Source organism: Klebsiella sp. RHBSTW-00215 (assembly GCF_014103785.1).
Classification (GTDB): domain Bacteria; phylum Pseudomonadota; class Gammaproteobacteria; order Enterobacterales; family Enterobacteriaceae; genus Klebsiella.
Genome location: NZ_JABXQS010000001.1, coordinates 6,082,175 through 6,139,845 on the forward strand (window position 1 = coordinate 6,082,175; position 57,671 = coordinate 6,139,845).

The window sequence follows — 57,671 nt, forward strand, 5'->3', positions numbered from 1 at the left end:
GTGGATTCGGGCTCTTTATGATTGGTCGCCTGACCGGAGGAATGCTGCTGAGTAAAATTAAAACTCAGGTTGTTCTTTCAACGTTTGCCCTAATCAACGCCGTGCTGATGGTCATTATCATTTACTCAGATGGTTATCTGGCGACCATTTCTTTAGTACTTAGTTTTTATTTTATGTCGATCATGTTCCCGGCTATTTTCTCACTCGGTATTGCGGGCCTTGGCGGACAAACTAAAAAAGCCTCTTCAATTATTGTTATGTCTATCGTGGGTGGTGCCGTTATGCCGATGATCATGGGGGCTATTGCCGACCATTACGATATGGCTACCGGATTTATTATGCCGCTAATCTGCTTTGTGTTCATTTTATTTTATGCCTTAACCTGGACCAGGTTATATCGTGGACAACATGTTGAAATCGCGACCACTCACTAATTAGTAAAATAAAATTTTTTTTAATTAATCAGGAATAACTCTATGAAAATCTATATTGATACTGCCGATCTTAATGAAATAAAGCTGCTTGAGGAGAATTTACCGCTGGCTGGCGTAACCATGAATCCCAGCATTACGGCGAAATCAGGTATTGCACTATCGGTGCTTATTCCGCAAATTCGCGCCGTATTGGGTAAAGACAGAATGATATTCGCCCAGGTTATTGCCTCCGATTGCGCAGGTATGGTGGAAGAAGCTCGCCGCCTGAGCGCAATGGATGAGAATATTGTCATCAAAATTCCCGTCACATCTGAAGGTTTGAAAGCGATAAAAAAACTGAAAGCCCATCAGGTCAGAACGCTGGGAACCGCCGTCTATACCACCACCCAGGGATTGTTAGCCGCGCTGGCTGGTGCAGAATATGTCGCACCCTATTTCAACCGCATTGAAGCGCTATCTGGCAACGGTATTGAAATTGTCAGCGCCCTGGTTAAGGCACTTGCCTTACATGCCCCGCACTGCAAAGTATTTGGCGCCAGCTACAAAAACAACCAACAGTTCCTCGATTGCCTGCTGGCAGGCTGCGAGTGCATAACACTGCCCACTGACCTTGCAAAAAATCTCCTGCAAAACCCGGCTGTCGATGCTGCCGTCGCCCAGTTTCAGCATGACTGGCAATCCGCTTACGGAAGCCTTGCCATTAAATAGTCAGCGTTTTCAATCAAGGAGAAGATAATGAGCGCAAAAATTATTCAGTCGCCGGGTAAATATATTCAGGGGGCCGGGCTTTTAAGTTCGGTTGCAACTTATGTAAAACACCTTAACGCCAAATTTTTAGTTCTTGGCGATGCTTTCGTATTGGGATTAACGCAAGACCGGCTCAGCACAAGTTTTAAAGGTGAAAATATCGCCTGCCAATTTTCGACGTTTAACGGTGAGTGTTCGCGCAGCGCCATCACTGCTATTCAGGCTGAAGCCGAAGAAAATCAGTGCACGGCAATTATCGGTATTGGCGGTGGGAAAACGATCGATGCGGCAAAAGCAGTAGCGTACTACCTGAATTTGCCGCTGGTCATTATCCCGACGATTGCTTCTACCGATGCGCCGTGCAGTTCCTGGTCCGTGCTCTATACCGATGATGGTGAATTCGACGCTTACCTCGACCTGCCTTTCAACCCGACGCTAGTACTGGTGGATACGCAGGTAGTCGCTAATGCGCCTGCACGGCTACTGGCAGCAGGTATCGGGGATGCGCTGGCGACCTGGTTCGAAGCCCGCGCCTGTTTGCAAAGCTCGGCCACAACGATGGCTGGCGGACACCCTACCGTCGCCGCAACGGGTATTGCCAGACAGTGTTATGAGACGCTGCTTGCTGATGCCAAAAAAGCCTTGCTCGCCGTCGAGCGCAACGTGGTAACCGAAGCCGTAGAGCACATTGTCGAAGCGAATACTTATTTAAGCGGCGTAGGTTTTGAGAGCGGTGGCCTGGCGGCGGCCCACGCTATCCACAATGGTTTTACCGTATTAGAAGAAACGCATGCGATGTATCACGGTGAAAAAGTGGCGTTCGGCACGTTAACCCAGCTGATCCTGGAAAATGCGCCGACTGAAGAACTCAATACCGTTCTACAGCTGTGCATTGATGTCGGTCTGCCGGTAACGCTCAGGCAGTTGAACGTCACTGAAGATATCGAAAATAAGATGCGTAAAGTTGCCGAGCTGGCCTGCGTGAAAGGAGAGACGATTCACAATATGCCGTTTAAAATCACTGAGGATAGCGTTTATGCGGCCCTGCTCGCCGCTGACAGCTATGGATCTGCGTTTATCAAAGCAAAAGCATAACTGAACGCCATTGACAGAGACAAACAGCCCCGGTCGCATGATACGACCGGGGCTGTTTGATAACTTAAATCGCTTCGTCGTCTTCTTCACCGGTACGAATACGAATCACGCGCGCAACGTCGAAGACAAAGATTTTGCCATCGCCAATTTTACCCGTCTGTGCCGTGCGGATAATAGTATCGACGCAGGTATCGACGATGTCATCAGTAACGACAATTTCGATTTTCACTTTCGGCAGAAAATCCACCATGTACTCCGCGCCGCGATACAGCTCGGTGTGCCCCTTCTGACGGCCAAAGCCTTTCACTTCCGTTACCGTCATCCCGGTGATGCCGACTTCGGCCAGCGCTTCACGCACGTCATCCAGTTTGAATGGTTTAATAATCGCATCAATCTTTTTCATGGTGTTCCTGTCTTAGTCGCGTAACCGGTTGCTAACCGTATCATAACTTGCGTCATCTTGCGGAGCTACTCTTTAAAGTCGTTGGCTTCAAGCTCGTGGCGCGACAGCAGCTTATAAAACTCCGTGCGGTTACGCCCTGCCATCCGCGCCGCATGCGTGACATTACCCTTGGTAATTTGCAGCAGCTTACGCAGGTAATTCAGCTCAAACTGATTACGCGCCTCAACAAACGTCGGCAGAGCGGTATTTTCCCCCTCCAGCGCCTGCTCCACCAGCGCATCGCTGATCACCGGCGAGGAAGTCAGCGCCACGCACTGCTCAATCACGTTCACCAGTTGGCGTACGTTCCCCGGCCATTTGGCGGCCATCAGCCGCTTCATTGCATCCGTGGAGAAAGCGCGAACAAACGGTTTATGGCGATCGGCGGACTGGCGCAGCAGATGGTTAGCCAGTAGCGGGATATCTTCTGTGCGATCGGCCAGCGGGGGAATTTTCAGATTCACCACGTTCAGGCGATAAAACAGATCTTCACGAAACTCACCGCGGGCCATCGCTTTCGGCAGATCGCGGTGGGTAGCGGAGATAATCCGCACGTCAATATCAATATCGCGATTGCTGCCCAGCGGGCGTACTTTGCGCTCCTGCAGGACGCGCAACAGTTTCACCTGTAGCGCCACCGGCATATCGCCTATCTCATCAAGAAACAGCGTGCCGCCTTCGGCTGCCTGAAACAATCCTTCACGGCTGCTGACCGCGCCGGTAAAAGCACCGCGCGCATGACCAAATAGTTCCGATTCCAGCAGTTGTTCGGGTAGCGCTCCACAGTTAATAGCGATAAAAGGTTTATCGTGGCGCGGGCTGGCGTTATGAATGGCCTGGGCGACAATCTCTTTGCCGGTGCCGCTTTGGCCGTTAATCAGCACGCTCACGTCCGATTGCGCCACCATCCCGGCCTGCTCAAGCAAGCGCTGCATCAGCGGGCTGCGGGTGACAATCGCCTGACGCCAGCGCTCGTCGGTGGTCGGCGCGCTCTGCTCCAGCGCATCGTCGATAGCTTTATACAGCGCGTCTTTGTCCACCGGCTTGGTCAGGAAACTGAATACTCCCTGCTGAGTCGCTGCGACGGCATCAGGAATGGAACCGTGCGCGGTCAGGATAATCACCGGCATCCCCGGCTGGACCTTCTGAATTTCACTGAACAGCTGTAGGCCGTCCATCTCGTCCATCCGCAGGTCGCTGACGACCAGATCCACTTTCTCGCGGCCCAAAATACGCAACGCCTCCGGGCCGCTTTCAGCAGTGACCACACGATACCCTTCGCTGATAAGACGCATCCCCAGCAGCTTCAACAAGCCCGGATCGTCGTCTACGAGCAGCAGATGGGCGGGTTTACGGATCGTCATGAATCACCTCCGGGACTTTCTCGCTGCCGTGCCCGGCATCAGAACTGAAATTGCCTCCAGGCTTACGGCTGGAGAGCTGGCGCTCAATATCGGTGAGGTTTTCCAGCTTACGAGTGGTGAGCTCAAGCTGGCTGCGTAACTCCAGCTCCTGCTGGCGCAGCGCCTCAAGCTCGGCATCGCTGGATTGCTGCAATTTGGCGTAGCGCGAACGCTCATCAACCAACTGAAGCTGTCGGCCCTGCCCTTCGCGCCAGAGCTGATAAAGCGGGCGTACCTGCGCGGCGATTTGCGGGCTGAAAGTATCCAGACGATTCACCAGCGCCCGGCGTTCATCTGGCGTAATTTTGGCATCCGCCAGCAAAATGCCGCGCTTAAAAGCATCCTGCCAGCTGTCATCATTATGCAGCTTAGCCTCCGCACGCGCCTGCGCCGGGGCCAGACGATCTGCGCAATCGATCCCCCGCAACCAGTAGAGCGGGTTTTTATCGCTGGCCTCATTTTTCAGATTCCAGATGTCGGCGCACTCTACCGAGAGAAAATCGGCGACCTGATGCTGCGGCAGCGCGGAGAGCGTTTTACCATCCGCGGCCTGTGGTGATGTGGAGGCGGAACATCCCGCCAGCGCCAGGCAAGAAATACCTGACAGCAGCCATCCCCTAAGAGGACGGACAAATGCGAAGAAGTGGGACATATTCACCCAATATTAATTTATGCATTGTTTTTTCCAGGCTCAGCGGCGGGCAGCGTGATACGAAAACAGATAAGCCCGGATTTATCATCCACCAGGCTCAGCTCGCCCTGCATTTGCCGTACACAGTCACGAGCGATGCTTAGCCCCAGACCGCTGCCTTTTACCGCCCCTTTACGCTGGTGGCTTCCCTGATAAAAAGGCTCGAAAATCATCTGTTTTTCCGCAGGCGGGATCGGCTCGCCATTATTGATAACGTCAATGCGCACCTGCTCGCCGTGCCGGTAGCTATGAATACGGATGTTACCGGATTCAGCACCATAGTGCACCGCATTGGAATAGAGATTATCCAGTACGCTCACCAGAAGTTCGGGCTCCGCCAGGCAGAAGCGCTCGGTAAGCGTCAATTCGGTTTGCATCATTTTAGCTCTTGCCGGCAGGCTATGGGCGGAAACCACATTGTCCACCAGCTCAGCGAGATTGACCGTCTCACGTGCAACCGGGCCATCGGCCTGCTGCCGGTTGTAATCCAGCAGTTGTTCAATCAGCTTTTGTAGATTGCGGCTGCTACTATCCAGAATCTCCACGATCTCCTGCTGTTCGGGCGTTAGCGGCCCGGCCACGCGGTCAGCGAGCAGCTCCGTCCCTTCACGCATGCTGGCCAGCGGCGTTTTCAGCTCATGGGAAAGATGGCGCAAAAATTGATGACGCTGGGATTCCAGCCAGGCAAGACGTTCGCTCAGCCAAATAATGCGTTTGCCGACGGATCGCAGCTCTCGCGGGCCGGTAAACATCGCGGCATCATCCAGCGATTTTCCTTCACCCAGCCGATTAATCATTCTCTGAATACCTTTCACCGGGCCGATAATCATACGGGTGAAAAGCAGCACCAGGGCCAGGCTGAGCAGAAACAGAACCAGCGCCTGCCAGCCGAAGAACTGACCGCGTTCGGCAATCTCCTGTTGTAGCTGCTGTCCGCGAGAGTAGACCACCGTTCGGGTCGCCTGGACCATATCGCTGTTGGCAGCGGCAAAAGCTTCCAGGCTGGCGGCAGATTTCGCCGTCGGACCGCTATTTTTGCACTGGAGCTCCGCCAGATCGTCGAGCTCCTGACGTAGCGCCTGCCAGATTTTTTCATCCGGCAGGACACCCGCGTGAGCATCAAGCATTTCACTGTAGCGCTTACGCTGATTTTGATAGACCCGCGCCAGGGTTGGATCATCCAGCACGCAATACTGCCGGTAGCTGCGCTCCATCTCCAGCGCAGCATTGATCATCGCCTCGCTGCGCCGGGCGTCGATAAGAGTGGTGCGATTGATATGCGCCGCCTGCGCACTCAGCGCGTTAAGGCTTTGCCACGCCTGCCAGGCCAGAACCAATAGCGGGAGCAGGATCAGCACAAAGGAGAGCGTGACCAGTTGGCGCAGTGAACGGGGGAACAGGGAGAGTCGCTTCAAGGATATCGTCTCAATCATTAGCTCACTACGATGCTAACTGAGGACGCAATAAACATCTACGCCAGAAATAATAAAGCCAGGCTACAAGAGCCTGGCTTTATTAAGCAATGAGGCGGTGCCTTACTCGACGTTTCGCCCGATGACTGATAAAGCAGAGCTGTTATCAGGAGTTGGACGGCAGGCACCTGTTTGTGCGTCATTCGAGGTTTATGTAGCGCTTCCCGAGGGGGCTGACATAAGAAGGTGAATGAGCCACTGGCTATAATTATGCACGAACTATGCCACATCACAAAATATTTTATTAACACAATGAAAAATAATGTCTTTTTACTATTTTATCACTGTAATGATGATGGTTGCTATTTGTGCAAAGTGTCGCTAATTAGCAACACCGAATAAGTGATTTATTAACACCATTTTAAATCAATGAGTTAAGTGTCACCTTTTGACGACACGGTTATTACACGTTTGTCGGCGATCCCCGACACCTTTTTCCCACGCTCATCACAAACAAAAAAGCCCCCTGCGGTTACAGGAGGCTTAACGAGGTTTGCGAAGAAGACTTAGCCCAGCTGTTTACGCGCATTGCGGAAAATACGCATCCACGGACTGTCTTCGCCCCAGTTTTCCGGGTGCCAGGAGTTCGACACGGTACGGAAAACGCGCTCCGGGTGCGGCATCATGATAGTCGCGCGTCCGCTTTCGCTGGTCACCGCGGTAATACCGTTCGCCGAACCGTTCGGGTTAGCCGGGTAGTTCTCCGTGACCTTACCAAAGTTATCGACGAAGCGCAGAGCCACCAGGCCTTTGCTCTCTAGCTGAGCCAGATGCGCACCATCACGCACTTCTACCTGCCCTTCACCGTGAGAAACGGCAATTGGCATCATCGAACCTACCATTCCCTGCAACAGCAGCGACGGGCTTTGGGTCACTTCAACCAGGCTGAAACGTGCTTCAAAACGGTCAGAGTGGTTGCGCACAAAGCGCGGCCACAGGTCGCTGCCGGGGATGAGCTCACGCAGGTTAGACATCATCTGACAGCCGTTGCACACGCCCAGCGCCAATGTCTGCGGGCGATGGAAGAAGGTGGCAAACTCGTCGCGTACGCGGTCATTGAACAGAATAGATTTTGCCCAGCCTTCACCCGCGCCTAAAACATCACCGTAGGAGAAACCTCCGCAGGCCACCAGCGCCTGGAAATCAGCAAGACCGGTACGGCCCGCCAGCAGGTCGCTCATATGCACGTCGATGGCATCAAAGCCCGCACGATGGAACGCTGCCGCCATTTCTACATGGGAGTTCACGCCCTGCTCGCGCAGCACAGCGACCTTCGGACGCGCGCCGCTAGCGATATAAGGTGCCGCGATGTCTTCGTTGATATCGAAGGAAAGCTTCACGTTGAGGCCTGGATCGTTGTCGTTAGCCTTCGCGTCATGTTCCTGGTCGGCACACTCCGGGTTATCGCGCAGACGCTGCATTTGCCAGGTAGTCTCAGCCCACCACATACGCAGCGTGGTGCGGCTTTCGCTAAATACCGGATGACTATCGGCGGCGATAACAAAGCGGTCGCCCGCCGTCGCCTGTCCGAGGTAGTGAACGCAATCTGCCAGGCCATTCGCCGCCAACAACGCTTCGACCGCCTGACGATCGGCGGCACGAACCTGAATCACGCCCCCCAGCTCTTCGTTAAACAGTGCAGCCAGATGGTCATTGCCGAGCGCGGCGATATCCACATTGACGCCGCAGTGACCAGCAAAGGCCATTTCAGCCAGGGTCACCAGCAGGCCGCCGTCGGAACGGTCATGCCAGGCCAGCAGCTTATCTTCAGTTACCAGAGCCTGCATCGACTCCCAGAAGCCTTTCAACTGGGCAACATCGCGCACGTCCGCGGTAACATCGCCCAGCTGACGGTAAACCTGCGCCAGCGCGGTGGCGCCCAGCGCATTTTTGCCTTTGCCCAAATCAATCAGCAGCAGGGCGTTATCAACGGTTGCGAGCTGCGGGGTCACGGTGCGGCGCACATCTTCCACGCGAGCAAAGGCAGAAATCACCAGCGACAGCGGGGAGGTCATTTCGCGCTGCTCGTTGCCTTCCTGCCAGCGGGTTTTCATCGACATAGAGTCTTTACCCACTGGAATCGTCAGTCCCAGAGCCGGACACAGCTCTTCTCCAACTGCTTTAACGGCTTCATATAAACCAGCGTCTTCACCCGGGTGACCGGCTGCGGCCATCCAGTTTGCCGACAGCTTCACGCGATTGAGCGCGCCAATCTGCGTCGCGGCAATATTCGTTAGCGCTTCGCCAACCGCCAGGCGGGCAGAAGCGGCAAAGTCCAGCAGCGCAACCGGAGCACGTTCGCCAATTGACATGGCTTCACCGTAATAGCTATCGAGGCTGGCGGTGGTTACCGCGCAGTTAGCGACCGAGATCTGCCACGGGCCGACCATCTGATCGCGGGCGACCATGCCGGTCACGGTGCGGTCACCAATGGTGACAAGGAAGGTTTTCTCCGCCACGGTCGGCAGATGCAGCACGCGGTTCACCGCGTCGGCAATAGTTATGCCCTGGCGATCCAGACTCTGACCCTGCGCTTTCAGCGTCTGCACATCGCGGGTCATTTTCGGCGTTTTACCCAGCAGCACATCGAGCGGCAGATCGATCGGTCGATCGTCAAAATGGGTATCGTCAAGGCTCAGGTGCATCGCTTCAGTCGCTTCGCCAATAACCGCGTACGGCGCACGCTCACGTCGGCATAGTTCATCAAACAGCGGCAACTGCTCCGGCGCGACGGCCATGACGTAACGTTCCTGCGATTCGTTACACCAGATTTCCAACGGGCTCATGCCCGGCTCGTCGCTGAGGATGTCGCGCAGCTGGAATTTACCGCCGCGGCCGCCATCACTCACCAGCTCCGGCATGGCATTGGACAAACCGCCAGCGCCGACGTCATGGATAAACAGAATCGGGTTGGCATCACCCAACTGCCAACAGCGGTCGATAACTTCCTGGCAGCGACGTTCCATTTCCGGGTTGTCGCGCTGTACGGAGGCAAAATCCAGGTCTGCGTCAGACTGTCCCGACGCCATTGAAGAAGCAGCGCCGCCGCCGAGGCCAATGTTCATCGCCGGGCCGCCAAGAACAATCAGCTTCGCGCCAACAACAATCTCGCCCTTCTGCACGTGTTCGCCGCGAATGTTGCCGATACCGCCCGCCAGCATGATGGGCTTGTGATAACCGCGCAGCTCTTCGCCGTTGTGGCTGGTCACTTTCTCTTCATAGGTACGGAAATAACCGTTCAGCGCCGGGCGACCAAATTCGTTGTTAAACGCCGCACCGCCCAGAGGGCCATCGGTCATGATATCCAGCGCGGTCACAATACGATCCGGCTTGCCGAAATCTTCTTCCCACGGCTGCTCAAAGCCCGGAATACGCAGGTTGGAGACGGAGAAACCCACCAGCCCCGCTTTCGGCTTAGCGCCACGACCGGTCGCGCCTTCGTCACGGATTTCACCGCCGGAACCGGTCGCCGCGCCCGGCCACGGAGAGATCGCCGTCGGGTGGTTGTGGGTTTCGACCTTCATCAAAATATGCGCGTCTTCCTGGTGGAAGTCGTAGCGACCCGTTTCGTGGTCAGCAAAGTAACGTCCCACCGCCGAACCTTCCATTACCGCGGCGTTATCTTTATAGGCCGACAGCACGTAGTCCGGAGTTTTCTCAAAGGTGTTTTTGATCATCTTGAACAGCGACTTCGGCTGCTGCTCGCCATCAATGACCCAATCGGCGTTAAAAATCTTGTGTCGGCAGTGCTCGGAGTTGGCCTGCGCGAACATATAGAGTTCGATATCGTTCGGGTTACGGCCCAGCTTATGGAAGGCATCCTGCAGATAGTCGATTTCGTCATCCGCCAGCGCCAGCCCCAGACGAAGGTTAGCGTCAATCAGCGCCTGACGACCCTGTCCCAGCAGGTCAACGCTGGTTACCGGGGTCGGCTGATGGTGAGCAAACAGCTTTTCGCCCTCTTCCAGCGCATCAAATACGCTTTCCATCATTCGATCGTGCAGTTCAGCCGCCACCAGCGCCCACTGCTCTTCAGTCAGGCTGCTCGCTTCAACGTAGTACACAACGCCGCGCTCCAGGCGCACAACCTGAGACAGACCGCAGTTACGGGCGATGTCGGTAGCTTTTGAAGACCAGGGAGAGATAGTGCCAGGACGGGGGGTAACGAGCAGTAGCTTGCCGGTTGGGGTATGGCTGCTTAAGTTCGGGCCATATTTTAGCAACCTCGCCAGATTCTCACGATCGTCGCCGCTTAGCGGGGCGCTGAGATCGGCAAAATGAACATACTCGGCATATATAGTGCTTACCGGAAGGTTGGCCGCCTGGAAACGTGCCAGCAGTTTATTGATACGGAATGCCGACAGTGCAGGTGAACCACGCAAAATTTCCATCATAAGTCTCTCGTCTTCGAAGCTTTCAGGGTGAGCCGGGGGAAACGGGCGCCATTATAGTGAATCCTGCGCCCCGACGAAACCGTTTGCGTAGAAATAAAATGGTTGCCAGGGTTTATCAATAAATGTGACCCGACTCGCGAATAAGTTGCCAACTGGCGCATTCTTAAGCAAAATGCCGCTCATTCGACGACAACCTTTTACTTTTTCCGGTCATAGTCTGCTGAGGAACGCAAAGCTGCAGAAGATTAACTATCTGAAAAAACTAAAGATTAATTATCTGCTCATCGGCATTGTAACCCTCTTGCTGGCGGCTGCCCTGTGGCCGTCTCTCCCGTGGATGGGGAAACCAGAGAACCGTGTGGCCGGGATTATGGCGCGCGGAGAACTGCGCATCAGCACCATTAATTCGCCAATGACCTTCGCGACCATCAATGACAAAACCTACGGTTTCGATTATGAGTTGGCACAGCAGTTTGCCAACTACCTTGGGGTCGAGCTGAAGGTGACCGTCCGACAAAATATCAGCCAGTTATTCGACGACCTCGATGAGGGAAAAGCCGACATGCTGGCGGCGGGTCTGGTCTACAACTCTGAACGGATAAAGAACTATCAGGCCGGACCAACCTACTATTCCGTTTCGCAACAGCTGGTGTATCGCAAAGGCAGCCTGCGCCCGCGCAGCCTCGCGAATCTTACCGCTGAGCAGTTGGCTATCGCCCCCGGGCACGTGGCGATTAATGACCTGCAGGCATTAAAAGAACAAAAATATCCGGACCTCGACTGGCGCGTGGATGATAAACGCGGCACCACGGCGCTGATGCAGGCGGTGATCGACGGTAAGCTCGATTACACCATCGCGGATTCGGTCGCCGTCAGTCTGTTCCAGCGCGTCCACCCGGAACTGGCCGTCGCGCTGGATATCAGCGATGAGCAGCCGGTGACCTGGTTTAGTGAAAAAGGCGAAGACAACTCTCTGTCGGCGGCAATGCTCGATTTCTTCAATAACATTAATGAAGACGGCATCCTTGCGCGACTGGAAGAGAAATACCTCGGCCACGGTAACGATTTTGACTATGTTGATACGCGCACCTTCCTGCGCGCCGTGGAGAACGTCCTCCCTGACCTACAGCCGATGTTTGAAAAATATGCCCGGCAGATAGACTGGCGCCTGCTGGCGGCCATCTCATGGCAGGAGTCGCATTGGGACCCTCAGGCGACCTCTCCTACCGGCGTACGCGGAATAATGATGCTCACCCGCAATACCGCCCAGAGCCTGGGACTGACCGACCGTACCGACGCAGACCAAAGCCTCGACGGCGGTATGCGTTATCTACAGGATATGATGAGTAAGGTGCCCGACTCCGTTCCCAAAGACGAACGTATCTGGTTTGCGCTGGCGGCTTACAATATGGGCTACGCGCATATGCTTGACGCGATGGCGCTAACCAAAAAGCAGAAAGGTAATCCCAATAGCTGGGCCGATGTGAAGCAGCGTCTGCCGTTGCTGAGCCAGAAAAACTATTACAGTCGGCTGAAGTACGGCTTCGCGCGCGGTCATGAGGCCTACGCCTACGTCGAGAATATCCGCAAATACCATATCAGCCTTGTGGGCTACCTCTCTGAGAAAGAGAGAAAAGAGGCGCAGATTGCGGCGCTTGGCGAACACTATCCGGCGGTCATGCCGGATGAGTTAAATAAAGAAGAACAGTACGCCATGTCCTTTTTCAGCTTTCGCGCCGAAACGCTGGTCGATAACGCAAAATTTAAAATCCCAGGACTGGGCCATTAATCTTCCATTTGCTGACGCGCCTTTTTAAGCAGTTTTTTCTCTTCGCGCCGCCAGCGGAAAAAATCGCTCAGCATACCAGAGCACTGTTCTGCCAGGAGACCTTCGGTTATTTCTACCCGATGATTCATCCCCGGATGATGCAGCACGTCGATAAGCGATCCGGCAGCGCCGGTTTTCGCATCCCTGGCACCGAATACCAGCCGTGAAATGCGGCTATGTACCATCGCCCCGGCACACATTACACAAGGCTCCAGGGTGACGTACAGCGTCGCGTCAACCAGACGGTAGTTTTGCAGCACCATCCCACCCTGGCGCAACGCCATAATCTCAGCATGCGCAGTAGGATCGTGACGGCCAATTGGCCGGTTCCAGCCTTCACCGATGACCTGATGATTGTGCACCAGCACCGCGCCGACCGGCACCTCGCCCTCTTCCCAGGCGCGTTTCGCCAGCGTCAAAGCATGACGCATCCAGTATTCATCATTTAATTCATGGTCAGACAAAGCGGGCACTCCTGCGGAAAAAGCGGGGCGCATTATACATGGGCGCTATGTATTACACACTATTCTAACTGCTGAAGATCGCCCTGTGGGGTTACTCGCCAGCGGTGCTGGCAAAAATAGAGCAGCGGATTGTCCTGTTCGCTGTCGCTATAACCACTGTACAAGCGCAGCGGAGCACCGATTTTTTGCTCCAGTTGCGCGACTTTTTCGTTACCCAGACAGCGCAGCGTTAAAACCCAGCCGCCGCAACGGCGCTCCATCCGACTGGCAATCAGATTCACCCGCGGCAACCATGCAGTATCAAAATAGACCTGCTCCACCAGCGACTGCGGCGACCCGGTAATCAACCAAACGTCCGCATCGGTACTGGTCAGATAATCCGTCAACCGTGACTGAACGACGGGAAAAGCCGTGACATGCTGCCGGAACCAGTGAACAAAACCCGCCTCAAGACGTTTCAGATGCCTCTCACTGCGCCCGAAAGTCGTAGCCCACAGCAGCAGGCTCATCGGCCAGCGTGCGGCCCGACCGTTTAGCAACAGTCCGGCAAGAATAACGGGCAACAGAGGAAGAACCAGCAACGTATTCAACGGCTGATGACGTAACACATAGCGCAAGAAACTGCCGAACATATCCTGCTGATGCAAGGTGCCATCCAGATCAAAGAAAACCACTCGCCGCATGCTACTATTCAAAACCGACTCCTCTGGATTAACACCTCGATAACCAATAGCTTAACAGCCTTACGCATTGAATAGCGAAAACATCCGCCATCGTTGAGCCGGGATTAAGGTAAAATCTGCTTGCAGAGAAATCTGAACGGTTGAATTTTTAATTCGCACTATTCCCCTTATAATTGAATACAAAATTCTTTCAGCCGAGGGTGAAAGCTGTCCTCCGGAGCCGCTATGAACTGTTTGACCCGAATCCGCCAACGCTACCCCACGCTGGCCGCAAGTGATAAAAAACTGGCCGATTTTATTCTGGCCCAACCGGATCAAACCCGCCACCTCAGCTCACAGCAGCTGGCGGGCGAAGCCGGAGTCAGCCAGTCGAGCGTGGTAAAATTCGCGCAGAAGATGGGTTTTAAAGGTTTCCCAGCGTTGAAACTGGCGTTAAGCGAAGCATTGGCTAGCGCCCCCACTCCGCAATCCGTACCGGTGCATAACCAGATTCGCGGAGATGATCCTCTCCGACTGGTGGGCGAAAAGCTGATTAAAGATAATATCGCAGCAATGCATGCCTCTCTGGACGTCAACAGCGAAGAAAAGCTACTGGAAGCCGTTGCGCTACTACGTAATGCCCGGCGGGTTATTATTACCGGTATTGGCGCATCGGGCCTGGTGGCGAGGAACTTTAGCTGGAAGCTGATGAAAATCGGCATTAACGCCGTTTCTGAGCAGGATATGCACGCCCTTCTGGCAACAGTACAGGCGATGGCGGCAGACGATCTGCTGCTGGCCATCTCCTACTCTGGTGAGCGACGCGAAATTAATATGGCGGCAGGTGAAGCATTGCGAGTGGGGAGCCAGATCCTGGCGATCACCGGTTTTAACCCCAACGCCCTTCAACAGCAGGCAACTCTGTGCCTGTATACCATCGCTGAAGAGCAGGCTACGCGCAGCGCCGCGATCTCCTCCACCAGCGCGCAAATGATGCTGGCCGACCTGCTGTTTATGGGGCTGGTCCAGCAGGATCTCGAGCGCGCCCCGGATCGCATTCGTCACAGTGAAGCGCTGGTGAAAAAGCTGGTCTGAAAGCGGGCTCTTCTGCATTTCGCAAAAGAGCCCCTGGATTTATTGCGCTTCTTTGGCGTGAATCAGCTGAGTCAAAAGCTTGTTAACCGGTACGGCAATATTGTTCTGCATCCCAATACGCGCAATCGCTCCGTTTAAATAGTCAATTTCAGTGAGCCGCCCTTTATGTAAATCCTGATACATAGAAGGATAGTGATGGCCGCTTTCGCGCGGGTCGAATACTTTTTTAACCGTATTCATTACCATTTCCTGAGTCAACGGAATATTCTGACTGGCTGCTACCAGTACAAACTCATCCACCACTGCCTGCGCTAAATCTAATGCTCCAGGTCGACTGCCAAAACCACCAACATTACAATCCAGCAGTGCGCAATAGGTATTCATTACGCTATTAAAAGCCGCTTTCTTCCAGATTGATAATAATACGTCAGGGCTAATTTCCGCATTCAGCCCGGCGCTATTGAGGGCGGCAATGACTCTGGATTCCTGGTCAGCATCCTGGCTGGCAATAGGCTGCAACTCAATCGTCCCAGTGCCTGTGGCCATAATATGTCCGGCACCCTCCAGTTCGCTCGACCATAACGTGACGCCAGCATAGATTTTTTCCCGATCAACGTAGTTTGCCAGCGTTTCGATATTTCCCAGACCATTAGATAAAATCATCACGACTTTCGCCGCGGGTAGCAACGGCTTAATACGCTGTAGCATGCTGTCCAGTTGCATAGCTTTGGTAAACAGAATAACCAGTTCAAATACCCCCTGCGCCTTATCGGCCATAACTGCGGGTATCGGATAATACTGTTGAGTCGTTTCCGTTTCGACAAACAATCCCTTACTGCAAATAGCATCAACATGTTCCTGCCAGCTATCGATAAGCGTCACGTCATGTCCGGCAGCCAGTAGCATATAGCCAAAACGACACCCCATAGCCCCTGCACCTGCGATTGCAATTTTCATCTTTATTTCCTTATGATTTGATCAATGTATTTTGGCTAAAACCGTTCCAACATAACGTTTCGTCACCAGCGTGAGCACAACCCCAATAAGCAATAAGACCGTGGTGAGAATAAATACCGTATTATAGCTCCCCGTATATTTTGCTATAGCTGATGTAACATACGGCGCAATAACCGCACCAACGGCAAAACCAAAATACATAAATCCATAGTTTAATCCCTGATTACGCATGCCAAAGTTCTGACTGGTCAGTCCGGGGAAGATAACTAATATCCCGGCATAAGCAAAGCCAACGCCCAGCGCGCTGAAATAGAACACCGAAGTATTACCATTAAAAAAGAGCAACAGCAGCATACAAAGGCAGGTAAAGAGATAAACAATCACCAGCGTATTATACCCGCCTAACTTATCGGTCAAACCACCCCAGAACAAGCGACCAATAGAGTTAAATATCGATACCAGACTGACAATCAAGGCCCCGGATATTAAACCATATTGCGTCATGCCAATTTGTGCAGAACTCGAACTGATCACCATTCCGGAGAATACGCCCAGCGCCAGAATCATAAAGAGTAGCCAAAAGCGCAGGTCCTTAAGCATGTGTCGATAGTCTTTATCCATTGGCGATGCTTTAATTCCACCACTATCTTTTGCGGGCGCGCTTCGAATAAAGAATTGCACAATAAAAATGACAACCAAATATACGATACCAAGATATAATAGTGCCCGACTGACATCGTGGGTTTGCGCCATAAAATATTCGGCCAGGCGGGTGCAAAGTAGCGTCCCTACTCCAACGCCGGCCAGGACGATGCCGCTGGCAAGCCCTCGACGGTCAGGGAAAAACTTGAGAATATTATTAAGATTCCCCGTAAAGGCCAATCCCGATCCCAGCCCAGCGATGACCCCATAGGTTAAGAACAACATCGGCAAATTATCCACGAACCCGGACAAGATAAAACCTAAAGAAAACAGGATGCCACCGATGACAATCGCCTGTTTTCCTTTGCCGTTATCGATCATTCTCCCGCCCCAAATCATCGGTAAAGGAATGATCCCCATATTGATAGAAAATGCCAACGCCAGGGTTGCGGGGTCCCAGTGATATTGCTCCATTAATGGCGTTTTAAAATAGCTGAATGCATAGACGCCCCCGAGTACAAAATTTATGCACACGTGGGCGGCAAGCATTCCCCAGCGGTTGATTGATACCGACATAATTTTTCCTTTTTTAAAATGCACTGATCACAGTTTAAAAAAAGCAAAATAGGCAAACAATTTGGTATTTTTTATAATCGTTATAACAAAACCCAATCGATTGGCGTTCCATTTCAATGAATATCAAACAACTGCATTCTTTCCTGATTTTGTGTGATGAACTACATTATGGTCGGGCGGCCAGTCGACTTTTTATCACCCAGCCATCATTAAGTCAGCAAATCAAACAACTTGAGTCATCACTTAAGACAATATTATTTAAGCGAAGAGGCAGAGGTATTGAATTAACAAAACCCGGCATTATTTTGCAACAGCATGCTAACAAAATAATGTTGGATTTGAAAAACGCGGAAAACGATCTCCTTCCCTATCAATATCAGCAACGCGATACGATATCGATTGGCGTCTCAGGCAGCTATCTGGTCTTGCCAGCCTTTCGCAGCTTTATGACACATCATCCTGAAATTTCCTTGAATGTTAAGGAATTTTCCACGGAACAAACCATCAAAAAACTCACCGATAGTACCGTCGATATTGGTATCGTTTACCGGACCACGCTGCCCGCTCAGCTTAGCTCTACCATGTTGTTTGAAGATGAGATTATCGCCGCTATCCCGCTTTCACATCACCTGGCGAAGCATGAGCGCCTACGCCCTGAAGATCTGAACGACCAACCCATTATCGTGCTTAATGACTCTCTATTATTAAGAGGAATTATCGCGACAGAATTCAATAACCGTAAGATAGCGCCGAATATCATCTGCGAGCTGGATAACCACTACTCATGCCTTGAGTATGCTGAAGCACAAATTGGCATCGCATTTATTACCCGCTCACTAACGCGTTTATCCACGCCCAAAAATGTCCGTCTGGTTTCGCTTGGTATTCCGGCTTTTTTCATCCCAGTGATGCTCGTACATAGCAATGACCTTTCGCTGGACAACGCAACTATCTGCCTGCTCAAGCAGATCAAAAATTTTTACACTACGGATAACGAATTGACGCCAGAAAAGAGCTGGCCTGAGCAGAAAATGGGCGTATAATGCCCGCCCTATTTGTATTGTTTCTGAGAATTTCCTGATGGCGCTGTTAATCACCAAAAAATGCATCAACTGCGATATGTGCGAGCCAGAATGCCCGAATGAGGCGATATCAATGGGTGATAGCATTTATGAAATTAACAGCGACCGCTGCACCGAGTGCGTGGGTCATTATGAAACGCCGACCTGCCAGAAAGTGTGTCCAATCCCGAACACTATTCTGCAAGATCCGGCGCATAGTGAAAACGAAGAGCAGTTGTGGGATAAATTCGTCCTGCTGCACCACGCCGAAAAAATCTAGCTTTCGACGATGACCGTAGCGCAGGCATAGTGGCGCTCATCGGCCAGCGTCACATGAATGCTGCTGACTCCTAAACGTGCCGCCAGATTTTTCGCCTCTCCCCACAAACGCAGCTTTGGCTTACCCAGCTCGTCGTTGTAAACCTCAAACTGATTAAAGGCCAGACCGTTGCGAATGCCGGTCCCAAGCGCCTTGGCAGCGGCTTCTTTTACCGCGAAACGCTTAGCCAGAAAACGGACCGGTTGCTGATGCTGTTCCCATATCGCCCACTCATGGTCGCTAAGTACGCGGCGGGCCAGGCGATCGCCGCTGCGGGCGATCACCGCTTCAATACGGGCAATTTCAACAATATCAGTGCCCAGTCCCAGGATAGCCATTACGCGCGAGCTTCCTGCATCAGACGCTTCATTTCCGCAACCGCCTCTTTCAAGCCGCTCATTACCGCACGACCAATAATCGCATGACCGATATTCAGCTCGTGCATTTCCGGCAGTGCCGCAATGGCTTTAACGTTATGGTAGGTTAGACCGTGACCGGCATTGACCTTCAGCCCAAGGCTGGCGGCGTAAGTTGCCGCTTTAGCAATACGCTCCAGCTCTTTTGCCTGCTCTGCATCAGTTGCAGCATCGGCGTAGCAACCGGTGTGAATTTCGATATAGGGTGCTCCCACGTCCGCCGCGGCCTTAATTTGCGCATTATCAGCATCGATAAACAGGGAAACCAGAATACCGGCATCGGCAAGGCGCTTACAGGCATCGCGCATTTTGTCGAGCTGGCCCGCAACGTCCAGACCACCCTCGGTGGTCACTTCCTGGCGTTTTTCCGGCACCAGGCAGCAGAAATGGGGTTTAGTCTCGCAGGCGATATTCAGCATCTCTTCCGTCACCGCCATCTCAAGATTCATGCGAGTATCGAGAGTCTGACGCAGGATACGCACATCGCGATCGGTGATGTGTCGGCGGTCTTCGCGCAGATGGACGGTAATACCGTCAGCACCGGCCTGCTCGGCGATAAAGGCCGCCTGCACCGGGTCAGGATAAGCGGTGCCGCGAGCGTTGCGTAATGTCGCAATGTGGTCAATATTGACCCCTAGCAGTAATTCAGCCATGACAATCCTCGTTAATCGTTATTGGTTTTATTGGCCCGCGCCGCCCGCGCGGGCATAAACTGGCGAAAAAGCTCCCGGCTTTTCAACGGTTTCCCACCAAGATACGGCTTCAGGGCGATACGGGTGAAACGTTTTGCCGCACGCAGCGCATCGCTGTCCGGAAATTCGCGATTCGCCAACGCCTTAAGATGGTGCCCGGTAAAGGTGCTGTTATCAATAACCACGCTGGCGATAAAGCCTTTTTCTTCACGGTAGCGATAGGTCATGGCGTCGTCAACCGCTTCACCGCTCCCGGCACAGTGGAGGAAATCGACGCCGTAACCAAGATGCCCCAGCAGCGCCAGTTCAAAGCGACGCAGTGCCGGTTCAGGAGAACCGCTTGCGCCAGCCAGAGACTGGATGCAGTGCAGATAATCGAAGAAAAGTTCGGAGAAGCGCGTTTCATGCTCAAGCACGCGGGCAAGCAGTTCGTTAACGTAAAGACCGCTATAGAGCGTGATACCGCTGAGAGGGAGCGCCAGCGAAACGGCTTCCGCGCTGCGTAGCGTTTTGACTTCGCCACGCCCGCCAAAGCGAAGCAGCAAGGGGGTAAAGGGCTGAAGAGCACCTTTGAGATTGGAACGTTTGGAACGTGCGCCTTTAGCAACAAGGCGCACGCGACCTGACTCTTCCGTGAAGACGTCCAGCATCAGGCTGGTTTCGCTCCAGGGACGACTATGCAGGACAAAAGCGCGCTGCCAGCCTTCCACGATTAAATGACTTAGACGTCGTCGCCGTAACCGAGACTGCGCAACGCACGTTCGTCATCGGCCCAGCCGGATTTCACTTTCACCCACAGCTCCAGGTGAACCGGCGCTTCAAACATATCCTGCATGTCTTTACGCGCTTCAATGCCGATGGTTTTGATTTTGGCCCCTTTGTTGCCAATCACCATCTTCTTCTGCCCTTCACGCTCAACCAGAATCAGACCATTGATATCGTAGCCACCGCGTTCGTTAGTCTGGAAACGTTCAATTTCGACGGTCACGGAATACGGCAGCTCAGCGCCCAGGAAACGCATCAGTTTTTCGCGGATGATCTCAGAAGCCATAAAACGCTGAGAACGATCGGTAATGTAATCTTCCGGGAAGTGATGAATTGCTTCCGGTAGATGCTTACGCACGATACCGGCGATGGTATCCACGTTCAGCCCGGTTTCCGCGGAAATCGGCACGATATCGAGGAAATTCATCTGGCTGCCGAGGAACTGCAGGTGCGGCAACAGATCGCCCTTTTCCTGCACGTTATCAACTTTGTTCACCGCAAGGATAACCGGTGCTCTGGCGTCGCGCAGCTTACCCAGAACCATTTCATCATCTGCCGTCCAGCGGGTACCTTCAACAACAAAAATCACCAGTTCAACGTCGCCAATCGAGCTACTGGCCGCTTTGTTCATCAGACGGTTAATAGCGCGCTTCTCTTCCATATGCAGGCCCGGGGTATCAACATAAATTGCCTGATACGGACCTTCAGTATGAATACCGACGATACGGTGACGTGTGGTCTGCGCTTTACGTGAAGTAATAGAAATCTTCTGCCCAAGCAGCTTGTTCAACAGCGTTGATTTACCGACGTTAGGACGACCAACGATAGCAACAAACCCACAATAATTTTTTTCTTCGCTCATTCCAGCTCCAGCTTTTTCAACGCCTGTTCGGCGGCAGCCTGTTCTGCCTTGCGACGGCTAGAACCTGTGCCAACCACCGGTTCACTCAGGCCGCTAACCTGGCAGTGGATAGTAAATTCCTGGTCATGCGCTTCACCGCGAACCTGAACCACCAGGTAGGATGGAAGCGGCAGGTGACGCCCCTGCAGATACTCCTGCAAACGGGTCTTAGGATCTTTTTGCTTATCGCCAGGGCTAATTTCGTCCAGGCGACTTTGGTACCAGGAGAGAATCAGGCGCTCGATGTTCTGAATATCACTGTCGAGGAAAATCCCGCCGATTAATGCTTCAACGGTATCCGCCAGAATGGATTCACGGCGAAAACCTCCACTTTTCAATTCACCCGGCCCAAGACGCAAACATTCACCCAACTCAAACTCGCGGGCCATTTCTGCCAGCGTGTTGCCCCGCACCAACGTCGCGCGCATGCGGCTCATATCACCTTCGTCGACCCGTGGGAAGCGATGGTAGAGCGCATTTGCGATGACGAAACTCAATATAGAGTCACCTAAAAACTCCAGGCGCTCATTGTGTTTGCTGCTGGCACTGCGGTGAGTTAATGCCTGTTGCAACAGCTCCTGATGATGAAAAGTGTAGCCCAGCTTCCGTTGAAGCCGATTAATTACGATGGGATTCATGCGTTACCAATAAATGAATGCGTCAAAAATGCAGCACACGAAACCGACCTGAGTAAAAGCCAACGCGGTTTCGTGTGCTGTGTCAATCTTACGAGAGACAACCTAAAACTTCGGGGGGATATTCTATACGCAACGACAAGGGATGTCGTTAGTTTGAATAGATTTAAATCTTAAATAATTCACGCTGCCGTTATTGTAACGACAGCGTGAATGAAGGCAGGAAAATTACCGGATACCACCAATACGTGATAAACGTACTCCGGTAGGCCACTCGCCTTCCTGTTTTTCAAAACTCATCCAGATTGCGGTTGCTTTACCGACCAGATTTGCTTCCGGTACAAAGCCCCAATAACGGCTGTCGGCGCTGTTATCGCGGTTGTCACCCATCATGAAATACTGCCCCGGCGGTACAATCCAGGTCGCCAATGGCAGACCAGACTGCTGGTAATACATCCCCACCTGATCCTGAGCAATCGGCACGGTCAGAATACGATGCGTTACCTCACCCAGCGTCTCTTTGCGCTCGGTCAAACGAATTCCGTCGGCTTTGGTTTCACCTTTCGGCAACTGCCAGAAACCGCTGGTTGCTTCACCGCCGTTACGACGGGAAAAAGTCTGCACGAAATCGCTCGGCTCGACGTTGGAGTAAGTTACCGGCAGAGCATTGCCACACGCCTGGCCTGAACTACAGCCCGGCAGGATGGTGACCTGCTTGCTAATCGGATCGTATGTGACTTTATCACCCGGTAAACCAACTGCACGTTTGATGTAGTCCAGACGCGGATCTTCAGGATATTTGAAAACCACGACATCACCCCGTTTCGGATGACCCGTTTCAATTAGCGTTTTCTGGTAGATAGGGTCTTTAATCCCATAAGCAAACTTCTCAACCAGAATAAAATCGCCGATCAACAACGTAGGCATCATCGAACCCGAAGGGATCTGGAAAGGTTCGTAAATAAACGAACGCACTACCAGAACAATCGCCAGGACCGGGAATACCGAAGCACCCGTTTCCAGCCAGCCCGGTTTAGGGCTGACTTTCTTCAGTGTTTTTTTGTCCAACTGGTCGCCGGTCGCTGCCTGAGCTGCGGCCTGACGTTCACGACGTTTTGGCGCAAAAATAAATTTATCCAGGCACCACAATAGACCCGTCACCAGGGTAGCGATGACCAGGATCAGGGCAAACATGTTCGCCATGCCAACTCCTTAGGGTTATTTGCCGTCTTTACCAACGTGCAGAATGGCGAGGAACGCTTCCTGCGGCAGCTCAACGTTACCGACCTGCTTCATGCGTTTCTTACCGTCTTTCTGCTTCTGCAGCAGCTTTTTCTTACGACTGACGTCGCCGCCATAGCATTTTGCCAGGACGTTTTTACGCAGCTGTTTCACCGTTGAACGGGCAATAATGTGGTTGCCGATAGCGGCCTGGATAGCGATGTCGAATTGCTGACGTGGGATCAGCTCTTTCATCTTCTCTACCAGTTCGCGACCGCGGTACGGCGCATTATCATTGTGCGTAATCAGCGCCAGCGCATCGACTCGCTCGCTGTTGATCAACACATCCACGCGTACCATGTTGGAAGCCTGGAAACGTTTGAAGTTATAGTCCAGCGACGCATAACCACGAGAAGTAGATTTCAGGCGGTCAAAGAAATCGAGCACCACTTCCGCCATCGGAATTTCATAGGTCAGCGCAACCTGATTACCGTGGTAGACCATATTGGTCTGAACACCGCGTTTTTCTATGCACAGGGTAATGACGTTGCCCAAAAACTCCTGCGGCAGCAACATATGGCACTCAGCGATCGGCTCACGAAGTTCCTGAATATTGTTCAGCGGCGGGAGTTTAGACGGGCTGTCGACGTAGATAACTTCTTTCGAAGTCGTCTCTACTTCATAGACTACCGTCGGCGCCGTGGTGATCAGATCCAGATCGTATTCACGCTCCAGACGTTCCTGAATGATCTCCATGTGCAGAAGACCCAGGAAGCCGCAGCGGAAACCAAAGCCCAGCGCAGTAGAGCTTTCCGGCTCATAGAACAAAGAGGCATCGTTGAGGCTCAGTTTGCCCAGCGCATCGCGGAAGTTCTCATAATCATCAGAACTTACCGGGAACAAGCCAGCATAAACCTGCGGTTTGACCTTTTTAAAACCTGGCAGAGCTTTATCTGCTGGGTTACGGGACAGAGTCAGCGTATCGCCAACCGGTGCGCCGAGGATGTCTTTAATCGCGCAAACCAACCAGCCAACTTCGCCGCATTTCAGCTCGGTGCGATCAACCTGTTTAGGCGTGAAAATACCGAGACGATCGGCGTTGTAGACCTGACCGGTGCTCATTACCTTGATTTTGTCGCCTTTGCGCATGGTGCCGTTTTTAATACGCACCAGCGAGACAACACCAAGGTAATTATCAAACCATGAGTCGATGATCAGTGCCTGTAACGGCGCTTCCGGGTCGCCTTCCGGCGGCGGAATATCGCGTACCAGACGCTCCAGGACATCGGGCACACCAACGCCGGTTTTCGCCGAACAGCGCACTGCATCGGTAGCATCAATACCGACGATGTCTTCAATTTCTTCCGCCACGCGTTCAGGATCGGCCGCAGGCAAGTCGATTTTATTCAGGACCGGCACTACTTCCAGGTCCATTTCCATCGCCGTATAGCAGTTAGCCAGCGTCTGAGCTTCTACGCCCTGACCCGCATCAACCACCAGCAGGGCCCCTTCACACGCCGCCAGTGAACGAGAAACTTCATAGGAGAAGTCCACGTGCCCCGGGGTGTCGATAAAGTTCAGCTGATAGATTTCGCCATTGGTCGCTTTGTAATCCAGCGTGACGCTCTGTGCCTTGATGGTAATCCCGCGCTCGCGTTCAAGATCCATGGAATCCAGGACCTGGGCTTCCATTTCACGATCGGAAAGGCCACCGCAAATTTGGATAATTCGGTCAGACAGCGTCGACTTACCGTGGTCAATGTGAGCGATGATTGAAAAGTTACGTATATTCTTCATATTTAGAGTTAGTTATGCCTTACGCGTATCATGAGGCCGCTATTCTGTGCCTGACGTTTTTTTGATCCGAAAACGCCGCATTCTACACTACATCCACGAAACCAGGAAATGCTCTTACGGCTAGCATAGCCGGAGTAAATGACGAGATCTTGCGGGAGTTGTAAATAAAGATTAGGGCCAGGGAAATCACTGACCCAATGGTGCGGAAGGCGTCTCGATGCGAACTAAATCTGGCGGTAAACCGACGCTAATAATCACCGGCTGCCACGACTGACGAGCCGCTAAACCAGGAGAAAGACCACGAGCCACCAAAAACCCGCCAACGCCGCCAAGTATTGCCCCACACAGCGAAGCAAAATCATTCGCGAACAGAACCTGGAAGATAGACGCCATTAAAAACAATCCAACTAACGGTGCCATATAGACCAATACGGCAGAGCCAAGCAAACTGCTTTCGGCAATCCCCAATTCTACTTTTTGCCCGGCAGCCAGCGGCTGTTCACAAGGCACGCTAATTGTATGGCTGGTTTGCGGCCCGAGCTTATTCAACACCCGACTACCGCAACCGGCACGAGAAGCGCAACTACTACAGGATGCTTTAACATCGCAATGCACCTGCGCAATTCCGTTATTCCAGGAAACGACCGTTGCCCACTCTTTGATCATTGTACGGCCTTGAATTTAATGCTGTCAGAAATACGCTTCGCGGTTTGCGGGGGCAGTTCGCCAACAATGGTTATCTCTGCATTATCGCGCACAATGGTAGCCACGGTGCGGCGCCCGGTACGCAACAACTGATCGCTGCTATTTGCTGCGGCGCGATTAATATTGATGGAGAAACTAAATAGCCCATCAGAGTAGAGACGGGACTCTACCGGACCATCAAACGTTGGTAGACGACGCTGGCTGCTGGAGACTTCCGCAACCCCCTGCGGCAGCCAGGTTGGCGCCCAGTTGAAGTTAGCCTTATCACCGCCTTCCGGTACGGAAAGCTGCGGCGGCAGGCTCGCCTTTGCCAGAGTTTCCATACTGGCGCTAACATTGTCGCCAACGCTGAAAGAAACGACCCGGAACTGCTCAAGGGTTTCCCCATCGCGATCGAGTAAATCAACACGCAGCGGCAGCTTTGTTTCAGCATCTAGCCAGGCGATGTAGCTATAGCGCGTACCGTCACGAGCCACGACTCGCACCACATCGCATAAACGATCGGCAATACGCGTACGCCCAACAGAGATGAAATCATAATACGACGCCAGCCGTTTGAAGTCGCTGTACACCAATGAAGGCAGCGAATCGACGATATAGTCACCATTCAACGTGAACGGATCGAGGCCAGGTTCAAAATAGCTAATTTCAGTGCCGCGCAGTACGACTTCCCTGCGAGGGCCGTCGAGCTGTAATAGCTGAGCGAGGGGGCGGTTATTTAGTTTCGCGTGTCGATAGCGCAGCGACTCAACGCCCTGCTTGTTGATGCTGACGAAAGACAGCTCGTAATTGAGGGACTGGCTAGCCAGGTTCATCTGCTGCAACAACGCCCCGGACGATGTATCAGCCGAGGCGTTGGCGGAGAAGAACAAGCTGCCTGCCATGAGCGACATGGCACACAAAAGTTGCTTCATTACTGCGATTGCGTTCCTAAAGTTTGATAGCCCGGCACCTGAACAGCGGCTTGCTGAGTCTGGGCCTGACCAAACTGAAGCTGCTCAGCATGCAGGCGACGCTGCAATTCATAATCCTGCAGCATAGCATTAATTCTGCGGCGCTGTTCCTGCACTTGCGCCTGCTGACCGCTGCCTGCTGAAGCATCCGCTGGCACGCCCAGACTAACCGGGCTGGCTTTCCCCATCATCGGCATGGTGTTAAACACCGGCGCTTCAGGCTGCTGAGATGCATCAGACTGCCCATTATACTGCTGGACACCGACGATAACAGCAAGGGAAACACACGCAGCGACCCCCATTTGGGTTAATGAACTTGCCCATGGGCGCACTTTTTGCCAGAAAGGCATCTGGCGCCACTGATGCGGGGCAGGCTGAGATTCAGGAATTAGAGGAACCGTCTGACGAACGGGCTCATTTTCAATGGCGGCCATGACGCGAGCAGAGATATCAAAATGGAGCATCTCACTGGTATCGCCTCGCAGCGTATCGCGGATGAGATGATAGCTCTCCCAGGTTTTTTGCATTTCAGATGAACGACCTAGCTCATTGAGCAGTTCGTTATCCAGCGTTTCACCATCCATTAAGGCCGAAAGTTTTTCTTTCTGCATGCCTGATACCCTTTTCCAGTATTCCGCTATCGTCAACGCCGGATTAGCGGTTGAACTTTATTATCAATAGCTTCTCGTGCCCGGAAGATACGCGAACGCACTGTGCCCACCGGACAATCCATGATGACGGCTATTTCTTCATAGCTCATGCCATCCAACTCCCGCAAGGTAATTGCCATGCGTAAATCTTCCGGAAGCGATTCGATGGTACGAAAAACTATTTGTCTCAGCTCTTCTGACAACATTAAGTTCTCAGGGTTCGAAATTTCTTTCAATGCCCCGCCACTTTCGAAATTTTCTGCCTCATTGGCATCAACATCGCTGGATGGCGGACGGCGCCCCTGAGCAACCAGATAATTCTTCGCCGTATTGACGGCGATACGATATAACCAGGTGTAAAAAGCACTATCCCCCCGGAAAGAATCCAGCGCACGCCATGCTTTTACGAACGACTCCTGAACAACGTCAGCGATATCGCCCGGTGGCACGTAGCGGGAGACCAGGCTTGCAACCTTATGCTGATAGCGTACCACCAGCAGGTTAAATGCTTTCTGATCTCCTTTCTGGACCCGTTCAACAAGGACCTGATCCGTTAACTGCTCGCTCATCCGAGGTAATGTCTCCCCAAACCCAATTCCCATGCGTATTCAAAACACCACCCAATGACTGCATAAATGAGCAAGCTGAGGGTTGGAGTGTCTGAAAACAATAAAGTTCCGTTACGCCTTTTTTTTTCGTCTGGCACCGGCTGACGGGTCGTTATCTCTCATTATATGCCCCGGTAGCTAAACGATATGTAAGATAATAAGAAAAAGCGCAAAGCCCGCCAGAAGGGTAACGTAACCCGACTTTTATTTCACTATAAAATCTGAAGCTAACGAGTTGCTTCGCAAAACTTTTCTTACATTTACAGCCCACCCCATCAAAGCGTTATGTTTAGCCGCCACAACATTGAGTAAAAAAAATGTACGATTCAGCGCAAGCTGGTGCTATTGTGCTGCAATCCTGTTTAGTAAATTAAACAAAGCTCATGAAAACAACTTCTGATTCCTCTTGTGATGTACTGATTGTTGGCAGCGGTGCTGCCGGATTGTCCCTTGCTTTGCGGCTGGCGGAACACTGCACAGTCACGGTACTGAGCAAAGGCCCTATCAGTGAAGGGTCAACTTTCTATGCTCAAGGCGGGATCGCCGCCGTCTTCGATGAAACCGACAGCATTGAATCCCATGTAGAAGATACGTTGGTTGCCGGAGCCGGCCTTTGCGATCGCCATGCCGTTTCTTTTGTCGCCAGCAACGCTAAACCCTGCGTTCAGTGGCTTATTGATCAGGGCGTCCTGTTTGATACTCAGGTTCAGGCTAACGGGGCTGAAAGCTATCACTTGACCCGAGAAGGGGGGCATAGCCACCGCCGAATTCTCCACTCAGCCGACGCGACGGGTAAAGCCGTAGAGACAACGCTGGTCAGCAAAGCGCTTTCTCATCCCAACATCCGCGTGCTGGAACGCAGCAACGCCGTTGACCTGATTATCTCAGATAAAATCGGCCTGCCGGGAACGCGTCGCGTAGTAGGAGCCTGGGTCTGGAATCGAAATAAAGAAACGGTTGAAACTTGTAGCGCAAAAGCGGTGGTACTGGCTACCGGAGGCGCGGCTAAGGTATACCAATATACGACAAATCCAGACGTCTCTTCTGGTGATGGGATCGCCATGGCCTGGCGTGCAGGTTGCCGTGTCGCCAACCTTGAGTTCAATCAGTTTCACCCCACCGCCTTATACCATCCGCAAGCACGCAATTTCCTGCTGACAGAAGCCTTGCGCGGTGAAGGCGCACTGTTGAAGCGCCCGGACGGCACACGATTTATGCCGGACTTTGACGAACGCGGTGAACTGGCCCCCCGCGATGTGGTTGCCCGAGCCATCGATCATGAAATGAAGCGCCTTGGCGTCGACTGCATGTATCTCGACATCAGCCATAAACCCGCAGAATTTATTCGCCACCATTTCCCGATGATTTACGAGAAGTTACTGGGTCTGGGAATCGATCTGACAAAAGAGCCGGTGCCTATTGTTCCGGCTGCTCACTATACCTGCGGCGGTGTGATGGTTGACGATAACGGACGTACTGATGTCGACGGCCTGTATGCCATCGGCGAAGTCAGCTATACCGGATTACATGGCGCTAACCGCATGGCTTCAAACTCGCTGCTGGAGTGTCTTGTTTACGGTTGGTCCGCAGCCGAAGATATCGTTAAGCGCATGCCTTTCGCGCAGAGAGTCAATGAACTTCCTTTATGGGACGAAAGCCAGGTCGAGATCCCCGATGAACTTGTTGTTATCCAACATAACTGGCATGAACTGCGCTTATTAATGTGGGATTATGTTGGCATTGTGCGCACCACCCGCCGACTTGAGCGCGCCCTGAGACGCATTACTATGCTGCAGCAGGAACTGGACGAATATTACACCCGCTTCCGCGTCTCCAATAATTTGCTGGAGCTGCGTAACCTGGTCCAGGTTGCCGAGTTGATTGTGCGCTGCGCCATGCTACGTAAAGAGAGCCGTGGTCTGCACTATACGCTGGACTATCCGGAACAGTTGCCGACTAGCGGGCCGTCAGTGCTGTCGCCACTGGTTCACATAAAAAGATAGAAATCCTCGGTCAGAGCGGTAAATCCTTCGGAATACTGCTGCTCTGGCCCGCGGATAACCAACCTGTCGCTAAAGCACTCACCCGCTGTCGGCGAAAAAGCCAACAGAACCCGATGCGGTGGACGCATTTCCGTTTCCGCCACGTCGGTACGTAAACGTAGATGCCAACCCATGTTCTGCGCCCGCTGAACAAATGCATTGCCGATATCAACCGGCAACACAACGCAAAAAAATCCCTCTTCCGTAATGGATTCAGCGGCACAGGTTAACAGCGTTGTATGATCGAGCGTGGTGGTATAGCGGGCCTGCTCACGCTGCGAGGTCGCGCAGGGGACACCTTCAGCAAAAAAAGGCGGATTGCTGACAATCAGTTCGTAGCGTCGGGTTTGCGGCGACTGCCATTGCTGAATATCAGCCTGGTGGATCTGGATACGTCCGGACCACGGGGATTCTTCAGCGTTTTCCCGCGCCTGTTCTGCCGCATCTTCGTCCAGTTCTACAGCGTCAACAGTGACCGCCGCCACAGTTCGCTGCGCTATCATTAGCGCAAGCAGGCCGCTGCCAGTACCGATATCCAGTACGTGCTTAACCTGCGCTATCGGAGCCCATGCGCCAAGTAAAATGCCGTCAGTGCCCACCTTCATCGCACAGCGATCGTGGGCGATAAAAAATTGTTTAAATGTAAAACCATTGCGCGGCAGCGCAAACTTCGACTGAGACATCCTCGATAACCTTGCGGGCAAAAAACTCCTGGGCTTAAGGCTATGCACAATACCGGAGAACAGATAGCCTTACAAACAGATGAACATTGCGTCCGTAACGTCTATAATCGGCGGTCCACTCAGAGGTAGATCATGACTGTAACGACTTTTTCCGAACTTGAACTCGACGAAAACCTACTGGAAGCACTCCAGGATAAAGGTTTCACACGCCCGACAGCCATTCAGGCCGCCGCTATTCCGCCTGCGCTTGATGGCCGTGACATTCTCGGTTCAGCCCCGACCGGCACCGGTAAAACAGCGGCGTATTTGCTGCCAGCGTTGCAGCACCTGCTCGATTTTCCACGCAAGAAGTCCGGTCCACCGCGCATTCTCATCTTGACGCCAACTCGCGAGCTGGCGATGCAGGTTGCTGACCATGCGCGTGAACTGGCAAAACATACTCATCTGGATATCGCCACTATCACTGGCGGCGTAGCGTATATGAACCACGCGGAAGTGTTCAGTGAAAACCAGGATATCGTGGTTGCGACCACCGGACGCCTGCTGCAATACATTAAAGAAGAAAACTTCGACTGCCGCGCCGTTGAAACTCTGATTCTTGATGAAGCAGATCGCATGGTCGACATGGGCTTCGCCCAGGATATTGAACACATAGCTGGTGAAACTCGCTGGCGTAAGCAGACCATGCTGTTTTCCGCGACTCTTGAAGGCGACGCGATTAAGGACTTTGCTGAACGTCTGCTGGAAGATCCGGTTGAAGTCTCAGCCACCCCTTCCACTCGCGAGCGTAAGAAAATTCATCAGTGGTACTACCGTGCTGATGACATCAAACACAAAACCGCGCTGCTCGTCAATTTACTGAAGCAACCAGATGCCACACGTTCTATCGTCTTTGTGCGTAAACGCGAGCGTGTTCATGAACTGGCGGGTTGGCTGCGTGAAGCGGGTATCAATACCTGCTGGCTTGAAGGTGAGATGGTTCAGGCGAAGCGCAACGAAGCAATTAAACGAATGACAGACGGTCGTATGAATGTGCTGATTGCGACTGATGTCGCTGCACGTGGTATCGATATTCCGGATGTGAGTCACGTAATCAATTTCGACATGCCGCGTACCGCCGACACCTATCTACACCGCATCGGTCGAACGGGTCGCGCAGGGAAAAAAGGCGTCGCCATTTCTCTGGTTGAGGCTCATGACCACCTGCTGTTGGGCAAAATTGGCCGTTATATTGAAGAGCCGTTAAAAGCCCGAGTCATCGATGAGTTGCGCCCAACGACTCGCGCACCGAGCGAGAAGCAGACTGGTAAGCCGTCTAAGAAAGTATTAGCGAAGCGTGCAGAGAAAAAAGAGAAAGATAAAGAGAAGCCGCGCGTGAAGAAACGTCACCGTGATACCAAGAACATTGGTAAGCGTCGCAAGGCAAGCGGGAACGATACGCCACAGCAGCCAAACGAAAAGTAAAAAAAACGCCGGGATATCCCGGCGTTTTCACATCAAAACTTAATCTTACAGGCTTTCGGTAAAAGTACGGGCGATAACATCGCGCTGCTGTTCCGGAGTCAGAGAGTTAAAACGTACCGCGTAACCAGATACGCGAATAGTCAGCTGCGGATATTTTTCCGGATGCTCAACCGCATCCAGCAACGTTTCGCGACGCAGTACGTTTACGTTCAGGTGCTGACCACCTTCAACGCGAACTTCCGGTTTCACGTCTACCGGAATTTCACGGTATTCGATCTCGCCCAGTTTGCTTACCGCAACCACGTCATCTTCAGCATAACCGGCTTTGGCGCACAGGCAGCGTGCTTCGCCTTTTTCGCTATCCAGCAGCCAGAAAGAGTTCAGCAGGTCGTCGTTTGCAGCTTTAGTAATTTGGATACCAGTAATCATTTGATGCCTCCCAGGCAGTGTTTATTCGATTATTGGCCTTCGCGGCCAATTGGTAAAACCATTGTTGTATGAGTGTATATATAACAGCCGGGCACCCGGCATTCATTGATTTAAATCAACAAAAACCACTCAATGAAAGTGGGTATGAGTGGATATTATTGTTTTACATCAAGTTACGCCATATCCAACACCAAATAAATTTGTAAAATTTCAATTTTTTTTGCATGCAGAACGTCAATCGCGTGGCGCAAATTTTGTGTTGTAGAAAGATGCAGTTAAGCTATGGCGATGACACTTTGCAGGAGAGCAAAATGACCACCCCATTAACCTGGCACGACGTACTGGCAGAAGAGAAGCAGCAACCCTGGTTTGTTAACACCCTGAAAACCGTTGCTGAAGAACGCCAATCTGGCATCACCATCTACCCACCGCAAAAAGATGTCTTTAATGCGTTTCGTTACACCGAATTAAGCGATGTCAAAGTGGTGATCCTGGGCCAGGATCCCTACCACGGACCCGGGCAGGCTCACGGCCTTGCCTTCTCTGTTCTACCAGGAATTGCGACACCACCATCACTGCTTAATATGTACAAGGAACTGGAAGGGACGATACCTGGATTTCAGCGCCCGACTCACGGTTATCTCGAAAGCTGGGCGCGTCAGGGCGTGCTGCTGCTCAATACCGTATTAACGGTACGTGCGGGGCAAGCACACTCTCACGCCAGCCTCGGATGGGAAACCTTTACCGATAAAGTGATTTCATTGATCAACCAGCATCGGGAAGGTGTGGTGTTCCTGCTGTGGGGGTCACATGCACAAAAGAAAGGGGCGATTATCGATCGTCAGCGCCATTGTGTACTGAAATCGCCCCATCCATCACCGCTTTCCGCTCATCGCGGGTTCTTTGGCAGCAACCATTTTGTCCAGGCCAATCAGTGGCTGGCCGAACGCGGTGAAGCACCGATTGACTGGGTACCGGTGTTACCGACTGAAAGCGAGTAAATGACTAGTCCGTATGAATCTACGGACTAGTCATCACTCAGAATCAGGACAAAAAAATGCCAGCATTAGCATTACAGCTATGCTGGCATTTTTTACTTTGAATAAGGTATCAAACCTTATTCTGACGCCACCACTCTGCCAGCAATACGCCGGTAGCAACGGAAACGTTCAGGCTCTCCACATTACCTGTCCCTTCGATAGCCACATTCAGATCGGCGCTGGAGATCGCCGCATCGGACAGACCATCACTCTCTTGCCCTAACACCAGCACCATTTTCTTCGGCAGCTCGGCTTTAAACAGCGGAGTACCATTATGGCTGGAAGTAGAAACAATAGCGTAACCCGCGCTGCGGAATCTCTCGAGCGTATCAATGAAGCTGTCCCCAGTGATCGGCTCAACGTGCTCTGCGCCACCTTCTGCTGTACGGATTGCGGCACCTGACTCCAGTACTCCGGCATCCTGCACAACAACGCCTTTAACGCCGAAATGCGCGCAGCTACGCATGATCGCGCCGAGGTTATGGGGATTACCCACATCTTCCAGCGCCAGAACGCAATCTTCAGCATCAGCTTTAGCAACCCACTGTTCAACCGATGTGCCATGACGCTTTTTAATCAGAAAGCAAACGCCGCCATGATGTTCAGTACCGGACGCTTTCGCCAGTTCAGCTTCATCAACAACGTGATAGGCTTTGCGATTTGCCGCCATCCAGCGCAGAGCTTCTTTAAAGCGAGGTGTTACGCTCTGGATAAACCAGGCACGCACGATGGCATCTGGCCGGCTCTGGAATAAAGCCTGGCAGGCATTTTCACCATAAACGCGGGTCTCTTCCGCACGCTGACGACGCAATACTTCCGGATCGATAAAGCTTTTACCGCTGATCCCACCGTGATCGGCTTTTACCGGAGTTTCTTCTCCAGGCGCACGAGACACGGTACGCCACGGAGAGGAGCCTTCACCACCGAAATCATCACGCTTGCGATCGTCACGTTTACGGTCACCACCGCGGCTACTTCTTTCATCGCGCGCAGGGCGGTTGCGGCCGTCAACGCGTGATTTTCCTGGACGACCTCCCCCTTTCCCGGTACGCGGGTTTTGGGTGCGTTTCTCAGAATCATCATCACTGCGGACATACATCACTTTGACCTTGCCGCTTTTATTTTTCAGTTCGTCGCTCATCAATTTTCTCCACCTGCGCTGCGCGAAGCGCGCAGATTACCCGATGTGTCATCACTTAGCCATTGTTTCATTTAAAAGCCTGGGTCTATCGTATTCATCGAACAAAACACATTGTCCTTTAATAGCTACTCACCGATAATATGTAACATTACAGAAACAAATCGGCCACGTGCCGCGCTGCAACCCATAACCAGAGGTTAGTTATGAATACCGTTTGTGCCAGTTGTCAGGCTCTGAACCGCATCCCAGACGATCGTAGCGCCGATGGCGCAAAATGTGGGCGCTGTGGTCACGATCTTTTTGACGGCGACGTAATCAACGCGACCGGGGCAACGCTGGATAAACTACTGAAGGACGATCTCCCCGTCGTTGTCGATTTCTGGGCGCCATGGTGCGGCCCCTGCCGTAACTTCGCGCCGATCTTTGAAGATGTGGCTGAAGAACGCAGTGGCGAAATGCGTTTCGTGAAAGTGAATACCGAAATGGAACGGGAACTCAGCGCTCGCTTTCGCATTCGTAGCATCCCGACCATTATGATGTTTAAAAATGGCGAAGTCATCGACATGCTGAACGGTGCCGTCCCTAAAGCGCCTTTCGATAGCTGGCTAAACGAAGCTGGCCAGCAGTAAACCTGACGGGGCACTGCTTGTGCCCCGTTTTTACCTCTGCGACAATGGCGTTTTTTCTTAGCGATCTCCATGACTGATAACGCCGTCCTTCGTCTTCGCGCTGAACGACTCGCTCGCGCCACCCGGCCTTTCCTTGCTCGCGGCAACCGTATTCACCGCTGCCAGCGTTGCCTACTGCCGTTGAAACAGTGCCTTTGCGAGACCCTTAACCCGGTTGCCGCTTCCAGTCGTTTTTGTCTGGTAATGTTCGATACCGAGCCAATGAAGCCCAGCAATACCGGGCGCCTTATTGCCGATACCCTTCCGAATACCGAAGCGTTCCAGTGGTCACGCACCGAGCCGCCACAGGCGTTGCTTGATTTAGTCACCAACCCCCATTACCAACCAATGGTGGTTTTTCCTGCGTCTTATGCCGGCACCGAACGTCAGGTACTTGATGCACCGCCTGTGGGCAAACCGCCGCTATTTATTATGCTCGATGGAACCTGGCCCGAAGCGCGAAAAATGTTCCGCAAAAGCCCCTGGCTTGATGCACTGCCGGTTATTTCCGTCGACCTGTCCCGCATCTCTGCTTACCACCTGCGGGAAGCCCATGCGCAAGGGCAATACTGCACTGCCGAAGTGGCGATTGCGTTGCTGGATCTCGCGGGAGATAAACCCGCGGCTGCGGCGCTTGGCGATCACTTTAGCTTGTTCAAAGCACGCTATCTGGCAGGAAAAACGCAGCATAAGGGCAGCATCACAGCACACCCGACAGAAAACGTTTAAAATCATTCGGTCACTGGAGATTTAAGGAGACCGGTATGAGCCAACGAGGCCTGGAAGCATTACTGCGGCCAAAATCGATCGCCGTTATTGGCGCATCAATGAAACCGCAGCGCGCCGGTTATCTGATGATGCGCAACCTGCTGGCTGGCGGGTTTAATGGCCCCGTTCTTCCTGTGACGCCAGCGTGGAAAGCGGTTCAGGGCGTGCTGGCCTGGCCGACTATCGACAGTCTGCCCTTTACGCCCGATCTTGCTGTACTGTGCACTAATGCCCGGAGAAACCTTGAGTTGCTGGAAGCTTTGGGGCAAAAAGGGTGTAAAACCTGCATCATTCTGTCTTCAATACCCGACCAATACCCTGCGCTGCTTAAGTGTGCCGCCCGCTATCAAATGCGCCTGCTCGGGCCAAACAGTCTCGGCCTGCTTGCGCCATGGCAGGGGCTTAATGCCAGCTTTTCTCCGGTTCCAATTCATCGCGGTAAACTGGCGTTTATTTCCCAGTCAGCAGCGGTCTCTAACACTATCCTCGACTGGGCGCAGCAGCGAGAGATGGGTTTTTCTTACTTTATAGCACTGGGTGACAGCCTGGATATCGACGTCGATGATTTACTCGACTTCCTTGCTCGCGATAGCAAGACTAGCGCCATTCTGCTCTATCTTGAGCATATTAGTGATGCCCGCCGTTTTGTTTCAGCGGCGCGTAGCGCCTCGCGTAATAAACCTATCCTGGTGATTAAAAGCGGGCGTAGTCCGGCGGCGCAGAAACTGCTGCACGTTAATTCAGGAATGGATCCTGCGTGGGATGCTGCCATTCAGCGTGCAGGTTTATTGCGGGTACAGGACACGCATGAGCTGTTCTCCGCTGTCGAAACCCTCAGCCATATGCGCCCACTGCGCGGCGAGAAACTGATGATTATCAGCAACGGAGCTGCTCCTGCTGCGTTGGCGCTGGATGAGCTTTGGCTGCGCAATGGCAAACTTGCCACTCTGAGTGAGGAGACCTGCTGCAATCTCCGTCAGGCGTTGCCTGAAGGCATTGATATCGCCAACCCGCTGGACCTCCGCGATGATGCCAGTAGCGAGCATTACCTTAAGGCGCTGAACGTCCTGCTTGATAGCCATGACTACGACGCTCTGTTGGTGATTCATGCCCCAAGCGCCGCCGCACCGGGAACGGAAAGCGCACTGGCGCTAATTGATGCCCTGAAACGCCACCCACGCGGTAAGTACGTTACCGTTCTCACCAACTGGTGTGGTGAATTCTCTTCTCAAGAAGCACGGCGTCTGTTTAGCGATGCGGGTCTACCGACTTATCGGACTCCCGAGGGCACTATTACCGCCTTTATGCACATGGTGGAATACAGACGTAACCAAAAACAGCTCCGTGAAACACCGGTCCTCTCAGACTCGTTAACCACCAACACAGCTGAAGCCCGAGACTTGCTGCAGCGCGCAATCATTGAAGGCGCAACATCTCTGGATACCCATGAAGTAAGCCCCGTTCTGCGCGCTTATGGCATCCATACTCTGCCGACATGGATTGCTGCAGATAGTGCCGAAGCAGTACATATCGCCGAGCAGATTGGTTATCCGGTAGCGCTGAAGCTACGCTCGCCGGATATCCCCCATAAGTCAGAAGTTCAGGGGGTTATGCTTTATCTACGTACTGCCATCGAAGTACAGCAGGCGGCGGATGCCATTATCGATCGCGTGAAAATGACCTGGCCGCAGGCGCGTATTCACGGACTGCTGGTACAAAGTATGGCCAACCGCGCCGGGGCACAGGAGCTTCGAGTGGTAGTAGAGCACGATCCGGTCTTCGGGCCACTGATCATGCTGGGTGAAGGCGGCGTCGAGTGGCGTGCAGAAGATCAGGCTGCCGTCGCGCTACCGCCGTTGAATATGAACCTGGCGCGCTATCTGGTCATTCAGGCAATCAAGAGTAAAAAAATGCGCGGTCGCAGCGCGCTACGACCATTAGACATTCCTGGCCTGAGTCAATTGCTGGTACAGGTATCTAATTTAATTGTCGACTGCCCGGAGATTCAGCGCCTGGACATCCATCCTTTACTCGCTTCCGGTCACGAGTTTACTGCGCTTGATGTCACGTTAAGTCTTGCCCCTTTTACCGGCGATAGCGAAAGCCGCCTGGCTGTGCGTCCCTATCCGCAACAGCAGGAAGAGTGGGTGGTAATGAAAAATGGCGAACGTTGCCTGTTTCGCCCCATTCTTCCAGAAGATGAGCCGCAGTTGCTGGCCTTTATCGGGCAGGTAACGAAGGAAGATCTTTACTATCGTTACTTCAGCGAAATCAATGAATTTACGCATGACGATTTAGCCAATATGACGCAGATCGACTACGATCGAGAAATGGCTTTTGTTGCCGTGCGTGCAACGGCAGAGGGAAATGAGATCCTCGGGGTAACTCGCGCGATCTCCGACCCGGATAATATCGATGCCGAGTTTGCCGTGCTGGTACGCTCCGACCTGAAAGGTCTGGGTTTAGGCCGTAGGCTACTAGAAAAATTAATTGCTTATACGCAAAGCCACGGTCTGCAACGACTTAACGGCATCACAATGCCTAACAATAAAGGCATGATCGGCCTCGCCAGAAAACTGGGATTCACGGTTGATATCCAGTTGGAGGATGGAATTGTCAGTTTGTCTCTACAACTTGCACCAGCGCAATCATAAACGGGTGAGCGCAATTGTTGACTACTTTAACGGGTAGTAATGGTATTATTGCCCGCTTACGTCGTCTGCATGGTACAGAAGACCCTTCAATAAACAGAGAAGAAACGCACTGTGATGTTGTCAAAATTTAAACGTAATAAACATCAACAACACCTTGCCCAACTCCCTAAGCTTTCTCAGTCAGTTGATGATATCGAGTTCTTTTACGCTCCCGCAGATTTTCGGCAAGCGTTACTGGCAAAGATAGCTCAAGCCACCCAGCGTATTTGTATTATTGCGCTCTATCTGGAACAGGATGATGGCGGCAAAGGAATTTTGCAGGCACTGTATGACGCTAAACGTCAGCGTCCAGAATTAGATATTCGGGTACTGGTCGACTGGCATCGAGCCCAGCGTGGTCGTATCGGCGCCGCTGCCTCAAACACCAATGCCGATTGGTATTGCCGTATGGCGCAGGAAAATCCCGGCGTCGATATTCCGGTTTATGGCGTTCCGGTAAATACCCGGGAGGCACTCGGCGTTCTCCATTTCAAAGGTTTTATCGTTGATGATTGCGTTCTCTACAGCGGCGCGAGTCTGAATGATGTTTACCTGCATCAACACGATAAGTATCGCTATGACCGCTACCAGTGCATTCGCAACGGTAAAATGGCCGATGTTATGTTCGATTGGGTTGAGAATAACCTGGTGCAAGGTCGTGGGGTTAATCGCCTGGACAAAGCCGATCGACCGAAAAGTCCGGAAATCAAAAATGATATCCGTCAGTATCGTCAGGAACTTCGCGATAGCAGCTACCATTTTCTCGGCGACGCCGATGAAGATCAGTTATCAGTAACACCACTGGTTGGCTTAGGCAAATCAAGCCTGCTGAATAAAACTATCTTCCATCTGATGCCCTGTGCAGAGCACAAGTTGACCATCTGCACACCTTATTTCAACCTACCCGCTCTACTAGTGCGTAATATCATTCAGCTACTACGTAGCGGAAAGAAAGTTGAAATTATTGTCGGCGATAAAACGGCCAACGATTTCTATATCCCAGAAGATCAGCCGTTTAAAATCATCGGCGCACTTCCCTATCTCTATGAAATTAATCTGCGTCGCTTCCTGAGTCGGCTGCAGTATTATGTCAATACTGACCAACTGATTGTCCGTTTATGGAAAGATGACGATAACAGCTACCACCTGAAAGGCATGTGGGTTGATGACGAATGGATGTTGCTGACGGGAAATAACCTGAACCCTCGCGCATGGCGACTTGATCTGGAAAATGCCATTCTTATCCACGATCCGAAACATCAACTTGGCGCAATGCGTGAAAAAGAGCTTAATCTCATTCGCAAGCATACGACAATCGTCCAACACTATCGTGATTTGCAAAGCATTGCTGGTTACCCGGTAAAAGTTCGCAAGCTAATTCGACGCTTGAGACGTATCCGAATCGACCGTCTTATTAGCCGTATCCTTTGAATTTCCGCCCCACTATATGTGGGGCTTTTTGTGGATTTTATATGCGCATTATCGTGATTATCGCTCTGCTATTATTGCTAACCGGTTGTAGTCATATGGCTAATGACTCCTGGAAAGGCCAGGATAAAGCACAGCATTTCCTCGCCTCAGCAATGCTCTCTGCAGCAGGTAATGAATATGCCCAGCACCAGGGCTATAGCCGCGATCGTAGTGCCGCTATCGGTTTTATGTTTTCCGTGAGTTTAGGTGCATCTAAAGAGTTGTGGGACAGCCGTCCCGCAGGAAGCGGCTGGAGTTGGAAAGATTTCGCCTGGGATGTGGCTGGTGCGACTACGGGCTTCGCCGTATGGCAGTTAGCACACCAATAGCCTATAAACGCAGGCCCTTACCTTTACGGTGTAATGCCAGAGAAACCAAGAGAGCAATAACCCCCATCACAGTGACATACCAGTAAAAAGCGTGCTCGATCCCGGCCGACTTTAGTGACAGGGCGACATATTCCGCCGAGCCGCCAAACAGCGCGTTGGCAACTGCATAAGATAACCCTACCCCTAACGCGCGCACCTGAGCCGGAAACATTTCTGCCTTCAGAATCCCGCTGATTGAGGTATAGAAACTAATTATGAGCAGTGCACATATTACCAGGGCAAATGCCGCATACGGCGAACTCACATTTTGCAGTGCATTCAAAATAGGTACAGTGAAGATTGTTACCAGCACACCAAAACAAAGCATCGAACTACGGCGGCCAATTTTATCTGAAAGTGCACCAAAAAGGGGCTGAACCAGCATATATACGAATAACGCAGCGGTCATAATCATACTGGCAGTGTTGGCCGTCATGCCCGCCGTATTCACTAGATACTTCTGCATATAGGTTGTAAAGGTATAAAAACTCAGCGAGCCGGCAGCGGTGAAACCCAGCACCATCATAAAAGCCTTGCGGTTACGCCATAACCCTTTAAACGATCCCGCCTCTTTTAACGCACGATTTTCCTGCTTTGAGGTTTCATCTAGTTGACGACGAAGCCACAGGGCCACGATGGCCAGCACCGCACCGAGGGCAAAAGGTATACGCCATCCCCAGGCATGAAGGTCCTCATCACTCAGTATCTGCTGCAAAGCGACAACGACAAGTACTGCCAGTAGTTGGCCGCCAATCAGAGTGACATATTGAAATGAGGCATAGAAGCCTTTCTTTCCCTCAATGGCGACCTCACTCATATAAGTTGCACTAGTGCCATATTCCCCCCCAACAGAAAGCCCCTGGAATAAACGAGCCAGCAATAGCAACGCCGGCGCCCATGTGCCTATCGTTGCATAGCCAGGCAAACAGGCGATCACCAGTGAACCAAAACACATCATACAAACTGAAATAAGCATGGAGGTTTTACGTCCACGGCGATCGGCAATGCGACCAAACAACCAGCCACCTATCGGACGCATCAGAAAACCGGCAGCAAACACACCTGCCGTTTGTAACAATTGAGTTGTTGTGTTTCCAGAGGGGAAGAAGATGTGCGCAAAATAAAGAGAGCAGAATGAGTAGACATAAAAATCAAACCATTCGACCAGGTTTCCTGAAGATGCACCTACTATTGCCCATATACGACGCCGGGTATCCCCTTGTTCAAGTGAACCACGTGCATTAATGCTACCTTCTGTCATTATAATTCTGCTCCAGCAAAGACGGCAATCTGCCTTGTCGAGCGTGTCACAGCACTCCGGCAAATCAATTAGTGAATAAAATGTTATATAATTGTTATTATTTTATATGTGATTATAGTCACATTTTTCCGGTGAAGTATTTTTTCAAAATTAACGCCAGAACGTAGGCAAGGAAAAAGTGAAATATGGCGGCGAGCAAAGCTGAGCAGGTTTTAATGTTGCAAAAGAGGAATGTAAATACTGCCGTTGAGATCGATTTCTTATACAGCAAAAACGCAAAAAGCCCATCCGTCAGGATGGGCTCTTCACTTAATTAATGCCTGGCAGTTCCCTACTCTCACATGGGGAGACCCCACACTACCATCGGCGCTACGGCGTTTCACTTCTGAGTTCGGCATGGGGTCAGGTGGGACCACCGCGCTGTCGCCGCCAGGCAAATTCTGTTTATCTGTATCAAGCTGAAATTCTCTCAAATTCCGCCAAAACATCTTCGGCGTTGTAAGGTTAAGCCTCACGGTTCATTAGTACCGGTTAGCTCAACGTATCGCTACGCTTACACACCCGGCCTATCAACGTCGTCGTCTTCAACGTTCCTTCAGGACTCTCAAGGAGTCAGGGAGAACTCATCTCGGGGCAAGTTTCGTGCTTAGATGCTTTCAGCACTTATCTCTTCCGCATTTAGCTACCGGGCAATGCCATTGGCATGACAACCCGAACACCAGTGATGCGTCCACTCCGGTCCTCTCGTACTAGGAGCAGCCCCCCTCAATTCTCCAGCGCCCACGGCAGATAGGGACCGAACTGTCTCACGACGTTCTAAACCCAGCTCGCGTACCACTTTAAATGGCGAACAGCCATACCCTTGGGACCTACTTCAGCCCCAGGATGTGATGAGCCGACATCGAGGTGCCAAACACCGCCGTCGATATGAACTCTTGGGCGGTATCAGCCTGTTATCCCCGGAGTACCTTTTATCCGTTGAGCGATGGCCCTTCCATTCAGAACCACCGGATCACTATGACCTGCTTTCGCACCTGCTCGCGCCGTCACGCTCGCAGTCAAGCTAGCTTATGCCATTGCACTAACCTCCTGATGTCCGACCAGGATTAGCTAACCTTCGTGCTCCTCCGTTACTCTTTAGGAGGAGACCGCCCCAGTCAAACTACCCACCAGACACTGTCCGCAACCCGGATTACGGGTCCACGTTAGAACACCAGCCATTAAAGGGTGGTATTTCAAGGATGGCTCCATGCAGACTGGCGTCCACACTTCAAAGCCTCCCACCTATCCTACACATCAAGGACCAGTGTTCAGTGTCAAGCTATAGTAAAGGTTCACGGGGTCTTTCCGTCTTGCCGCGGGTACACTGCATCTTCACAGCGAGTTCAATTTCACTGAGTCTCGGGTGGAGACAGCCTGGCCATCATTACGCCATTCGTGCAGGTCGGAACTTACCCGACAAGGAATTTCGCTACCTTAGGACCGTTATAGTTACGGCCGCCGTTTACCGGGGCTTCGATCAAGAGCTTCTCCTTACGGATAACCCCATCAATTAACCTTCCGGCACCGGGCAGGCGTCACACCGTATACGTCCACTTTCGTGTTTGCACAGTGCTGTGTTTTTAATAAACAGTTGCAGCCAGCTGGTATCTTCGACTGATTTCAGCTCCATGAGCAAGTCACTTCACCTACCATCAGCGTGCCTTCTCCCGAAGTTACGGCACCATTTTGCCTAGTTCCTTCACCCGAGTTCTCTCAAGCGCCTTGGTATTCTCTACCTGACCACCTGTGTCGGTTTGGGGTACGATTTGATGTTACCTGATGCTTAGAGGCTTTTCCTGGAAGCAGGGCATTTGTTACTTCAGCACCGTAGTGCCTCGTCATCACACCTCAGCGTTGAATGACGTTCCGGATTTACCTGGAACATCCGCCTACATGCTTAAACCGGGACAACCGTCGCCCGGCTAACATAGCCTTCTCCGTCCCCCCTTCGCAGTAACACCGAGTACAGGAATATTAACCTGTTTCCCATCGACTACGCCTTTCGGCCTCGCCTTAGGGGTCGACTCACCCTGCCCCGATTAACGTTGGACAGGAACCCTTGGTCTTCCGGCGAGCGGGCTTTTCACCCGCTTTATCGTTACTTATGTCAGCATTCGCACTTCTGATACCTCCAGCAGCCCTCACAGGCCACCTTCAACGGCTTACAGAACGCTCCCCTACCCAACAACACATAGTGTCGCTGCCGCAGCTTCGGTGCATGGTTTAGCCCCGTTACATCTTCCGCGCAGGCCGACTCGACCAGTGAGCTATTACGCTTTCTTTAAATGATGGCTGCTTCTAAGCCAACATCCTGGCTGTCTGTGCCTTCCCACATCGTTTCCCACTTAACCATGACTTTGGGACCTTAGCTGGCGGTCTGGGTTGTTTCCCTCTTCACGACGGACGTTAGCACCCGCCGTGTGTCTCCCGTGATAACATTCTTCGGTATTCGTAGTTTGCATCGGGTTGGTAAGTCGGGATGACCCCCTAGCCGAAACAGTGCTCTACCCCCGAAGATGAGTTCACGAGGCGCTACCTAAATAGCTTTCGGGGAGAACCAGCTATCTCCCGGTTTGATTGGCCTTTCACCCCCAGCCACAAGTCATCCGCTAATTTTTCAACATTAGTCGGTTCGGTCCTCCAGTTAGTGTTACCCAACCTTCAACCTGCCCATGGCTAGATCACCGGGTTTCGGGTCTATACCCTGCAACTTAACGCCCAGTTAAGACTCGGTTTCCCTGCGGCTCCCCTATACGGTTAACCTTGCTACAGAATATAAGTCGCTGACCCATTATACAAAAGGTACGCAGTCACCCAACAAGTGGGCTCCTACTGCTTGTACGTACACGGTTTCAGGTTCTGTTTCACTCCCCTCGCCGGGGTTCTTTTCGCCTTTCCCTCACGGTACTGGTTCACTATCGGTCAGTCAGGAGTATTTAGCCTTGGAGGATGGTCCCCCCATATTCAGACAGGATACCACGTGTCCCGCCCTACTCTTCGAGTTCACAGCCTGTGTGTTTTTGTGTACGGGAGTATCACCCTGTACCCTGCGACTTTCCAGACGCTTCCACTAACACACAAACTGATTCAGACTCTGGGCTCCTCCCCGTTCGCTCGCCGCTACTGGGGGAATCTCGGTTGATTTCTTTTCCTCGGGGTACTTAGATGTTTCAGTTCCCCCGGTTCGCTTCGTTAAGCTATGTATTCACTTAACGATAGTGTGTCGAAACACACTGGGTTTCCCCATTCGGAAATCGTCGGTTATAACGGTTCATATCACCTTACCGACGCTTATCGCAGATTAGCACGTCCTTCATCGCCTCTGACTGCCAGGGCATCCACCGTGTACGCTTAGTCGCTTAACCTCACAACCCGAAGATGTTTCACTTCATGATTGCGAAAATTTGAGAGACTCGAACACACCGTCATGCTGTTCTTATTACGGAGAACAGACGCAGCGTGTCGTTTCAATTTTCAGCTTGATCCAGATTTTTAAAGAGCAAATATCTCAAACATAACTCACTGAGTTAGTTTTGAGATATAGAGATCGGCGACTTTCACTCACAAACCAGCAAGTGGCGTCCCCTAGGGGATTCGAACCCCTGTTACCGCCGTGAAAGGGCGGTGTCCTGGGCCTCTAGACGAAGGGGACACTGAAGTCTCAATCGCAAGACGCCTTGCTATTTACTATTCATCAGACAATCTGTGTGAGCACTACAAAGGCAGGTTCTTTAAGGTAAGGAGGTGATCCAACCGCAGGTTCCCCTACGGTTACCTTGTTACGACTTCACCCCAGTCATGAATCACAAAGTGGTAAGCGCCCTCCCGAAGGTTAAGCTACCTACTTCTTTTGCAACCCACTCCCATGGTGTGACGGGCGGTGTGTACAAGGCCCGGGAACGTATTCACCGTGGCATTCTGATCCACGATTACTAGCGATTCCGACTTCACGGAGTCGAGTTGCAGACTCCGATCCGGACTACGACATACTTTATGAGGTCCGCTTGCTCTCGCGAGGTCGCTTCTCTTTGTATATGCCATTGTAGCACGTGTGTAGCCCTACTCGTAAGGGCCATGATGACTTGACGTCATCCCCACCTTCCTCCAGTTTATCACTGGCAGTCTCCTTTGAGTTCCCGGCCGGACCGCTGGCAACAAAGGATAAGGGTTGCGCTCGTTGCGGGACTTAACCCAACATTTCACAACACGAGCTGACGACAGCCATGCAGCACCTGTCTCAGAGTTCCCGAAGGCACCAAAGCATCTCTGCTAAGTTCTCTGGATGTCAAGAGTAGGTAAGGTTCTTCGCGTTGCATCGAATTAAACCACATGCTCCACCGCTTGTGCGGGCCCCCGTCAATTCATTTGAGTTTTAACCTTGCGGCCGTACTCCCCAGGCGGTCGACTTAACGCGTTAGCTCCGGAAGCCACTCCTCAAGGGAACAACCTCCAAGTCGACATCGTTTACAGCGTGGACTACCAGGGTATCTAATCCTGTTTGCTCCCCACGCTTTCGCACCTGAGCGTCAGTCTTTGTCCAGGGGGCCGCCTTCGCCACCGGTATTCCTCCAGATCTCTACGCATTTCACCGCTACACCTGGAATTCTACCCCCCTCTACAAGACTCTAGCCTGCCAGTTTCGAATGCAGTTCCCAGGTTGAGCCCGGGGATTTCACATCCGACTTGACAGACCGCCTGCGTGCGCTTTACGCCCAGTAATTCCGATTAACGCTTGCACCCTCCGTATTACCGCGGCTGCTGGCACGGAGTTAGCCGGTGCTTCTTCTGCGAGTAACGTCAATCACTGCGGTTATTAACCACAATGCCTTCCTCCTCGCTGAAAGTACTTTACAACCCGAAGGCCTTCTTCATACACGCGGCATGGCTGCATCAGGCTTGCGCCCATTGTGCAATATTCCCCACTGCTGCCTCCCGTAGGAGTCTGGACCGTGTCTCAGTTCCAGTGTGGCTGGTCATCCTCTCAGACCAGCTAGGGATCGTCGCCTTGGTGAGCCGTTACCTCACCAACAAGCTAATCCCATCTGGGCACATCTGATGGCATGAGGCCCGAAGGTCCCCCACTTTGGTCTTGCGACGTTATGCGGTATTAGCTACCGTTTCCAGTAGTTATCCCCCTCCATCAGGCAGTTTCCCAGACATTACTCACCCGTCCGCCACTCGTCACCCGAGAGCAAGCTCTCTGTGCTACCGTTCGACTTGCATGTGTTAGGCCTGCCGCCAGCGTTCAATCTGAGCCATGATCAAACTCTTCAATTTAAGTTTGATGCTCGTGAATTAAACTTCGTAATGAATTACGTATGTTCACTCAGAGACTTGGTATTCATTTTTCGTCTTGCGACGTTAAGAATCCATGTCACTTTGAGTGCCCACACAGATTGTCTGATAAATTGTTAAAGAGCAGTGCAACGCGGCTTTCGCTCACCGTTGCGAGGTGGCGTATATTACGCTTTCCTCTTTCAGAGTCAACCTTATTTTCAGGTTTTTCTCTTCAACCGACCCGGCTGTTTGTGTGAAGTGATTCACATCTGCCGTGTCAGTGGGAGCGCATTATAGGGAGTAATTCCGAAGTGACAAGGGGAATTTCAAAAAAAAGATCCACCCGATTACTTTTCGAGCAAAAATCTTGTCCGGCTTAAATTATCGCCTGATTTTTAAACAAAAACGAGCCCGATGGGCTCGTTTTTGTTGTTTTGTGATTTACTGCACTGCCACAATCCGATCGTCTTTCACGATTAATTGCACTTCTTTCCCTGGAATCAGCTCCCCAGAAAGAATCTGCTGTGCCAGCGGGTTTTCGATCTGTTGCTGGATAGCCCGTTTCAGTGGACGTGCCCCATAAACAGGATCGTAACCATTTTCGCTCAGTAACTTCAGCGCATCATCAGATATGCGGACTTCATAACCACGCTCCTCCAGACGTTTGTACAACCGCTGCAGTTGAATCTGCGCAATTGAAGCAATGTGTTTTTCACCCAGCGGGTGGAATACAACGACTTCATCAATACGGTTGATAAATTCCGGGCGGAAACTTTGGCTAACAACTCCCAGAACAAGGTCTTTCATATGGCCATAATCCAACGCCCCGAAACGTTCCTGAATAAGATCCGAACCGAGGTTAGAAGTCATAATGACGACCGTATTACGGAAGTCGACCGTTCTCCCCTGCCCGTCAGTCAAACGTCCATCGTCCAGAACCTGCAACAGAATGTTAAAGACATCTGGATGCGCTTTTTCCACTTCATCCAACAGGATGACGGAATAAGGACGACGGCGAACCGCTTCAGTCAGATAGCCACCTTCTTCATAACCGACATATCCCGGAGGTGCCCCCACCAAACGCGAAACGGAATGTTTCTCCATAAACTCGGACATATCGATACGAACCATCGCATCGTCGCTATCAAACATGAAGTTAGCCAGCGCTTTACAAAGTTCCGTTTTACCAACACCGGTTGGCCCAAGAAACAGGAATGAGCCAATCGGTCGGTTCGGATCGGACAGGCCAGCACGGCTACGACGAATCGCATTCGATACCGCTTCAACCGCCTCATTCTGACCAATCACGCGATGGTGCAGGTCCTGTTCCATACGCAACAGCTTTTCGCGCTCACCTTCCAGCATTCTGGCGACAGGGATGCCGGTCCAGCGAGCCAGCACTTCCGCAATTTCTGCATCCGTTACTTTATTACGCAACAGGCGCATGGTCTTGCCTTCAGACTGAGTTGCAGCCGCCAGCTGTTTTTCCAGCTCAGGAATTTTGCCATATTGCAGTTCAGACATCCGCGCCAGATCACCGACGCGACGCGCCTGTTCAATGGCTATTTTTGCCTGCTCCAGCTCGGCCTTAATCGTCTGGGTTCCAGAGAGTGACGCTTTTTCAGCCTTCCACTCTTCTTCTAATACTGAATATTGACGCTCTTTATCCGCCAGCTCTTCATTCAGCATATCCAGCCGCTTGATACTGGCTTCATCCGACTCTTTCTTCAACGCCTGCTGCTCCAGCTTGAGCTGGATAATACGGCGGTCGAGGCGATCGAGCTCTTCCGGCTTCGAGTCAATCTGCATACGGATGCTGGATGCGGCTTCATCAATCAGGTCGATGGCTTTATCCGGCAACTGCCGATCAGCGATGTAGCGATGCGATAAAGTAGCCGCTGCAACAATCGCCGGATCGGTTATCTGAACGTGGTGGTGCAGTTCATAACGTTCTTTGAGGCCACGCAAAATTGCGATGGTATCTTCTACCGTCGGTTCAGCAACGAACACCTTCTGGAAACGACGTTCCAGCGCCGCATCTTTTTCGATGTACTGACGATATTCGTCCAGCGTCGTGGCGCCTACGCAGTGCAGTTCACCACGAGCCAGTGCCGGTTTCAGCATGTTCCCGGCATCCATGGCGCCATCAGCCTTACCAGCCCCCACCATAGTGTGCAGCTCGTCGATAAACAGGATAACGTTACCTTCCTGTTTCGCTAGATCGCTAAGCACACCTTTTAGACGCTCTTCAAACTCGCCACGATATTTAGCCCCAGCCACCAGCGAGCCCATGTCCAGTGACAGTACCCGACGGCCTTTCAGGCCTTCCGGAACCTCACCATTCACAATTCGCTGCGCCAGTCCTTCAACAATGGCCGTTTTACCGACGCCAGGCTCACCAATGAGCACAGGGTTGTTTTTGGTACGACGCTGCAGTACCTGAATAGTACGGCGGATCTCTTCATCACGGCCGATTACCGGGTCAAGCTTGCCCTGCTCGGCACGCTCGGTCAGATCGACGGTAAATTTTTTCAATGCCTGACGTTGGTCTTCGGCACCCTGATCGTTCACGCTTTCACCTCCACGCATTTGTTCAATCGCCTGACTCACGTTGGCGGTTGTTGCTCCGGCGGATTTCAAAAGGTCGGTCAGCGTACCGCGTGATTCAAGCGCCGCCAGAACGAACAGTTCCGACGAAATAAAGTTGTCCTTTCTCTTTTGCGCCAGCTTGTCGCAAAGGTTCAGAATACGCACCAAATCCTGAGATGGTTGAACATCACCACCGGTACCTTCCACCTGGGGTAAACGGCTCAGTGCTTGTTCAATATTGGTGCGTAACTCTCCGGCGTTGATGCCGGCTGAAGTTAATAAAGGACGTACCGATCCCCCTTCCTGATTCAGCAAGGCGCTCATTAAATGAAGAGGTTCGATGAATTGGTTGTCGTGCCCAAGTGCAAGCGACTGGGCATCGGCAAGAGCAAGCTGGAATTTATTGGTAAGACGATCCAGACGCATAACTCCTCCCATAACAGGTCAAATTTGCTACTGGAGATTAAATGAGGTCATCCCTCAATTATTCAAGGTTAAAGACCTGAACTATGCAAAAAATAAGTCTGCCTTCTGGATCGTCTTAGTCCGGCAGGTTATATCAGCCAGATGAAACTTGCCATACGCCCTGTCGTCTTGTCGCGACGATAAGAGAAAAAATCATCCTTTTCACTTAGAGTACAGCGGTCGCCACCGAAAACCAGCTCCACGCCAGCGTTCGCCAGGCGCTGACGAGCCAGTTGATAGATGTTAGCAAGATATTTCTCGCCTGTCTGACGAAATGCGTTCTCTGCTTGGGCATCCTTTTCCATAAAGGCTTCACGTACTTCCGCACCAACCTCAAATGCTTCCGGCCCAATAGCCGGGCCAAGCCAGGCCATGATATTTTCTGGTCGATCGGCAAAACAGGAGACCGTTTCTTCCAGTACGCCTTCGCATAACCCACGCCAGCCGGCATGAGCTGCCGCGATCTCAGTGCCTGCGCGGTTACAAAAAAGCACCGGCAGGCAGTCAGCTGTCATTACCGCACATACCGTACCCGGCACATTGCAGTACGAAGCATCCGCGCGTTTTGATTCATACGGCCCGCCGTCAAGTTTCAGTACCGCCGTGCCGTGAACTTGCTCCAGCCACACCGGATATGACGGCAGGCCGCCTGCGGCAAACATCCGCCGACGATTCTCTTCTACGTGCTGTAGATTGTCGCCACAATGAGCGCCAAGGTTGAGTGAATCATAAGGAAACTGACTCACCCCACCAATACGAGTTGAACTACAGGCAGCCACGCCTTCTGGTGCAGCCCATTGCGGAACAATCAATTTAGTCATAACCAGTCGATATCGTCCTTGTGGTCTTCAAAATCAGCACGCATGGCATCAATCAAATCAACCATATCTTGTGGAATCGGCGCGTGCCATTCCATCTCAATCCCGCTAACCGGATGGTATAAACGCAGCATAGTGGCATGCAGAGCCTGGCGATCGAACTTACGCAGCGCTGAAATGAACTCTTCCGAAGCCCCTTTCGGCGGACGCGGGCGACCACCGTAAACCTGATCGCCCACCAACGGATGGGTGATATGCGCCATATGCACACGAATCTGGTGCGTACGGCCGGTTTCCAGGCGCAAACGCAGACGAGTATGAATGCGGAAATGCTCCATTATGCGATAATGCGTCACCGCCGGTTTCCCCATTGGGTGCACCGCCATATGCGTACGTTTGGTAGGATGGCGACTGATCGGTTCTTCAACCATTCCCCCAGCCGTCATGTGACCAATCGCTACCGCTTCATACTCACGAGTGATTTCACGCAGTTGCAGAGATTCCACTAGTCGGGTTTGAGCCGGGATAGTTTTCGCCACCACCATCAAACCGGTGGTGTCTTTATCCAGACGGTGCACGATACCCGCACGCGGTACATTGGCGATGAGCGGATAGTGATGCAGCAGCGCATTCAGCACAGTACCGTCAGGATTGCCCGCGCCGGGGTGTACAACTAAACCGCGCGGTTTGTTAATTACGAGGATGTCATCATCTTCATAAACGATATTGAGCGGAATATCCTGCGGTTGAAAACGGACTTCTTCTTCGATTTCAACATCGACAGAAATCGTCTCTCCCCCCAGCACCTTCTCTTTCGGCTTATCGCTGACATTGCCGTTTACCAGCACTCTCTGGTTGAGGATCCATTCTTTTATGCGTGAACGCGAATAATCCGGGAACAATTCGGCCAAAGCCTGATCTAAGCGTTGACCGAGTTGTTTTTCGGTCACCGTTGCGTTGAGTTGTACTCGTTGTGCCATATACAGCTTCTTCGTTTAACGTTGGGTTTTACGGCTTTGCCGTTTAATATAGTGTGCTATTGTAGCTGGTCTTAATCGGGAGCAGGAACAGAGATTCTCCCGCATAAACATTTTGAGGAAGTCAAAACGTCATGACGCGCATGAAATACCTGGTGGCAGCAGCCACACTGAGCCTGGCTTTGGTGGGTTGCTCTGGCTCAAAGGAAGAGGTGCCCGATAACCCGCCGAATGAGATCTACGCAACCGCTCAGCAAAAGCTGCAGGACGGTAACTGGAAACAGGCAATAACGCAACTGGAAGCGTTGGATAACCGTTATCCCTTCGGCCCCTATTCCCAACAGGTACAGTTGGATCTAATTTATGCGTACTACAAAAACGCGGACCTTCCGCTGGCTCAAGCAGCCATCGATCGCTTTGTGCGCCTTAACCCTACGCATCCTAACATTGATTACGTCATTTATATGCGTGGTCTGACAAATATGGCGTTGGACGACAGTGCGCTGCAAGGTTTCTTCGGTGTTGATCGCTCTGATCGCGATCCGCAACACGCGCGCGATGCCTTTAATGACTTCTCCAAACTGGTTCGTGGTTATCCGAACAGCCAGTACTCGACCGATGCCTACAAACGTATGGTGTTCTTGAAGGATCGTCTGGCGAAGTATGAACTGTCGGTTGTTGATTATTACACCGATCGCGGTGCGTGGGTTGCAGTTGTAAACCGCGTAGATGGCATGCTGCGTAACTATCCAGATACCCAGGCCACTCGCGATGCACTGCCGAAGATGGAAAACGCTTACCGCCAAATGCAGATGAGTGCTCAGGCTGACAAGGTCGCGAAAATCATTGCGGCAAACAGCAAAAACACCTGATCGCCTTTAGATAAGCAAAACGGCAGTCAAAATGGCTGCCGTTTTTTTATTCATCGAAGCCCCTTAGCTGAAGCGGTTTAGCGCCGGGTTAACTCATCAAATATGGCTCTCTTTCTTCCATTCGACAAGTAAAATCTCATCTGTTCCTGTCCTGCCTCACAAAATGAATTTGTTGACAAAAAGTGACAATAAAATGTGATTTAAATCACGTATTTTGACATTGGGCGAGGTATGCTGAATTCACCAAGACGGGAAAGACAAGAGGTAAAATTTATGACAATGAACATTACCAGTAAACAAATGGAAATTACTCCGGCAATTCGCCAGCACGTCGCAGACCGTCTCGCCAAATTGGAAAAATGGCAAACTCACTTAATTAACCCGCACATCATCCTCTCTAAGGAGCCGCAGGGTTTTGTCGCTGATGCAACTATCAATACGCCAAACGGCCACTTAGTTGCCAGCGCACGGCACGAAGATATGTATGCCGCAATCAACGAATTGATCAACAAGCTGGAACGGCAGCTGAACAAAGTGCAACACAAAGGGGAAGCCCGCCGCGCCGCAACATCGGTGAAAGAGGCAGGCTTTGTGGAAGAAGAAGAGTAATCCTTAACTTAAGCTTGTGTCATGCCACGCGCCTTCGGGCGCGTTTTTTATTGACAGAATGAAAACAGTACAGGTACTGTAATCCCCACTAACTCAAGGAATTCATCGTGAAACTGATCCCGTTCTTCTTCGCATTCTTTTTTACCTTCCCCTGAATGGGAGGCAATTCGTCGTGTGATAAAGAATGCGAAGACGAACTACAAGGCCTCCCAAACGGGAGGCCTTTTTTATTGATAATCAATAACAAGAAAGGCAACACATATGACCGAGGAAAACCCATTACTGGCCCTACGCGATAAGATAAGCGCTCTGGATGAGAAACTGCTTGCGCTGCTGGCGGAGCGCCGCGGCCTGGCCGTTGAGGTCGGAAAAGCCAAGCTGGCATCACATCGTCCGGTACGCGATATCGACCGTGAGCGCGACCTGCTGGAACGCCTGATGACAATAGGGAAGAACCACCATCTTGATGCTCATTACATTACGCGCCTGTTCCAGTTGATCATTGAAGACTCGGTCCTCACTCAGCAAACGCTATTGCAGCAGCACCTGAATAAAATTAACCCGCACTCCGCGCGCGTGGCGTTTCTCGGGCCTAAAGGCTCATACTCGCACCTTGCTTCTCGTCAGTATGCCGCCCGCCACTTCGAACAGTTTATCGAAAGCGGCTGTGCTAAATTCGCCGATATTTTTGAGCAGGTGGAAACCGGTCAGGCTGACTATGCCGTCGTCCCGATTGAAAATACCAGCTCCGGCGGTATCAATGATGTTTACGACCTTCTGCAACACACCAGCTTGTCTATCGTTGGCGAGCTGACTCTGCCTATCGATCACTGCGTGCTGGTGTCGACATCAACCGATGCGCAGCAAATTACAACCGTCTACAGTCACCCGCAGCCGTTCCAGCAGTGCAGTCAGTATCTTAGCCGCTATCCGCACTGGAACATTGAATATACTGACAGCACGTCCTCAGCAATGGAAAAAGTGGCGCAGGCTAACTCACCGACTGTTGCCGCATTGGGTAGCGAAGCTGGCGGCGCGCTGCATGGTTTACAGGTTCTGGAACACTGCCTGGCTAACCAGACGCAAAACATCACCCGTTTCCTGATTTTGGCCCGCAAAGCGGTAGACGTTTCCGATCAGGTTCCGGCGAAAACAACCTTGCTGATGGCCACCGGTCAACAAGCAGGTGCTCTGGTGGAGGCACTACTGGTACTGCGCAACCACAATCTGATCATGACTAAGCTGGAATCGCGCCCAATTCACGGCAATCCGTGGGAAGAGATGTTTTATCTGGATATCCAGGCCAATCTGGAATCACTGTCCATGCGTAAGGCATTGAAAGAGCTGGCCGAGATTACTCGTTCGATGAAAGTGCTGGGCTGCTACCCCAGCGAAAACGTGGTGCCGGTCGATCCAGTTTAACGCTCGATAAATGGCAATTTCTTCATCCCTGCCACCGCTACCGGCAGGGTGAAGATCGCACCGGAGAGCGGATACTTCGCCACTTCATCGGCATCCATATTCTCCCGCGTGGTAGTGATGTAGAGAGTCTTCATATCCGCACCGCCAAAACAGACCATCGTCGGGCAACGTACTGGTAAACAATATTCTTCCAACTGCTCACCCGCTGGTGAAAAGCGTGCAATACGCCAGCCGTTAAACATCGCACTCCAGTAGCATCCTTCAATATCGACAGCAGCACCATCCGGGATCCCTTCCCCCGATTGAAAGCGACGAAAGACCTCGCGCTTACCCGGCTCACCCTGTTCATCCAGCGGCGTACGATAAATAACTGCATTTGGCGTATCCGAAGTATACATCCAGCACTTATCTTCGCTAAATGCCAGACCGTTGGCGCCGTGGATATCGCACTGAATAACCTGCGCAGAGAGATCGTTATCAATACGCATCAAAAGCGCACCGTTAAAGTCACCCGGCCCCCAAAAGGTCCCCGCGTAAAAGCGACCATCGCGATCGGTTCCACCATCATTAAAACGAGCTAACTGCGGATTACCAGGGTTATCGCACACTTTTCGCTGCAGTAGGCCGTGAGCATCAGTAAGCCAGATGGCGCTACGTAAAGCGACAATGAAACCGCCCTTCTCCCGCAGCGAAAAACAACCCACCTCTTCGGGAAATTGCAGAACCTGATGTTCACCGGTCTGCACATCGTAGCGGTGAATCTCACACTCCATAATATCGGCCCAGTACAATGCCTGTTCGGCCTCGCTCCAGGTCGGACATTCCGGCAAATGTCCTGCGTAATCAAACAGCAGTTGTAGTTCAGCCATCGTTCTCATCCCTATAAAAAAAGCCAGTGGATAACCCCTCTGGCTTTTATTGTATACGTGTTTTACGACCTACTGCCGATTATCATTGGCCTGCCGCAGCAACGTCCGGCTTTCGCTCTGGAAGCGCTGAGCGTAGTCACCAAACCAGTGCTCAATCTTACGGAAGCTATCGATAAACGCCTGCTTATCCCCCAGCTCCAGCAGGTTAATCGCTTCACCAAAACGCTGGTAATAGCGTTTAATCAGCGCCAGATTGTTTTCTGAGGACATAATAATATCAGCATAGAGCTGCGGATCCTGAGCAAACAGTCGACCAACCATCGCCAACTCCAGGCGATAGATAGGTGACGATAGTGCCAGCAACTGCTCAAGGCGTACATTCTCTTCGGCCAGGTGCAGCCCATAAGCGAAAGTTGCAAAGTGGCGCAGCGCCTGAATAAAGGCCATATTCTGGTCATGTTCGACAGCGCTAATGCGGTGCAGTCGCGCACCCCAGACCTGAATTTGCTCCAGGAACCACTGGTAGGCTTCTGGCTGGCGACCATCGCAGTAGACCACTACCTGTTTCGCCAGGCTACCGCTATCCGGACCGAACATTGGATGTAGACCCAACACTGGCCCTTTATGCGCGGCTAACATCGCCTGCAAAGGTTCGGCTTTGATTGATGCCAGATCGACCAGGATGCAGTCCGCTGGCAGCGGCGGCAGCTGTGCAATCGTTGCCACAGTCGTGTGAATCGGCACGCTGACGATGACCATACCCGCGTCAGCAACCATCTCCTCAGCCCGTGACCAGTCATCTTTCTCCAGGATACGAACCTGATAGCCAGAAAGCATCAGCATCTTCTCAAACAGACGTCCCATCTGCCCACCGCCACCGACAATAACAACCGGACGCAGGTTCGGGTACAGCGTTTTAAAACCTTTGTCGTTCTCGCTGGAGTAAGACTCGCGCATCACGCGACGCAGTACATCTTCGATAAGGTCTGGCGGAACACCAAGCGCTGCGGCCTCTTCACGCCGGGAGGCCAGCATTGCCGACTCACGCTCAGGAACATAAATCGGCAGCCCATATTGGCTTTTAACTTCACCGACTTCAGCAACCAATTCCAGACGGCGTGCCAGAAGCTCCAGCAACGCCTTATCGACTTCATCAATTTGATCGCGTAACGCGGTCAGTTCAGCAACCATACAATCCTCTTACACTACACGGGCCGCCAGATGGCTGCGCAGATCCCTATCAAGTTCGCGGAGCAACGCGTCGGTGGTTTCCCAACTGATACAGGCATCGGTCACAGATACACCGTATTTCATATCGCAACGCGGCTGCTCAGATGACTGATTACCTTCATGAATATTACTCTCAATCATCAGGCCAATTATGGAACGATTGCCATCTTTGATTTGCGCAACAACGGATTCTGCAACCGCAGGCTGGCGACGGAAGTCTTTATTGGAATTCCCATGGCTGCAATCTACCATCAGCGACGGTTTCAGTCCCGCCTGAGTCATCTCTTTTTCACATTTCTCAACATCTTCCGGACCGTAGTTCGATGCTTTGCCACCGCGCAGAATCACATGACCATTCGGGTTGCCCTGAGTTTGCAACAGGCAAACCTGCCCCGCCTGGTTGATACCGACAAAACGGTGCGGCATAGCTGCAGCGCGCATGGCGTTAATTGCCGTCGCCAGGCTCCCGTCGGTGCCATTTTTAAAACCCACCGGCATAGACAAGCCAGAGGCCATCTCGCGGTGAGTCTGAGACTCGGTGGTACGCGCACCAATAGCAGACCAGCTAAACAGATCGCCGAGGTACTGAGGACTATTTGGATCCAGCGCTTCCGTTGCTAACGGCAGCCCCATATTCACCAGATCAACCAGCAAATGTCGCGCAATCTTCAGACCACCTTCAACATCAAACGAACCATCCATATGCGGATCGTTAATCAACCCTTTCCAGCCGACGGTGGTACGAGGTTTTTCAAAATAGACGCGCATTACCAGATAGAGGCTATCGCTGACCTCTGCGGCAAGGGCTTTAAAACGGTGAGCATATTCAATCGCAGCTTCTGGATCATG

General features: G+C 52.1%; 50 protein-coding genes, 1 tRNA gene, 3 rRNA genes and 1 other annotated feature (2 of these 55 running past the window's edge). Of the genes, 19 read left to right on the top strand and 35 right to left on the bottom strand.

What is annotated here, in order from left to right; translation table 11 throughout:
- The 3 genes in view from HV127_RS28930 to HV127_RS28940 are tightly spaced (at most 42 nt apart) and all read left to right on the top strand, a layout consistent with a single transcriptional unit that may run on beyond the window.
- On the top strand, window positions 1-434 hold the final stretch of the coding sequence (locus HV127_RS28930; protein WP_182240885.1) for an MFS transporter. It extends 883 nt beyond the left edge of the window; the window shows 434 of its 1,317 coding nt (coding positions 884-1,317); its start codon lies beyond the left edge, outside the window; the stop codon is at window positions 432-434.
- A 42-nt stretch (window positions 435-476) separates the two neighbouring features.
- Entirely contained in the window at window positions 477-1,142 is a 666-nt protein-coding gene (locus HV127_RS28935) for a transaldolase family protein (protein ID WP_181485309.1), read from the top strand.
- 27 nt (window positions 1,143-1,169) lie between these two features.
- Window positions 1,170-2,276, top strand: coding sequence for a glycerol dehydrogenase (locus HV127_RS28940; protein ID WP_182240437.1), 1,107 nt, complete (start codon window positions 1,170-1,172; stop codon window positions 2,274-2,276).
- A gap of 64 nt (window positions 2,277-2,340) precedes the next feature.
- On the opposite strand, the gene glnB is transcribed toward HV127_RS28940, so the two are convergent.
- From glnB to purL, 5 genes are all read right to left on the bottom strand, one after another.
- Window positions 2,341-2,679: a nitrogen regulatory protein P-II gene (gene glnB / locus HV127_RS28945; protein ID WP_041146740.1), complete on the bottom strand. Its 339-nt coding sequence runs from the start codon at window positions 2,677-2,679 to the stop codon at window positions 2,341-2,343.
- Between the two features lie 65 nt (window positions 2,680-2,744).
- Window positions 2,745-4,082, bottom strand: coding sequence for a two-component system response regulator GlrR (gene glrR, locus HV127_RS28950; protein ID WP_181485307.1), 1,338 nt, complete (start codon window positions 4,080-4,082; stop codon window positions 2,745-2,747).
- On the bottom strand, window positions 4,069-4,773 hold the full coding sequence (gene qseG / locus HV127_RS28955) for a two-component system QseEF-associated lipoprotein QseG (protein WP_182207569.1): 705 nt from the start codon (window positions 4,771-4,773) through the stop codon (window positions 4,069-4,071). The genes glrR and qseG overlap by 14 nt, the downstream gene beginning before the upstream one ends.
- A 17-nt stretch (window positions 4,774-4,790) precedes the next feature.
- The gene (locus HV127_RS28960) at window positions 4,791-6,227 is read right to left on the bottom strand and encodes a HAMP domain-containing sensor histidine kinase (protein ID WP_182240439.1); all 1,437 of its coding nucleotides are present in this window, start codon (window positions 6,225-6,227) and stop codon (window positions 4,791-4,793) included.
- A 563-nt stretch (window positions 6,228-6,790) separates the two neighbouring features.
- Window positions 6,791-10,678 (bottom strand): phosphoribosylformylglycinamidine synthase, encoded by a 3,888-nt coding sequence (gene purL / locus HV127_RS28965; protein WP_182240441.1) that lies wholly within the window; start codon window positions 10,676-10,678, stop codon window positions 6,791-6,793.
- 172 nt (window positions 10,679-10,850) lie between these two features.
- On the opposite strand from purL, the gene mltF reads away from it, so the two are divergent.
- Window positions 10,851-12,467: a membrane-bound lytic murein transglycosylase MltF gene (mltF, locus tag HV127_RS28970; protein ID WP_182240887.1), complete on the top strand. Its 1,617-nt coding sequence runs from the start codon at window positions 10,851-10,853 to the stop codon at window positions 12,465-12,467.
- Here the strand turns inward: mltF and tadA are convergent.
- Together tadA and yfhb are read right to left on the bottom strand one after the other, a co-directional pair.
- Window positions 12,464-12,970 (bottom strand): tRNA adenosine(34) deaminase TadA, encoded by a 507-nt coding sequence (gene tadA, locus HV127_RS28975; protein ID WP_220471434.1) that lies wholly within the window; start codon window positions 12,968-12,970, stop codon window positions 12,464-12,466. The genes mltF and tadA overlap by 4 nt on opposite strands.
- Before the next feature lie 59 nt (window positions 12,971-13,029).
- Window positions 13,030-13,665, bottom strand: a complete 636-nt coding sequence (gene yfhb, locus HV127_RS28980; RefSeq protein WP_182240445.1) for a phosphatidylglycerophosphatase C — start codon at window positions 13,663-13,665, stop codon at window positions 13,030-13,032.
- A gap of 213 nt (window positions 13,666-13,878) precedes the next feature.
- Here yfhb and HV127_RS28985 point away from each other — a divergent pair, with 213 nt between their 5' ends.
- Window positions 13,879-14,727 carry a MurR/RpiR family transcriptional regulator gene (locus HV127_RS28985; RefSeq protein WP_181485299.1) on the top strand — a complete coding sequence of 283 codons (849 nt, stop codon included), beginning with the start codon at window positions 13,879-13,881 and terminating at the stop codon, window positions 14,725-14,727.
- Between the two features lie 39 nt (window positions 14,728-14,766).
- Here HV127_RS28985 and HV127_RS28990 read toward each other — a convergent pair whose 3' ends face one another.
- Together HV127_RS28990 and HV127_RS28995 are read right to left on the bottom strand one after the other, a co-directional pair.
- A complete protein-coding gene (locus HV127_RS28990; protein ID WP_182240447.1) occupies window positions 14,767-15,684 on the bottom strand; it encodes an oxidoreductase in 918 nt (305 codons plus the stop codon).
- 21 nt (window positions 15,685-15,705) lie between these two features.
- On the bottom strand, window positions 15,706-16,902 hold the full coding sequence (locus tag HV127_RS28995) for an OFA family MFS transporter (protein ID WP_181485297.1): 1,197 nt from the start codon (window positions 16,900-16,902) through the stop codon (window positions 15,706-15,708).
- A gap of 116 nt (window positions 16,903-17,018) precedes the next feature.
- Here HV127_RS28995 and HV127_RS29000 point away from each other — a divergent pair, with 116 nt between their 5' ends.
- On the top strand, window positions 17,019-17,945 hold the full coding sequence (locus HV127_RS29000) for a LysR family transcriptional regulator (protein WP_182240449.1): 927 nt from the start codon (window positions 17,019-17,021) through the stop codon (window positions 17,943-17,945).
- 37 nt (window positions 17,946-17,982) lie between these two features.
- Window positions 17,983-18,243: a YfhL family 4Fe-4S dicluster ferredoxin gene (locus HV127_RS29005; protein ID WP_182207577.1), complete on the top strand. Its 261-nt coding sequence runs from the start codon at window positions 17,983-17,985 to the stop codon at window positions 18,241-18,243.
- Here the strand turns inward: HV127_RS29005 and acpS are convergent.
- The 12 genes from acpS to rseD all read right to left on the bottom strand — a co-directional run bounded on the left by acpS (window position 18,240) and on the right by rseD (window position 27,723).
- Window positions 18,240-18,620: a holo-ACP synthase gene (acpS, locus tag HV127_RS29010; protein WP_182207578.1), complete on the bottom strand. Its 381-nt coding sequence runs from the start codon at window positions 18,618-18,620 to the stop codon at window positions 18,240-18,242. The genes HV127_RS29005 and acpS overlap by 4 nt on opposite strands.
- Window positions 18,620-19,351: a pyridoxine 5'-phosphate synthase gene (gene pdxJ, locus HV127_RS29015; RefSeq protein ID WP_181485293.1), complete on the bottom strand. Its 732-nt coding sequence runs from the start codon at window positions 19,349-19,351 to the stop codon at window positions 18,620-18,622. Before pdxJ ends, acpS begins: the two co-directional genes overlap by 1 nt.
- Before the next feature lie 11 nt (window positions 19,352-19,362).
- Window positions 19,363-20,100 (bottom strand): DNA repair protein RecO, encoded by a 738-nt coding sequence (recO, locus tag HV127_RS29020; protein WP_110272059.1) that lies wholly within the window; start codon window positions 20,098-20,100, stop codon window positions 19,363-19,365.
- Between the two features lie 11 nt (window positions 20,101-20,111).
- Complete coding sequence (era, locus tag HV127_RS29025; RefSeq protein WP_110272058.1) at window positions 20,112-21,017, bottom strand: GTPase Era; 906 nt, start codon at window positions 21,015-21,017, stop codon at window positions 20,112-20,114.
- Window positions 21,014-21,694 carry a ribonuclease III gene (gene rnc, locus HV127_RS29030; protein WP_110272057.1) on the bottom strand — a complete coding sequence of 227 codons (681 nt, stop codon included), beginning with the start codon at window positions 21,692-21,694 and terminating at the stop codon, window positions 21,014-21,016. The genes era and rnc overlap by 4 nt, the downstream gene beginning before the upstream one ends.
- A 225-nt stretch (window positions 21,695-21,919) precedes the next feature.
- Window positions 21,920-22,894 (bottom strand): signal peptidase I, encoded by a 975-nt coding sequence (gene lepB, locus HV127_RS29035; RefSeq protein WP_182240451.1) that lies wholly within the window; start codon window positions 22,892-22,894, stop codon window positions 21,920-21,922.
- A gap of 15 nt (window positions 22,895-22,909) precedes the next feature.
- Entirely contained in the window at window positions 22,910-24,709 is a 1,800-nt protein-coding gene (gene lepA / locus HV127_RS29040; RefSeq protein WP_110272054.1) for a translation elongation factor 4, read from the bottom strand.
- Window positions 24,710-24,895: 186 nt separating this feature from the next.
- On the bottom strand, window positions 24,896-25,375 hold the full coding sequence (rseC, locus tag HV127_RS29045; protein WP_182240453.1) for a SoxR-reducing system protein RseC: 480 nt from the start codon (window positions 25,373-25,375) through the stop codon (window positions 24,896-24,898).
- A complete protein-coding gene (gene rseB, locus HV127_RS29050) occupies window positions 25,372-26,328 on the bottom strand; it encodes a sigma-E factor regulatory protein RseB (RefSeq protein WP_182207624.1) in 957 nt (318 codons plus the stop codon). Before rseB ends, rseC begins: the two co-directional genes overlap by 4 nt.
- Window positions 26,328-26,978 (bottom strand): anti-sigma-E factor RseA, encoded by a 651-nt coding sequence (gene rseA / locus HV127_RS29055; protein ID WP_112215423.1) that lies wholly within the window; start codon window positions 26,976-26,978, stop codon window positions 26,328-26,330. Before rseA ends, rseB begins: the two co-directional genes overlap by 1 nt.
- A gap of 32 nt (window positions 26,979-27,010) precedes the next feature.
- A complete protein-coding gene (gene rpoE, locus HV127_RS29060; RefSeq protein ID WP_182240455.1) occupies window positions 27,011-27,586 on the bottom strand; it encodes an RNA polymerase sigma factor RpoE in 576 nt (191 codons plus the stop codon).
- Window positions 27,583-27,723, bottom strand: coding sequence for a rpoE leader peptide RseD (rseD, locus tag HV127_RS29065; protein ID WP_167492730.1), 141 nt, complete (start codon window positions 27,721-27,723; stop codon window positions 27,583-27,585). The genes rpoE and rseD overlap by 4 nt, the downstream gene beginning before the upstream one ends.
- A gap of 285 nt (window positions 27,724-28,008) precedes the next feature.
- Here rseD and nadB point away from each other — a divergent pair, with 285 nt between their 5' ends.
- Window positions 28,009-29,628, top strand: a complete 1,620-nt coding sequence (nadB, locus tag HV127_RS29070; protein ID WP_112215422.1) for an L-aspartate oxidase — start codon at window positions 28,009-28,011, stop codon at window positions 29,626-29,628.
- Here the strand turns inward: nadB and HV127_RS29075 are convergent.
- Window positions 29,613-30,350 (bottom strand): tRNA1(Val) (adenine(37)-N6)-methyltransferase, encoded by a 738-nt coding sequence (locus HV127_RS29075; protein ID WP_182240457.1) that lies wholly within the window; start codon window positions 30,348-30,350, stop codon window positions 29,613-29,615. The genes nadB and HV127_RS29075 overlap by 16 nt on opposite strands.
- Before the next feature lie 132 nt (window positions 30,351-30,482).
- On the opposite strand from HV127_RS29075, the gene srmB reads away from it, so the two are divergent.
- On the top strand, window positions 30,483-31,814 hold the full coding sequence (gene srmB / locus HV127_RS29080) for an ATP-dependent RNA helicase SrmB (protein WP_182240459.1): 1,332 nt from the start codon (window positions 30,483-30,485) through the stop codon (window positions 31,812-31,814).
- 45 nt (window positions 31,815-31,859) lie between these two features.
- On the opposite strand, the gene grcA is transcribed toward srmB, so the two are convergent.
- The gene (gene grcA, locus HV127_RS29085; RefSeq protein ID WP_182240461.1) at window positions 31,860-32,243 is read right to left on the bottom strand and encodes an autonomous glycyl radical cofactor GrcA; all 384 of its coding nucleotides are present in this window, start codon (window positions 32,241-32,243) and stop codon (window positions 31,860-31,862) included.
- 311 nt (window positions 32,244-32,554) lie between these two features.
- Here grcA and ung point away from each other — a divergent pair, with 311 nt between their 5' ends.
- Window positions 32,555-33,244: a uracil-DNA glycosylase gene (gene ung / locus HV127_RS29090; RefSeq protein ID WP_182240463.1), complete on the top strand. Its 690-nt coding sequence runs from the start codon at window positions 32,555-32,557 to the stop codon at window positions 33,242-33,244.
- A gap of 109 nt (window positions 33,245-33,353) precedes the next feature.
- Here ung and HV127_RS29095 read toward each other — a convergent pair whose 3' ends face one another.
- The gene (locus HV127_RS29095) at window positions 33,354-34,424 is read right to left on the bottom strand and encodes a tRNA/rRNA methyltransferase (RefSeq protein ID WP_182240465.1); all 1,071 of its coding nucleotides are present in this window, start codon (window positions 34,422-34,424) and stop codon (window positions 33,354-33,356) included.
- Between the two features lie 203 nt (window positions 34,425-34,627).
- Between HV127_RS29095 and trxC the strand changes: the two genes are divergently transcribed.
- The 5 genes from trxC (at window position 34,628) to HV127_RS29120 (ending at window position 40,352) form a co-directional block, all read left to right on the top strand.
- Window positions 34,628-35,053, top strand: coding sequence for a thioredoxin TrxC (gene trxC / locus HV127_RS29100; protein WP_004104599.1), 426 nt, complete (start codon window positions 34,628-34,630; stop codon window positions 35,051-35,053).
- 69 nt (window positions 35,054-35,122) lie between these two features.
- Window positions 35,123-35,821, top strand: a complete 699-nt coding sequence (locus HV127_RS29105; protein ID WP_182240467.1) for a tRNA-uridine aminocarboxypropyltransferase — start codon at window positions 35,123-35,125, stop codon at window positions 35,819-35,821.
- A 35-nt stretch (window positions 35,822-35,856) separates the two neighbouring features.
- Window positions 35,857-38,514 carry a protein lysine acetyltransferase gene (pat, locus tag HV127_RS29110; protein WP_182207630.1) on the top strand — a complete coding sequence of 886 codons (2,658 nt, stop codon included), beginning with the start codon at window positions 35,857-35,859 and terminating at the stop codon, window positions 38,512-38,514.
- A gap of 114 nt (window positions 38,515-38,628) precedes the next feature.
- Window positions 38,629-39,984, top strand: a complete 1,356-nt coding sequence (pssA, locus tag HV127_RS29115) for a CDP-diacylglycerol--serine O-phosphatidyltransferase (protein WP_182240889.1) — start codon at window positions 38,629-38,631, stop codon at window positions 39,982-39,984.
- A gap of 41 nt (window positions 39,985-40,025) precedes the next feature.
- Window positions 40,026-40,352 (top strand): YfiM family lipoprotein, encoded by a 327-nt coding sequence (locus HV127_RS29120; protein WP_181485281.1) that lies wholly within the window; start codon window positions 40,026-40,028, stop codon window positions 40,350-40,352.
- A 1-nt stretch (window position 40,353) separates the two neighbouring features.
- Here the strand turns inward: HV127_RS29120 and HV127_RS29125 are convergent, their stop codons facing one another.
- The 8 genes from HV127_RS29125 to rluD form a co-directional block, all read right to left on the bottom strand.
- Window positions 40,354-41,652, bottom strand: coding sequence for an MFS transporter (locus HV127_RS29125; RefSeq protein WP_182240469.1), 1,299 nt, complete (start codon window positions 41,650-41,652; stop codon window positions 40,354-40,356).
- A 318-nt stretch (window positions 41,653-41,970) separates the two neighbouring features.
- Window positions 41,971-42,086 (bottom strand): 5S ribosomal RNA (rrf, locus tag HV127_RS29130).
- Between the two features lie 66 nt (window positions 42,087-42,152).
- A 23S ribosomal RNA gene (locus HV127_RS29135) occupies window positions 42,153-45,059 on the bottom strand.
- A 211-nt stretch (window positions 45,060-45,270) separates the two neighbouring features.
- Window positions 45,271-45,346 (bottom strand) — tRNA-Glu (locus HV127_RS29140).
- Between the two features lie 85 nt (window positions 45,347-45,431).
- A 16S ribosomal RNA gene (locus tag HV127_RS29145) occupies window positions 45,432-46,971 on the bottom strand.
- The 16S, 23S and 5S rRNA genes sit together here with 1 tRNA gene alongside, the layout of an rRNA operon.
- Before the next feature lie 441 nt (window positions 46,972-47,412).
- Window positions 47,413-49,986 (bottom strand): ATP-dependent chaperone ClpB, encoded by a 2,574-nt coding sequence (gene clpB / locus HV127_RS29150; protein WP_182240471.1) that lies wholly within the window; start codon window positions 49,984-49,986, stop codon window positions 47,413-47,415.
- A gap of 128 nt (window positions 49,987-50,114) precedes the next feature.
- On the bottom strand, window positions 50,115-50,846 hold the full coding sequence (gene yfiH / locus HV127_RS29155) for a purine nucleoside phosphorylase YfiH (RefSeq protein ID WP_182240473.1): 732 nt from the start codon (window positions 50,844-50,846) through the stop codon (window positions 50,115-50,117).
- Window positions 50,843-51,823, bottom strand: a complete 981-nt coding sequence (gene rluD / locus HV127_RS29160; protein WP_110277470.1) for a 23S rRNA pseudouridine(1911/1915/1917) synthase RluD — start codon at window positions 51,821-51,823, stop codon at window positions 50,843-50,845. The genes yfiH and rluD overlap by 4 nt, the downstream gene beginning before the upstream one ends.
- A 131-nt stretch (window positions 51,824-51,954) precedes the next feature.
- On the opposite strand from rluD, the gene bamD reads away from it, so the two are divergent.
- The 4 genes from bamD (at window position 51,955) to pheA (ending at window position 54,723) form a co-directional block, all read left to right on the top strand.
- On the top strand, window positions 51,955-52,692 hold the full coding sequence (gene bamD, locus HV127_RS29165; protein WP_112217082.1) for an outer membrane protein assembly factor BamD: 738 nt from the start codon (window positions 51,955-51,957) through the stop codon (window positions 52,690-52,692).
- 273 nt (window positions 52,693-52,965) lie between these two features.
- Window positions 52,966-53,301, top strand: coding sequence for a ribosome-associated translation inhibitor RaiA (gene raiA, locus HV127_RS29170; protein WP_110277468.1), 336 nt, complete (start codon window positions 52,966-52,968; stop codon window positions 53,299-53,301).
- Window positions 53,302-53,407: 106 nt separating this feature from the next.
- Window positions 53,408-53,532 (top strand) — a sequence feature (Phe leader region).
- Window positions 53,409-53,456 (top strand): pheA operon leader peptide PheL, encoded by a 48-nt coding sequence (gene pheL, locus HV127_RS29175; protein ID WP_101706155.1) that lies wholly within the window; start codon window positions 53,409-53,411, stop codon window positions 53,454-53,456. (Overlaps the previous feature by 48 nt.)
- 30 nt (window positions 53,533-53,562) lie before the next feature.
- Window positions 53,563-54,723 carry a bifunctional chorismate mutase/prephenate dehydratase gene (pheA, locus tag HV127_RS29180; RefSeq protein ID WP_182240475.1) on the top strand — a complete coding sequence of 387 codons (1,161 nt, stop codon included), beginning with the start codon at window positions 53,563-53,565 and terminating at the stop codon, window positions 54,721-54,723.
- On the opposite strand, the gene HV127_RS29185 is transcribed toward pheA, so the two are convergent.
- The 3 genes from HV127_RS29185 to aroF form a co-directional block, all read right to left on the bottom strand.
- Window positions 54,720-55,592 (bottom strand): SMP-30/gluconolactonase/LRE family protein, encoded by an 873-nt coding sequence (locus HV127_RS29185; protein ID WP_182240477.1) that lies wholly within the window; start codon window positions 55,590-55,592, stop codon window positions 54,720-54,722. The two genes, pheA and HV127_RS29185, sit on opposite strands and share 4 nt — an antisense overlap.
- 69 nt (window positions 55,593-55,661) lie before the next feature.
- Window positions 55,662-56,783, bottom strand: coding sequence for a bifunctional chorismate mutase/prephenate dehydrogenase (gene tyrA, locus HV127_RS29190; protein WP_182240479.1), 1,122 nt, complete (start codon window positions 56,781-56,783; stop codon window positions 55,662-55,664).
- 9 nt (window positions 56,784-56,792) lie between these two features.
- Window positions 56,793-57,671, bottom strand: partial view of a 3-deoxy-7-phosphoheptulonate synthase AroF gene (aroF, locus tag HV127_RS29195; RefSeq protein ID WP_112217078.1) — the 3' portion only. Its footprint extends 192 nt past the window's final position; only the last 879 of its 1,071 coding nucleotides appear in the window; its start codon lies beyond the right edge, outside the window; the stop codon is at window positions 56,793-56,795.

Coding starts and splice junctions, on each gene's coding strand:
- clpB (WP_182240471.1), bottom strand. CDS start 49,986: ATGCGTCTGGATCGTCTTACCAATAAATTCCAGCTTGCTCTTGCCGAT.
- glnB (WP_041146740.1), bottom strand. CDS start 2,679: ATGAAAAAGATTGATGCGATTATTAAACCATTCAAACTGGATGACGTG.
- grcA (WP_182240461.1), bottom strand. CDS start 32,243: ATGATTACTGGTATCCAAATTACTAAAGCTGCAAACGACGACCTGCTG.
- qseG (WP_182207569.1), bottom strand. CDS start 4,773: ATGTCCCACTTCTTCGCATTTGTCCGTCCTCTTAGGGGATGGCTGCTG.
- HV127_RS29075 (WP_182240457.1), bottom strand. CDS start 30,350: ATGTCTCAGTCGAAGTTTGCGCTGCCGCGCAATGGTTTTACATTTAAA.
- srmB (WP_182240459.1), top strand. CDS start 30,483: ATGACTGTAACGACTTTTTCCGAACTTGAACTCGACGAAAACCTACTG.
- glrR (WP_181485307.1), bottom strand. CDS start 4,082: ATGACGATCCGTAAACCCGCCCATCTGCTGCTCGTAGACGACGATCCG.
- rseC (WP_182240453.1), bottom strand. CDS start 25,375: ATGATCAAAGAGTGGGCAACGGTCGTTTCCTGGAATAACGGAATTGCG.
- rseA (WP_112215423.1), bottom strand. CDS start 26,978: ATGCAGAAAGAAAAACTTTCGGCCTTAATGGATGGTGAAACGCTGGAT.
- rseB (WP_182207624.1), bottom strand. CDS start 26,328: ATGAAGCAACTTTTGTGTGCCATGTCGCTCATGGCAGGCAGCTTGTTC.
- mltF (WP_182240887.1), top strand. CDS start 10,851: ATGCCGCTCATTCGACGACAACCTTTTACTTTTTCCGGTCATAGTCTG.
- HV127_RS29005 (WP_182207577.1), top strand. CDS start 17,983: ATGGCGCTGTTAATCACCAAAAAATGCATCAACTGCGATATGTGCGAG.
- era (WP_110272058.1), bottom strand. CDS start 21,017: ATGAGCGAAGAAAAAAATTATTGTGGGTTTGTTGCTATCGTTGGTCGT.
- nadB (WP_112215422.1), top strand. CDS start 28,009: ATGAAAACAACTTCTGATTCCTCTTGTGATGTACTGATTGTTGGCAGC.
- rluD (WP_110277470.1), bottom strand. CDS start 51,823: ATGGCACAACGAGTACAACTCAACGCAACGGTGACCGAAAAACAACTC.
- tyrA (WP_182240479.1), bottom strand. CDS start 56,783: ATGGTTGCTGAACTGACCGCGTTACGCGATCAAATTGATGAAGTCGAT.
- HV127_RS29125 (WP_182240469.1), bottom strand. CDS start 41,652: ATGACAGAAGGTAGCATTAATGCACGTGGTTCACTTGAACAAGGGGAT.
- HV127_RS29105 (WP_182240467.1), top strand. CDS start 35,123: ATGACTGATAACGCCGTCCTTCGTCTTCGCGCTGAACGACTCGCTCGC.
- HV127_RS29185 (WP_182240477.1), bottom strand. CDS start 55,592: ATGGCTGAACTACAACTGCTGTTTGATTACGCAGGACATTTGCCGGAA.
- yfiH (WP_182240473.1), bottom strand. CDS start 50,846: ATGACTAAATTGATTGTTCCGCAATGGGCTGCACCAGAAGGCGTGGCT.
- ung (WP_182240463.1), top strand. CDS start 32,555: ATGACCACCCCATTAACCTGGCACGACGTACTGGCAGAAGAGAAGCAG.
- pat (WP_182207630.1), top strand. CDS start 35,857: ATGAGCCAACGAGGCCTGGAAGCATTACTGCGGCCAAAATCGATCGCC.
- acpS (WP_182207578.1), bottom strand. CDS start 18,620: ATGGCTATCCTGGGACTGGGCACTGATATTGTTGAAATTGCCCGTATT.
- HV127_RS28940 (WP_182240437.1), top strand. CDS start 1,170: ATGAGCGCAAAAATTATTCAGTCGCCGGGTAAATATATTCAGGGGGCC.
- rpoE (WP_182240455.1), bottom strand. CDS start 27,586: ATGAGCGAGCAGTTAACGGATCAGGTCCTTGTTGAACGGGTCCAGAAA.
- HV127_RS29120 (WP_181485281.1), top strand. CDS start 40,026: ATGCGCATTATCGTGATTATCGCTCTGCTATTATTGCTAACCGGTTGT.
- pdxJ (WP_181485293.1), bottom strand. CDS start 19,351: ATGGCTGAATTACTGCTAGGGGTCAATATTGACCACATTGCGACATTA.
- HV127_RS29095 (WP_182240465.1), bottom strand. CDS start 34,424: ATGAGCGACGAACTGAAAAATAAAAGCGGCAAGGTCAAAGTGATGTAT.
- pssA (WP_182240889.1), top strand. CDS start 38,629: ATGTTGTCAAAATTTAAACGTAATAAACATCAACAACACCTTGCCCAA.
- trxC (WP_004104599.1), top strand. CDS start 34,628: ATGAATACCGTTTGTGCCAGTTGTCAGGCTCTGAACCGCATCCCAGAC.
- HV127_RS28985 (WP_181485299.1), top strand. CDS start 13,879: ATGAACTGTTTGACCCGAATCCGCCAACGCTACCCCACGCTGGCCGCA.
- lepB (WP_182240451.1), bottom strand. CDS start 22,894: ATGGCGAACATGTTTGCCCTGATCCTGGTCATCGCTACCCTGGTGACG.
- HV127_RS28990 (WP_182240447.1), bottom strand. CDS start 15,684: ATGAAAATTGCAATCGCAGGTGCAGGGGCTATGGGGTGTCGTTTTGGC.
- HV127_RS28995 (WP_181485297.1), bottom strand. CDS start 16,902: ATGTCGGTATCAATCAACCGCTGGGGAATGCTTGCCGCCCACGTGTGC.
- rnc (WP_110272057.1), bottom strand. CDS start 21,694: ATGAATCCCATCGTAATTAATCGGCTTCAACGGAAGCTGGGCTACACT.
- bamD (WP_112217082.1), top strand. CDS start 51,955: ATGACGCGCATGAAATACCTGGTGGCAGCAGCCACACTGAGCCTGGCT.
- lepA (WP_110272054.1), bottom strand. CDS start 24,709: ATGAAGAATATACGTAACTTTTCAATCATCGCTCACATTGACCACGGT.
- purL (WP_182240441.1), bottom strand. CDS start 10,678: ATGATGGAAATTTTGCGTGGTTCACCTGCACTGTCGGCATTCCGTATC.
- HV127_RS29000 (WP_182240449.1), top strand. CDS start 17,019: ATGAATATCAAACAACTGCATTCTTTCCTGATTTTGTGTGATGAACTA.
- raiA (WP_110277468.1), top strand. CDS start 52,966: ATGACAATGAACATTACCAGTAAACAAATGGAAATTACTCCGGCAATT.
- HV127_RS28935 (WP_181485309.1), top strand. CDS start 477: ATGAAAATCTATATTGATACTGCCGATCTTAATGAAATAAAGCTGCTT.
- pheA (WP_182240475.1), top strand. CDS start 53,563: ATGACCGAGGAAAACCCATTACTGGCCCTACGCGATAAGATAAGCGCT.